The organism is Pseudomonas frederiksbergensis, assembly GCF_001874645.1.
GTDB lineage: Bacteria > Pseudomonadota > Gammaproteobacteria > Pseudomonadales > Pseudomonadaceae > Aquipseudomonas > Aquipseudomonas frederiksbergensis_B.
Genome location: NZ_CP017886.1, coordinates 2,027,816 through 2,085,486, shown reverse-complemented (window position 1 = coordinate 2,085,486; position 57,671 = coordinate 2,027,816). Strand labels below are relative to the sequence as shown.

General features: G+C 58.2%; 45 protein-coding genes, 2 tRNA genes, 3 rRNA genes and 2 pseudogenes (2 of these 52 running past the window's edge). 32 read left to right on the top strand and 20 right to left on the bottom strand.

Going from position 1 to position 57,671, the window contains the following annotated elements:
- The 3 genes from BLL42_RS10260 to BLL42_RS10250 all read left to right on the top strand — a co-directional run.
- Window positions 1–684, top strand: partial view of an AraC family transcriptional regulator gene (locus tag BLL42_RS10260; protein WP_071551954.1) — the 3' portion only. It extends 108 nt beyond the left edge of the window; only the last 684 of its 792 coding nucleotides appear in the window; its start codon lies beyond the left edge, outside the window; its stop codon occupies window positions 682–684.
- A gap of 331 nt (window positions 685–1,015) precedes the next feature.
- Window positions 1,016–1,909, top strand: coding sequence for a PA4780 family RIO1-like protein kinase (locus BLL42_RS10255; protein ID WP_071551953.1), 894 nt, complete (start codon window positions 1,016–1,018; stop codon window positions 1,907–1,909).
- A gap of 214 nt (window positions 1,910–2,123) precedes the next feature.
- Window positions 2,124–3,353 carry an MFS transporter gene (locus BLL42_RS10250; protein WP_129586945.1) on the top strand — a complete coding sequence of 410 codons (1,230 nt, stop codon included), beginning with the start codon at window positions 2,124–2,126 and terminating at the stop codon, window positions 3,351–3,353.
- On the opposite strand, the gene cueR is transcribed toward BLL42_RS10250, so the two are convergent.
- The 3 genes from cueR to BLL42_RS10235 form a co-directional block, all read right to left on the bottom strand.
- Entirely contained in the window at window positions 3,307–3,720 is a 414-nt protein-coding gene (gene cueR / locus BLL42_RS10245) for a Cu(I)-responsive transcriptional regulator (protein ID WP_071551951.1), read from the bottom strand. The two genes, BLL42_RS10250 and cueR, sit on opposite strands and share 47 nt — an antisense overlap.
- Window positions 3,717–6,113 (bottom strand): heavy metal translocating P-type ATPase, encoded by a 2,397-nt coding sequence (locus tag BLL42_RS10240; RefSeq protein WP_071551950.1) that lies wholly within the window; start codon window positions 6,111–6,113, stop codon window positions 3,717–3,719. Before BLL42_RS10240 ends, cueR begins: the two co-directional genes overlap by 4 nt.
- Window positions 6,114–6,268: 155 nt before the next feature.
- Window positions 6,269–6,646, bottom strand: a complete 378-nt coding sequence (locus BLL42_RS10235) for a hypothetical protein (protein ID WP_071551949.1) — start codon at window positions 6,644–6,646, stop codon at window positions 6,269–6,271.
- 146 nt (window positions 6,647–6,792) lie between these two features.
- On the opposite strand from BLL42_RS10235, the gene BLL42_RS10230 reads away from it, so the two are divergent.
- The gene (locus tag BLL42_RS10230; protein ID WP_071551948.1) at window positions 6,793–6,993 is read left to right on the top strand and encodes a heavy-metal-associated domain-containing protein; all 201 of its coding nucleotides are present in this window, start codon (window positions 6,793–6,795) and stop codon (window positions 6,991–6,993) included.
- Window positions 6,994–7,087: 94 nt separating this feature from the next.
- Window positions 7,088–8,281, top strand: coding sequence for a multidrug effflux MFS transporter (locus BLL42_RS10225; protein ID WP_071551947.1), 1,194 nt, complete (start codon window positions 7,088–7,090; stop codon window positions 8,279–8,281).
- 1 nt (window position 8,282) lies between these two features.
- Here BLL42_RS10225 and BLL42_RS30195 read toward each other — a convergent pair whose 3' ends face one another.
- The gene (locus BLL42_RS30195) at window positions 8,283–8,453 is read right to left on the bottom strand and encodes a hypothetical protein (RefSeq protein WP_167368536.1); all 171 of its coding nucleotides are present in this window, start codon (window positions 8,451–8,453) and stop codon (window positions 8,283–8,285) included.
- Between the two features lie 94 nt (window positions 8,454–8,547).
- Here BLL42_RS30195 and vimR point away from each other — a divergent pair.
- From vimR to BLL42_RS10210, 3 genes and pseudogenes are all read left to right on the top strand, one after another.
- Window positions 8,548–8,853 (top strand): annotated as a pseudogene (gene vimR, locus BLL42_RS10220) (transcription regulator VimR); the annotation flags it as partial.
- A 317-nt stretch (window positions 8,854–9,170) separates the two neighbouring features.
- Complete coding sequence (locus BLL42_RS10215) at window positions 9,171–9,905, top strand: ArsR/SmtB family transcription factor (protein WP_071551946.1); 735 nt, start codon at window positions 9,171–9,173, stop codon at window positions 9,903–9,905.
- A 134-nt stretch (window positions 9,906–10,039) separates the two neighbouring features.
- Entirely contained in the window at window positions 10,040–11,419 is a 1,380-nt protein-coding gene (locus BLL42_RS10210) for an MFS transporter (protein ID WP_071555730.1), read from the top strand.
- Between the two features lie 79 nt (window positions 11,420–11,498).
- Here BLL42_RS10210 and BLL42_RS10205 read toward each other — a convergent pair whose 3' ends face one another.
- From BLL42_RS10205 to BLL42_RS10190, 4 genes are all read right to left on the bottom strand, one after another.
- Entirely contained in the window at window positions 11,499–12,452 is a 954-nt protein-coding gene (locus BLL42_RS10205; RefSeq protein ID WP_071551945.1) for an adenosine deaminase, read from the bottom strand.
- 166 nt (window positions 12,453–12,618) lie between these two features.
- Window positions 12,619–13,977, bottom strand: a complete 1,359-nt coding sequence (locus BLL42_RS10200; RefSeq protein ID WP_071551944.1) for an 8-oxoguanine deaminase — start codon at window positions 13,975–13,977, stop codon at window positions 12,619–12,621.
- 149 nt (window positions 13,978–14,126) lie between these two features.
- Entirely contained in the window at window positions 14,127–14,813 is a 687-nt protein-coding gene (locus tag BLL42_RS10195; RefSeq protein ID WP_071551943.1) for an SDR family oxidoreductase, read from the bottom strand.
- Window positions 14,814–14,838: 25 nt separating this feature from the next.
- Window positions 14,839–15,189, bottom strand: coding sequence for a MerR family transcriptional regulator (locus BLL42_RS10190; protein WP_071551942.1), 351 nt, complete (start codon window positions 15,187–15,189; stop codon window positions 14,839–14,841).
- An 82-nt stretch (window positions 15,190–15,271) separates the two neighbouring features.
- Between BLL42_RS10190 and BLL42_RS10185 the strand changes: the two genes are divergently transcribed.
- A complete protein-coding gene (locus tag BLL42_RS10185) occupies window positions 15,272–15,724 on the top strand; it encodes a hypothetical protein (protein ID WP_071551941.1) in 453 nt (150 codons plus the stop codon).
- A 484-nt stretch (window positions 15,725–16,208) separates the two neighbouring features.
- Here BLL42_RS10185 and BLL42_RS10180 read toward each other — a convergent pair whose 3' ends face one another.
- The 3 genes from BLL42_RS10180 to BLL42_RS10170 all read right to left on the bottom strand — a co-directional run bounded on the left by BLL42_RS10180 (window position 16,209) and on the right by BLL42_RS10170 (window position 18,481).
- Window positions 16,209–16,790 carry an IMPACT family protein gene (locus tag BLL42_RS10180; RefSeq protein WP_071551940.1) on the bottom strand — a complete coding sequence of 194 codons (582 nt, stop codon included), beginning with the start codon at window positions 16,788–16,790 and terminating at the stop codon, window positions 16,209–16,211.
- A gap of 11 nt (window positions 16,791–16,801) precedes the next feature.
- Complete coding sequence (locus BLL42_RS10175; protein ID WP_071551939.1) at window positions 16,802–17,452, bottom strand: TetR/AcrR family transcriptional regulator; 651 nt, start codon at window positions 17,450–17,452, stop codon at window positions 16,802–16,804.
- 108 nt (window positions 17,453–17,560) lie between these two features.
- The gene (locus BLL42_RS10170; RefSeq protein WP_071551938.1) at window positions 17,561–18,481 is read right to left on the bottom strand and encodes a LysR family transcriptional regulator; all 921 of its coding nucleotides are present in this window, start codon (window positions 18,479–18,481) and stop codon (window positions 17,561–17,563) included.
- Window positions 18,482–18,619: 138 nt separating this feature from the next.
- Here BLL42_RS10170 and aptA point away from each other — a divergent pair, with 138 nt between their 5' ends.
- From aptA to yfiB, 13 genes are all read left to right on the top strand, one after another.
- On the top strand, window positions 18,620–19,969 hold the full coding sequence (gene aptA / locus BLL42_RS10165; RefSeq protein ID WP_071551937.1) for an omega-aminotransferase AptA: 1,350 nt from the start codon (window positions 18,620–18,622) through the stop codon (window positions 19,967–19,969).
- A gap of 75 nt (window positions 19,970–20,044) precedes the next feature.
- Window positions 20,045–21,538 (top strand): CoA-acylating methylmalonate-semialdehyde dehydrogenase, encoded by a 1,494-nt coding sequence (locus tag BLL42_RS10160; protein WP_071551936.1) that lies wholly within the window; start codon window positions 20,045–20,047, stop codon window positions 21,536–21,538.
- Window positions 21,539–22,176: 638 nt separating this feature from the next.
- Window positions 22,177–23,715: ribosomal RNA gene (locus BLL42_RS10155) — 16S ribosomal RNA — on the top strand.
- Between the two features lie 84 nt (window positions 23,716–23,799).
- Window positions 23,800–23,876 (top strand) — tRNA-Ile (locus BLL42_RS10150).
- Between the two features lie 5 nt (window positions 23,877–23,881).
- Window positions 23,882–23,957: transfer RNA gene (locus tag BLL42_RS10145), tRNA-Ala, on the top strand.
- A 230-nt stretch (window positions 23,958–24,187) separates the two neighbouring features.
- Window positions 24,188–27,079: ribosomal RNA gene (locus tag BLL42_RS10140) — 23S ribosomal RNA — on the top strand.
- Window positions 27,080–27,231: 152 nt separating this feature from the next.
- Window positions 27,232–27,347, top strand: a 5S ribosomal RNA gene (gene rrf, locus BLL42_RS10135).
- Together the 16S, 23S and 5S rRNA genes with 2 tRNA genes alongside form the textbook arrangement of a ribosomal RNA operon.
- Window positions 27,348–27,503: 156 nt before the next feature.
- Window positions 27,504–30,956, top strand: coding sequence for an exodeoxyribonuclease V subunit gamma (recC, locus tag BLL42_RS10130; RefSeq protein ID WP_071551935.1), 3,453 nt, complete (start codon window positions 27,504–27,506; stop codon window positions 30,954–30,956).
- The gene (recB, locus tag BLL42_RS10125) at window positions 30,953–34,642 is read left to right on the top strand and encodes an exodeoxyribonuclease V subunit beta (RefSeq protein WP_071551934.1); all 3,690 of its coding nucleotides are present in this window, start codon (window positions 30,953–30,955) and stop codon (window positions 34,640–34,642) included. Before recC ends, recB begins: the two co-directional genes overlap by 4 nt.
- On the top strand, window positions 34,639–36,726 hold the full coding sequence (recD, locus tag BLL42_RS10120; RefSeq protein ID WP_071551933.1) for an exodeoxyribonuclease V subunit alpha: 2,088 nt from the start codon (window positions 34,639–34,641) through the stop codon (window positions 36,724–36,726). Before recB ends, recD begins: the two co-directional genes overlap by 4 nt.
- A 162-nt stretch (window positions 36,727–36,888) precedes the next feature.
- Window positions 36,889–37,464, top strand: a complete 576-nt coding sequence (gene yfiR, locus BLL42_RS10115; RefSeq protein ID WP_071551932.1) for a regulatory sequestration protein YfiR — start codon at window positions 36,889–36,891, stop codon at window positions 37,462–37,464.
- Window positions 37,461–38,729: a diguanylate cyclase DgcN/YfiN gene (dgcN, locus tag BLL42_RS10110; RefSeq protein WP_071551931.1), complete on the top strand. Its 1,269-nt coding sequence runs from the start codon at window positions 37,461–37,463 to the stop codon at window positions 38,727–38,729. Before yfiR ends, dgcN begins: the two co-directional genes overlap by 4 nt.
- 5 nt (window positions 38,730–38,734) lie before the next feature.
- Window positions 38,735–39,238 (top strand): outer membrane lipoprotein YfiB, encoded by a 504-nt coding sequence (gene yfiB, locus BLL42_RS10105; protein WP_071551930.1) that lies wholly within the window; start codon window positions 38,735–38,737, stop codon window positions 39,236–39,238.
- Here the strand turns inward: yfiB and BLL42_RS10100 are convergent.
- Window positions 39,235–40,182, bottom strand: coding sequence for a LysR family transcriptional regulator (locus BLL42_RS10100; RefSeq protein ID WP_071551929.1), 948 nt, complete (start codon window positions 40,180–40,182; stop codon window positions 39,235–39,237). The genes yfiB and BLL42_RS10100 overlap by 4 nt on opposite strands.
- Before the next feature lie 165 nt (window positions 40,183–40,347).
- Here BLL42_RS10100 and BLL42_RS10095 point away from each other — a divergent pair, with 165 nt between their 5' ends.
- Window positions 40,348–41,871: a CoA-acylating methylmalonate-semialdehyde dehydrogenase gene (locus BLL42_RS10095; RefSeq protein ID WP_071551928.1), complete on the top strand. Its 1,524-nt coding sequence runs from the start codon at window positions 40,348–40,350 to the stop codon at window positions 41,869–41,871.
- A 10-nt stretch (window positions 41,872–41,881) separates the two neighbouring features.
- Window positions 41,882–42,769, top strand: coding sequence for a 3-hydroxyisobutyrate dehydrogenase (gene mmsB, locus BLL42_RS10090; protein WP_071551927.1), 888 nt, complete (start codon window positions 41,882–41,884; stop codon window positions 42,767–42,769).
- 138 nt (window positions 42,770–42,907) lie between these two features.
- Here mmsB and BLL42_RS10085 read toward each other — a convergent pair whose 3' ends face one another.
- A complete protein-coding gene (locus tag BLL42_RS10085; protein ID WP_071551926.1) occupies window positions 42,908–43,252 on the bottom strand; it encodes a cupin domain-containing protein in 345 nt (114 codons plus the stop codon).
- 104 nt (window positions 43,253–43,356) lie between these two features.
- Window positions 43,357–43,713 (bottom strand): MerR family DNA-binding protein, encoded by a 357-nt coding sequence (locus tag BLL42_RS10080; RefSeq protein ID WP_071551925.1) that lies wholly within the window; start codon window positions 43,711–43,713, stop codon window positions 43,357–43,359.
- A 162-nt stretch (window positions 43,714–43,875) separates the two neighbouring features.
- Between BLL42_RS10080 and kynB the strand changes: the two genes are divergently transcribed.
- Together kynB and kynA are read left to right on the top strand one after the other, a co-directional pair.
- Complete coding sequence (gene kynB / locus BLL42_RS10075; protein ID WP_071551924.1) at window positions 43,876–44,541, top strand: arylformamidase; 666 nt, start codon at window positions 43,876–43,878, stop codon at window positions 44,539–44,541.
- Window positions 44,538–45,407, top strand: a complete 870-nt coding sequence (gene kynA / locus BLL42_RS10070) for a tryptophan 2,3-dioxygenase (protein ID WP_071551923.1) — start codon at window positions 44,538–44,540, stop codon at window positions 45,405–45,407. The genes kynB and kynA overlap by 4 nt, the downstream gene beginning before the upstream one ends.
- A 228-nt stretch (window positions 45,408–45,635) precedes the next feature.
- Here kynA and BLL42_RS10065 read toward each other — a convergent pair whose 3' ends face one another.
- The 4 genes from BLL42_RS10065 to antA all read right to left on the bottom strand — a co-directional run bounded on the left by BLL42_RS10065 (window position 45,636) and on the right by antA (window position 50,037).
- A complete protein-coding gene (locus BLL42_RS10065) occupies window positions 45,636–47,036 on the bottom strand; it encodes an amino acid permease (protein WP_071551922.1) in 1,401 nt (466 codons plus the stop codon).
- A 77-nt stretch (window positions 47,037–47,113) separates the two neighbouring features.
- Window positions 47,114–48,136, bottom strand: a complete 1,023-nt coding sequence (gene antC, locus BLL42_RS10060) for an anthranilate 1,2-dioxygenase electron transfer component AntC (RefSeq protein WP_071551921.1) — start codon at window positions 48,134–48,136, stop codon at window positions 47,114–47,116.
- A gap of 18 nt (window positions 48,137–48,154) precedes the next feature.
- Window positions 48,155–48,646 (bottom strand): anthranilate 1,2-dioxygenase small subunit, encoded by a 492-nt coding sequence (antB, locus tag BLL42_RS10055; protein WP_071551920.1) that lies wholly within the window; start codon window positions 48,644–48,646, stop codon window positions 48,155–48,157.
- A 2-nt stretch (window positions 48,647–48,648) separates the two neighbouring features.
- On the bottom strand, window positions 48,649–50,037 hold the full coding sequence (antA, locus tag BLL42_RS10050; protein WP_071551919.1) for an anthranilate 1,2-dioxygenase large subunit: 1,389 nt from the start codon (window positions 50,035–50,037) through the stop codon (window positions 48,649–48,651).
- A 474-nt stretch (window positions 50,038–50,511) separates the two neighbouring features.
- On the opposite strand from antA, the gene BLL42_RS10045 reads away from it, so the two are divergent.
- A complete protein-coding gene (locus BLL42_RS10045; RefSeq protein WP_071551918.1) occupies window positions 50,512–51,525 on the top strand; it encodes an AraC family transcriptional regulator in 1,014 nt (337 codons plus the stop codon).
- A gap of 22 nt (window positions 51,526–51,547) precedes the next feature.
- Here the strand turns inward: BLL42_RS10045 and BLL42_RS10040 are convergent, their stop codons facing one another.
- Entirely contained in the window at window positions 51,548–52,021 is a 474-nt protein-coding gene (locus BLL42_RS10040) for an Lrp/AsnC family transcriptional regulator (protein ID WP_054594119.1), read from the bottom strand.
- Window positions 52,022–52,207: 186 nt separating this feature from the next.
- Here BLL42_RS10040 and kynU point away from each other — a divergent pair, with 186 nt between their 5' ends.
- Window positions 52,208–53,458: a kynureninase gene (gene kynU, locus BLL42_RS10035; protein ID WP_071551917.1), complete on the top strand. Its 1,251-nt coding sequence runs from the start codon at window positions 52,208–52,210 to the stop codon at window positions 53,456–53,458.
- A gap of 135 nt (window positions 53,459–53,593) precedes the next feature.
- A complete protein-coding gene (locus BLL42_RS10030; RefSeq protein WP_071551916.1) occupies window positions 53,594–55,006 on the top strand; it encodes an amino acid permease in 1,413 nt (470 codons plus the stop codon).
- A 21-nt stretch (window positions 55,007–55,027) separates the two neighbouring features.
- Here the strand turns inward: BLL42_RS10030 and BLL42_RS30450 are convergent.
- A pseudogene (locus BLL42_RS30450) lies at window positions 55,028–55,114 on the bottom strand (putative quinol monooxygenase); the annotation flags it as partial.
- A 259-nt stretch (window positions 55,115–55,373) separates the two neighbouring features.
- On the opposite strand from BLL42_RS30450, the gene mdaB reads away from it, so the two are divergent.
- From mdaB to BLL42_RS10015, 3 genes are all read left to right on the top strand, one after another.
- Window positions 55,374–55,964, top strand: coding sequence for an NADPH:quinone oxidoreductase MdaB (gene mdaB, locus BLL42_RS10025; protein WP_071551915.1), 591 nt, complete (start codon window positions 55,374–55,376; stop codon window positions 55,962–55,964).
- 105 nt (window positions 55,965–56,069) lie between these two features.
- Window positions 56,070–56,981 carry a LysR family transcriptional regulator gene (locus BLL42_RS10020; protein WP_071551914.1) on the top strand — a complete coding sequence of 304 codons (912 nt, stop codon included), beginning with the start codon at window positions 56,070–56,072 and terminating at the stop codon, window positions 56,979–56,981.
- Window positions 56,982–57,191: 210 nt separating this feature from the next.
- Window positions 57,192–57,671 carry the 5' end (the start) of a GntT/GntP/DsdX family permease gene (locus tag BLL42_RS10015; RefSeq protein WP_071551913.1) on the top strand. Its footprint extends 870 nt past the window's final position, so only the first 480 of its 1,350 coding nucleotides appear in the window; it begins with the start codon at window positions 57,192–57,194; its stop codon lies off the right edge, out of view.

Sequence of the window (57,671 nt, the reverse complement as noted above, 5' to 3'; positions counted from 1 at the left end):
CCACCTCATCGCCACGATTGGGTGCAGTTTTCCTACGCCATCAGTGGCGTGCTCGGCGTGCACACCGCCGAGGGTAGTTTCTTTGCGCCGCCGCAGTGGGGGATCTGGATTCCGGCTGATCTGGAACACCAGGTGGTGACTTCGATGCGCGCGGAAATGCGCAGCCTGTATGTGCGGCGCGAAGCGTGTGTCTGGGCGGACGAGCGTTGTCGGGTGCTCGAAGTCACGCCGCTGGCGCGTGAGTTGATCAAGGGTTTTTGCCTGCTGCCGGTTGACTATCCAGAGGGTGACAGCCGCGAAGCACGCCTGGTCGAGGTGCTGCTGGATCAGTTGGCGAGCCTGCCGGAAGTCGGCTTCTCTCTGCCGCTGCCACGTCACTCGCGTTTGCTTGGGCTGTGCAACGAGCTGATCGAAAGCCCGGAGCAGAACGTGACGCTGCATGAATGGGCCGAGCGATTGGGGACTTCGGAGAAAACCCTGATGCGCTTGTTCCAGCGTGAAACCGGATTGAGCTTCCGCAGTTGGCGCCAGCGCATGCGGCTGCTCTCATCATTAAGCCTGCTGGAGGACGGCAACAGCGTGACCACGGCTGCGCTGTCCAGCGGTTATGACTCGACCTCGGCGTTTATTGCGGCGTTCAAAAGCCTGTTCAGGTTTACCCCCGGTGAGTTGTTCAAACAGTAAAGATCGTGGCCTCCTGTAGGAGCTGCCGAAGGCTGCGATCTTTATCTTTTGATCTTCAGGTGCGGAAATTGAGGGCTATTGAAAAAAATCCTACAAAGAGTGGCTTGGCTGATCTCAAACTCTGTCGCAAATGCCTGCTGATCCGGTTGCCGACGTGTGGCTGACTCTCAGCTATGATCTTCGTCGGCCGACAAGGTTTGCCTGATTAATCTGGCACATTGGGTGCATCTGAAACGTTCATAGGTCGGCAACCCCTCCCCGACGGGAGAGGATTGCCGTATAACGAGTGATATTCGCGTGTTTGGTAATAAAGGACCCACAATAAAAGCTGATGAAGACTCCAAAACGCATTGAACCGCTGATCGAGGACGGTCTGGTTGACGAGGTGCTGCGCCCACTCATGAGTGGTAAAGAAGCAGCTGTTTATGTGGTGCGCTGCGGCAACGAGTTACGTTGCGCCAAGGTTTACAAGGAGGCGAATAAACGAAGTTTTCGTCAGGCGGCCGAGTATCAGGAAGGACGCAAGGTACGTAACAGCCGTCAGGCTCGCGCCATGGCCAAGGGGTCCAAGTTCGGTCGTAAAGAAACCGAAGACGCCTGGCAGAACGCCGAGGTTGCGGCATTGTTCCGTTTGGCCAGTGCCGGGGTGCGAGTGCCCAAGCCGTTCGACTTCCTGGAAGGCGTGCTGCTGATGGAACTGGTGGCGGACGAGTACGGCGATGCCGCGCCGCGTCTCAATGACGTGGTGCTGGAAGCGGATCAGGCACGTGAATACCACGCCTTCCTGATTTCGCAGATTGTGCTGATGCTGTGTACCGGTCTGGTGCACGGTGACCTGTCCGAGTTCAACGTATTGCTGACCCCGGACGGCCCGGTGATCATCGACCTGCCCCAGGCAGTCGACGCTGCCGGCAACAACCACGCGTTCAGCATGCTGGAGCGCGATGTGGGCAACATGGCCTCGTATTTCGGGCGCTTTGCGCCGGAGTTGAAGCAGACCAGGTATGCCAAGGAAATGTGGGCCCTGTATGAAGCCGGCACCCTGCACCCGGCCAGTGTCCTGACCGGTGAGTTCGACGAACCGGAAGAGCTGGCGGACGTAGGCGGCATCATGCGTGAGATCGAGGCTGCGCGCCTTGATGAGGAGCGTCGGCAAGCGGTTCGCGCCGCAGACGATGCGCCGCCGGGCAAAACCGAAGAACCGCCTCCACCGTGGATGCAGTGATCGGTTGACGAGAAACCCGGCTTCGGCCGGGTTTTTTGTGAACAGCAAAATCTGTAGGAGCTGCCGAAGGCTGCGATCTGTTGATCTTGATTTTCGGCATTCCATGCACCGCTAAAAGATCGCAGCCTTCGCCTGCTTCTACGGGGATCGACGTGCATCCATAAGTCCCGGGTATTTGCGGTCTGTCGCACGAGTTGTTCAAGGATGAATGAATATGGACCTTACCTTCCACCAATCCACCCGCAACGCCCAACTGATCATCGCTGCGCGCTTGGTCTCGGACTTTGGTGCGTTTCTCAATATGGTGGCGCTGGCTACTTACGTTTATTTGCTCGGCAACAGCGCCATGAGCGTCGGGATCTTTCTCGCCAGCCGGGTGGCCGGTGGGATTTTTGCCAGTTTGATCGGCACAGCGTTTTATCGCCGTTGGGGCGGGCGCTTACCGCTGATAGCCTTCGATCTGCTGCGTGCCGGGCTGTTAGGCCTGTTGCTTGTGCTGCCGGTGTCGCAGCAGGGGCTAATGTTGCCGGTGATTGCGTTCGGCCTGGGATTCGGCAACTCGATGTTCGCCATCGGTCTGAACAGCCAGTTGCCTCACATGATCCAGGGTGAGCAATTGCTCAGGACCAACGCATGGATGACCTCGGCGTCATCGGGTGCGATGGTTGCAGGCAGCCTGGTCTCAGGGTTGCTGGTGGCGGGGTTTGGTTTTGAAACGGTGTTTGCGCTGAACGCCGTCACCTATTTGCTGGCGGCGATGTTTATTGTGCCGTTGCGTTTTTATCGCCCCGCGCCGAACGTGGGATCCGCACCTGTCAGTGGCGAATGGACCGCGCTGCGCCAAGGCCTGCGCAGCTCGCCGGTGATTGCCGCGATGCTGGTGTTGGCGATGGCCGATACCCTCGGCAGTGCGGCGCACAACGTGGGTTTCCCGATTATTTCCAAACTGCTGACACCCGAATCGGCCAGCACCACCCTGGGCCTGATGTTGGCGGTCTGGGCGTGCGGAAAATTCATCGGCGCGCGGATTGCCAGCCGTTTGCCGGGGTCGGAAAACTCAAACCTGGAGCGGCGCTTCTTCTTTGGCGTGTTGCTGATGTCCAGCGGCTTTATCCTGATGTTCCAGCAACAGAGCCTCTACGGTTTGCTGCTGTTTGCGTTGCCGGCGGGGCTGGGGGATGGGTTTTCAGAGGTCGGGCTGATGTCGCGCTTGCAGCGTGAACCGGACAGCCTGCGCCTGCCGATTTTCAGCTTCCTGACCTTGCTGCAAATGACCGGGTTCGGCGTCGGCATGTTGATCGCCGCGCCGTTTTATAACGTGTGGGGGCCCGGCGCGGTGGTGCTGCTGTTTCATGGAATTCCCCTCAGCACCCTGCTGGTGCTGAGGGTGTTGGTGATCAGGGGCGAGCGGGCTCGGCGCAGCAGCCCGACGCCAGCTCCTTGAGAATCGGGCAGTCCGGGCGATGATCGCCCTGACAATGCTCCACCAGATCCTGCAAGGTGTCGCGCAACTGGCCGAGCTCGCGGATTTTCTGGTTCAGCTCGTCGATGTGCTGGCGGGCCAGCGCCTTGACATCGGCGCTGGCCCGTTGGCGATCTTGCCAGAGGGTCAGCAGTTTGCCGACCTCTTCCAGGGAAAACCCAAGATCGCGTGAACGCTTGATGAACGCCAGGCTGTGCAGGTCCTGGTCGCCATAGAGGCGGTAGCCGCTGTCGGTGCGATGCGCGGCCTTGAGCAGGCCGATCGATTCGTAATAGCGAATCATCTTGGCGCTCAGGCCGCTGTGTCTGGCTGCTTGGCCGATGTTCATTCAACGTTCTCCAGGTCTTTCGGCTTCCAGGTCTTGAGCAGTAAAGCATTGCTCACCACGCTGACGCTGGACAAGGCCATCGCCGCGCCGGCGATGACCGGGTTGAGCAAACCGAAGGCCGCCAGCGGAATCCCGATCAGGTTGTAGACGAAGGCCCAGAACAGATTCTGGCGGATCTTCGCGTAGGTCTTGCGGCTGATCTCCAGCGCCGCCGGCACCAAGCGCGGATCGCCGCGCATCAAGGTGATCCCGGCCGCGTGCATCGCAACGTCGGTGCCGCCGCCCATGGCGATGCCGATATCCGCCGCCGCCAGCGCCGGAGCGTCGTTGATGCCGTCGCCGACCATCGCCACTACGCCGGTCTTTTTCAGTTCAGTGACGGTCGAGGCTTTTTCGGCCGGTAGCACTTCGGCGTGAACGTTGCTGATGCCCAGTGCTTCTGCAACCACTCGGGCGCTGCCACGGTTGTCACCCGTTAGCAGGTGACTGCCGATGTGTTGTTTGTTGAGTGCTTTGATCGCTTGCAGCGCACCGGGCTTGAGGGTGTCGCCAAAGGCAAACAGACCGAGCACCTTGGGCTCGGGGTTTTGTTCGATCAGCCATGACAAGGTTCGACCTTCGGCTTCCCAGGTGTTGGCGGAATCGGCCAAGGGGCCGGCGCTCAAGCCGCTTTCTTCCAGCAGACGGCGATTACCCAGCGCCAATTGGCGACCCTCCAGCGTGCCGGCAATGCCGCGCCCGGTCAGCGATTGGCTGGCGCTGACATCGGCCACCGGTAAGTCGCGCTCGGCGCAGGCGTCCAGCACGGCGTTGGCCAACGGGTGTTCGCTGCCGCGTTGCAGGGCGCCGGCCTGTTGCAGCAGGGTCGCTTCGTTGCCGTCGATGGCACTCAAGTGAGCGATGCGTGGTGTACCGGAAGTCAGTGTGCCGGTCTTGTCGAAAACCACCACGCTGACTTCATGGGCGCGTTCCAGCGCTTCGGCGTCCTTGATCAGAATCCCGTGACGCGCGGCCACACCGGTGCCGGCCATGATCGCGGTTGGTGTGGCCAGACCGAGGGCGCAAGGGCAGGCGATCACCAGCACCGCGACGGCGTTGATCACCGCCGTTTCCAGCGGCGCGCCGTAAAGCCACCAGCCGATCAACGTCGCCAAGGCCAACAGCAACACCACTGGTACGAACACCCGGCTGACTTTATCCACCAGCTTTTGAATCGGTGCCTTGCCGGCCTGGGCGTCTTCGACCAGACGGATGATCCGCGCCAACACGGTTTCCGCGCCCAAGGCCTGGGTCCGAACCAGCAATCGGCCTTCGCCGTTGATTGCACCGCCAGTGACCTTGTCGCCGGGTTGTTTTGGCACCGGCAGGCTTTCGCCGCTGATCAGCGCTTCGTCGGCATGGCTCTGGCCTTCGACTACTTCACCGTCCACCGGGAAGCGTTCGCCGGGTTTGACCAGTACCAGATCGCCCAAGCGCAGTGCGTTGATGGCGACGTCCTGTTCGCGGCCGTCGATCACCTGAATCGCCCGCTCCGGACGCAAGGCTTCAAGAGTGCGAATGGCGCTGGCGGTCTGGCGTTTGGCGCGGCTCTCAAGGTATTTGCCGAGCAATACCAGCGCGATCACCACGGCCGAGGCTTCGAAATAAAGATGAGGCATGCTGCCGGCGCTGGCGGTGGCCCACAGGTAAATGCTCAAGCCATAACCGGCGCTGGTGCCCAAGGCCACCAGCAGGTCCATGTTGCCCGCGCCAGCCCGCACGGCCTTCCAGGCGGCGACATAAAAGCGCGCACCGAAAATGAATTGTACCGGGGTCGCCAAGGCAAACTGTGCCCAGGCTGGAAGCATCCAGTGCAGGCCGAACGGCTGCACCAGCATCGGCAGCACCAGCGGCAAGGCCAGCACGATTGCCAGCAGCAAGCTCCAGCGCTCACGGCGCAGACGTTGTTCTTGATCATTATGGGTGGACTGCTCGGCTTGCCAGACGCTGGCGGTGTAACCGGCCTTGCTGACCGAACCGATCAATAGCTGTGGGTCGATCTGACCGAGCAGTTCGAGGTGGGCGCGTTCGTTGGCCAGGTTGACGCTGACGCTTTTCACCCCGGGGACTTTTTTCAAGGCCCGTTCGACCCGACCGGCACACGAGGCACAGGTCATGCCGCCGATGCTCAATTCGAGGTTGTGTGCCGGCACGTTGTATCCGGCTTGCTGCACCGCTTCCATCAGCGCCGGCAAGCTGTTGCGTGGGGCCTGGACGCGAGCTTGCTCGGTGGCCAGGTTGACGCTGACGGCGCTTGCACCCACAACGTTACTCAACGCACGCTCGACACGTCCGGCACAGCTTGCGCAGGTCATACCGGATATCGGCAGATCGAAGGTGGTGGAATCGGACATCGGTCTTACTCCCTGTAGAAATGATCTACAGGATCAACCTTGCCATGCTGGCAAGGTCAAGTCTCTTCTAAAAGATCGCAGCCTTTGGCAGCTCCTACACCAACGGCCGCTTCCCGTGTAGGAGCTGGCGCAGCCTGCGATCTTTTCGGGGTGGATCAATACCCCAATGGTGCCTTCTTGAGGTACATCCCTTGCTGATTCATGGCGATGCGGAATTTCAACAAGTCACCCGCCCGCAGCGTGATGTTCTGCGAACCCGGTGCCAGCATCCCGGCACTGCAACCTGGCGCCTGGCCGGGCAGCAGTTTGAGCCGCAAGGAGTAGTTTCCCGGCGGCAAGTTGAACGACGTGCTCTGCTCCTGGAACAACCGCGCCGATAGCTGATCCTGGATGTACACGCCAATCTCGCACGAGGTCGCGACTTCCAGGCGCTCGCGAGAAATGATCAACACACCGTAGTCTTCGGCGCTGGCCGAGGGCACGGCGGCGAAAAGACTGAGCATGCTGAATAGGCTGAAAGCTGACCAGCGCATGGCTGCATCTCCTGCTTTTGAGTCATTGATGACGAAGCTTGGCCGAGCGCGGCGACGATTGCCAGCCCGGCAGATCACTTCAGAACTTGACCTTGCTACTGTGGCAAGGTCAAGACTGGCTTCAACCTCATTAAAGGAGCTGCCTTATGCAAGTATTCAACGTTCAAGGAATGTCGTGCGGTCACTGTGTTCGGGCCATTACTCAAGCGCTGCAAGCCAAGGATCCGGCGGCCAGTGTTCGGGTCGACCTTGCGGCGAAGGAAGTCGGCGTCGAGAGCGGTGAGCTGTCGGCGGATCAAGTCATTAACCTGATCAGCGAAGAAGGTTATGAAGTGACGCTGGCCTGAACCTTTTTATTAGTTAGCGACCTATCGGAATGTTCAAGGCGTCCAGGCGCGGCTAGACTGTCGGGCTGCCGACTGACGTATAACTGGACGCCTGATGAACCTCCGTACCATTCTGATTCTTGGCGCCCTGAGCGCTTTCGGGCCGCTGGCCATCGATTTCTATCTGCCAGCCTTCCCGGCCATGGCGGCGGCTTTCGGCACCGACGAAAAACACGTCCAGTTGACCCTGGCGGCCTATTTCCTGGGCCTGTCGATTGGTCAGTTGGCTTATGGCCCGGTGGCCGATCGCTTCGGCAGGCGCATTCCATTGCTGGTGGGCGTTGGTCTGTTCACTCTGGCATCGCTGGTATGCGCGTTTGCGCCGAGCCTTGAGTGGCTTATCGCGGCACGTTTCGTCCAGGCCCTGGGCGGCTGCGCCGGGATGGTAATTTCCCGCGCAGTGGTCAGCGACAAGTGCGACGCGGTGGGTTCGGCGAAAGTTTTTTCCCAACTGATGCTGGTAATGGGCCTGGCACCGATTCTTGCGCCAATGCTCGGCGGTCTGCTGGTCAACCTGCATGGCTGGCAGTCGATCTTTATCGCCTTGACGGTGTTCAGTGCAGTGTCGGCTCTGGCGGTTGCAGTGGGCCTGCCGGAAAGCTTGCCGGCCAACCAGCCGCGTCAGCCATTGTCGGGTGCTCTGCGCCAGTACGGTCGACTGCTCTCTGACAGGATTTTCCTCGGTCATGCCTTGACCGGTGGCATCGCCATTGCCGGGATGTTTGCCTACATCGCCGGTTCGCCCTTCGTGTTCATCAAGCTTTACGGTGTCCCGGCCGAGCACTTCGGCTGGTTGTTCGGCACCAATGCGGCGGGCTTCATTCTGGTAGCGCAGGTCAATGCACGGTTGCTCTCCAAACGCGGTCCGGCCTTTTTGCTGGCGCGCACGGTATGGATTTATCTCGCGGCGGGCCTGAGCTTGCTAGCGGTGAGTTCACTGCATACCGAGCATTTGTGGCCGTTGCTGATCCCTCTGTTCATCTGCATTGCGAGCCTGGGTTGCATCATTCCCAATGCGTCGGCGTGCGCCATGAGTGGACAGGGCGCGCGCGCAGGCAGTGCCTCGGCGATGCTTGGTTGCTTGCAGTTCAGTGTTGCCGCAGGAGCGGCAGCGTTGGTGGGCGTGTTGCACGACGGCACCGCAATGCCCATGGCGATGGTCATCAGCCTGTGCGGAATTTTGGTGGTGAGCGTCGCGATGCTCACCCGTCGTCTGCAAATTGCCCGGGCAGCGCAAACCGTGGCTTGAGTCAGCCGGCTGCTCGTTGTTGGCGATCGGGAAGGGGATGAGGGGCGTGCAAGCGAGCCTCGAGGGTCGAGGTAAAAGCACGGGCTTCGGCTTCACTACGAAAGTTCACCGCGTGGTTGTCCAGGCGGACCTGCCACTGGGATTTTGCCAATTCTTTTATCAGGATATTCATTGCTGACTTCCTCACCTAAAGGATTGCACTGCGGGAGGCTCGATTGTAGACCTGAATTCGATCAAGTTCGTGACGTGTATCAACTCCTCAGACTGACGGCAAACGGGAGGTGGGCCTGACCGTTGCGGTGATCGTTTCAGTGATGATGCGGACGTGGTGCATCTGTGGGCGGTGGCTGGTGCCGGAATTGCCTACAAGTCCTGGCTGGATGTGGCCGGCGATGTCTTGGCCGGCCGCTTGAAAGTGCTGATGCCTGCGCTGCGAGCGCGCACCGCTGAATTTGCTGTGCGCCCATCGCGCTCAATTGAGTAAGCCGGTGAATCTGTTGAGTGAAATGCTCAAGTCACGATGTGCCCATTTGGCGGCTCAATTGCCAGCCATGATCGGTGCGGGCGAGTAGTCGCACGCAAATAGGGAAAATTCTGGCAGGAACTATCACCTCCAAAAGCTCCCTGCGGACAGGAACCGAAGATCATCGCGCATATACTAACGCCTGCCTGGTGTCGCACCGTTGTTAGCGAAGTTGCGACGTTTAGCTCAACGCGGTTGGACGCTGTGCTGATCGTTGTTGAGCCCGGTCGGGATTTTCGAAGAGATTCGTCGCATCCGTTGGTTGTACCGCCCGGCTTTTGGCGGTTTTCACGCCTTGGCCGGCAGCACATTACTGGTCAAGATGTCCCAGAGCAGTAGACAAATGATTCAACAGGGAGTGAATACATGGAACATGCACCTTGCATCAGCCAGATAGCCACGTTGCTGGCAGACCCGAAGCGTAGCGCGATGATGTGGGCCTTGATGGACGGTACTGCACGGCAATCCGATGAGTTGGCATTGCTGGCAGGCTTGTCGCCGTCATCGGCCAATGCGCACCTGGGGCGTTTGTCCAGCGGTGGACTGTTGAAAGTCGAGGAGCGTGGGCGCAAGCGGTTTTTCCGGCTTGCAGCTCCCGAAATCGGTGCGGCGGTTGAAGCGTTGGCCAGCGCAACTCTGGCCAGTTTGCCAGGCAAGGTTCCAGAGTTGCTCAAGCGCACCAGCCCATCGACGAAAGTGCGTACGGCGCCTTCGTCTTTGCTTCGGGCCAGGCTCTGTGACGACCATCTGGGGGGAAGCCTGGCGGCCGATCTGTATCAGCGGATGCTCGATGCCGGCTGGATCGAACAGCTGGACAAACGTGTCATCGTGACCCACAAAGGCGCCAATCAGCTAGCCACCCACGGCGTGTTCATTCAGGCCTTGGCTCACAGCACCTCCCGCGTAGTCTGCGCCTGCCCTGACTGGAGCGAGCGCCGACCGCACCTGGGCGGCACACTGGGGGCGGCAGTGTTGCAGTTGTTCATGCAGTCCGGATGGTTGAATCTGCCCAGCGACACGCGCGTTCTGCAGATCACGGCGGCCGGTCAGCGTGAAATTGATCTATTCGCCAAAGAGGTCGAGTTGGAAATGGCGCTCTAGCAGCACTTGAAATCGGCGTCTGTGGCCAGAGGTTCAGGCGTCGCTCAGAGCTGTGGCCAGGTCGTATCCAGCAATGGTTACCCCAGGCGATCCCGCACACTCGATTCGGGGATTATCGAATGGGGGCATACGGCATGGAAACGCAAGGCTATAGCGCGGCAGAACGTCTGGAACGACTACCCATCAGCGGTTATCACCGGATCATATTCATCATCATTGCCTTGGCGTTTTTCTTCGACTCCATGGATCTGGCAATGATGACGTTCCTTTTGGGGTCGATCAAAGCCGAGTTCGCTCTGAGTACGACACAGGCCGGGTTGCTGGCCAGTTCGAGCTTCTTCGGCATGGTGATCGGCGCGTCTTTGTCCGGGATGCTCGCCGACCGCTTCGGGCGCAAACCGGTGTTTCAGTGGAGCATCGTGTTGTGGGGCATTGCCAGTTACCTCTGTTCTACGGCGCAAACCGTCGAGATGCTGACGCTGTTTCGAGTTCTGCTGGGGATTGGCATGGGCATGGAGTTTCCGATTGCCCAATCAATGTTGTCCGAACTGATTCCGGCCAAACGGCGCGGGCGTTATATCGCGTTGATGGATGGTTTCTGGCCGTTGGGATTTGTCACGGCGGGCGTGCTGTCTTACTTCCTGTTACCGATAATTGGCTGGCGCGACATCTTTCTGGTGCTCGCGGTGCCGGCAGTGTTTGTCCTGGCGATCCGCTTCTTCATTCCTGAGTCACCACGCTGGCTGGAACAGGCTGGGCATCACGCGACAGCGGACAAGGTATTGCAGCGCATTGAAGACAAGGTGCGGGGCTCACTGGGGAGCGCCGATCTGCCGGAGCCGATTCGTTTGCCCAGAATCGAGAGTCGCCCGGGGCACTTCCTTTCGGCCTTGAATGAAATCTGGTCACCCTTGTACCGCCAACGCACGATGATGATCTGGAGCGTCTGGTTTTTTGCCTTGCTTGGCTTCTATGGCCTGACTTCCTGGCTCAGCGCTTTGCTGCAGCAGTCGGGGTTTGCCGTGACTCAGTCGGTGTATTACACCGTGCTGATTTCCCTTGGCGGGATTCCCGGTTTTCTCATGGCTGCCTGGCTGGTGGAGCGCTGGGGGCGCAAGCCGGTGTGCATCATCACCTTGCTCGGTGGTGGAGTGATGGCGTTTTTGTACGGGCAGAGCGCAGTGTTTGGCGGCAACGTCAGCCTGTTGATTAGTTCGGGCCTGCTGATGCAGTTCTTCCTGTTCGGCATGTGGGCTGTGCTCTACACCTATACGCCAGAGCTCTATCCCACTTCGGCGCGAGCGACCGGCTCCGGGTTTGCCTCGGCGATTGGCCGGGTCGGCTCGTTGCTCGGGCCATTGGTCACCGGGTTGGTGTTCCCGATAACAGGGCAGGGCGGGGTGTTCGCCTTGGGCGCGATGTGTTTCGCGGTTGCCGCGGGCGTGGTCTGGTTGTTCGGAATGGAGACGCGGGGCAAGACGCTGGAGGAGTTGAGCGAAGTGACGGTGGGTTAGCCCCAGAAAAGATCGCAGCCTGCGGCAGCTCCTACGCGTAAATCTGTAGGAGCTGCCGCAGGCTGCGATCTTTTGTTTTTTACGGTTTGACCAACCTGGCATCCAGGCTGTTCTGGGCCAGGCGCTTGGCCTGATCCTGGGTCATGCCCAAATGGGTATACAGCGCGTGGAAGTTCTCGGTGACATAACCGCCGAAGTACGCCGGGTCATCCGAGTTCACCGTGACCTTCACGCCACGCTCAAGCATGTCGAGGATGTTGTGCTGGGACATGTGATCGAACACGCACAGTTTGGTGTTGGACAGCGGGCAAACGGTCAACGGGATCTGCTCGTCAATGATCCGCTGCATCAGGCGTTCGTCTTCAATGGCGCGCACGCCATGGTCGATACGCTGGATTTTCAGCAGGTCGAGGGCTTCCCAGATGTACTCCGGCGGGCCTTCTTCACCGGCGTGAGCAACGGTCAGGAAACCTTCGTGACGGGCGCGATCGAACACGCGCTGGAACTTGCTTGGCGGGTGACCCATCTCTGAACTGTCCAGGCCGACGGCGACAAACGCATCACGGAACGGCAGCGCCTGGTCGAGGGTTTTCTCGGCTTCTTCTTCGCTCAAGTGACGCAGGAAGCTGAGGATCAAGCCGCTGGTGATGCCCAGTTGCTGCTCGCCATCTTTCAATGCGCTGGCGATGCCGTTAAGCACCACTTCGAACGGCACGCCACGGTCGGTATGGGTTTGCGGATCGAAGAACGGTTCGGTGTGAATCACGTTCTGCGCCTTGCAACGCAGCAGGTAGGCCCAGGTCAGGTCGTAGAAATCCTGAGAAGTGCGCAACACATCCGCGCCTTGGTAATACAGGTCCAGGAACTCTTGCAGGTTGTTGAAGGCATACGCCTTGCGCAGGGTTTCAACGTCGTTCCACGGCAGGGCGATCTTGTTGCGTTCGGCCAGGGCGAACAGCAACTCAGGCTCCAGCGAGCCTTCCAGGTGCAGGTGCAATTCTGCCTTGGGCAGGGCGTTCAGCCAGTCGTACATATTCTTTTCTCATCAGGTGCAGATGGTGAGCATTCTACAGATGCCTGTAGAAACAATGAGCAAAACCTGACCAGCCGGTTCATCAAACCACCTCCTGTTCCCGACGATAAACATAGGTGTCGGCAAACGTGGGCAAGGGCTAGCCCTTGCCCACGAAGGCGTCCGGTCAGATGCCGCTGATCAACTGCCGTGCCGCCTGACTGTGATCGGCAATCAAGCCTTTCAGGTCCAGCCCTTCGACTTGCCCGTCGATCACTCGCCATTTTCCGCCGATCATCACCCGGTCCGCACGATCCGCGCCACACAACAGTAATGCCGAGATCGGGTCATGGCTGCCGGAGAAGCGCAGTTCATCGAGTTTGAACAATGCCAGATCTGCTTGCTTGCCCACCGCCAGTTCGCCGATGTCGCTGCGACCGAGCAGCTTCGCCGAACCCTGAGTAGCCCAGCCCAGCACCAGCTCCGGGGTGATTTTCTCCGCGCCATAACGCAGTCGTTGCAGGTACAGCGCCTGACGGGTTTCGAGGATCATGTTCGAGGCGTCGTTGGACGCCGAACCGTCAACGCCCAGGCCCAGCGGTGCTCCGGCAGCCGTCAGCTCCAGGGTTGGGCAAATACCAGATGCCAGGCGCATGTTCGAACTCGGGCAATGGCAGATACCGGTACCCGCCGCGCCGAGGCGGGCGATTTCGTCGGGGTTGAAGTGGATGCCGTGGGCCAGCCAGGTGCGCGGACCGAGCCAGCCGACGCTGTCCAGATAATCCACGGTGCGCAGACCGAAGCGTTGCAGACAGAAGTCTTCTTCGTCGAGAGTTTCAGCGAGGTGGGTGTGCAGGCGCACGTCGAGTGTGTTCGCCAGTTCGGCGCTCGCCGACATGATTTGCGGCGTGACCGAGAACGGCGAGCAGGGCGCCAGGGCGATCTGGATGTGTGCGCCCTCGCCACGTTCGTGGTACTCGGCGATCAGGCGCTGGCTGTCGGCGAGAATCACTTCGCCTTGCTGCACGGTTTGCTGTGGCGGCAGGCCTCCATCCTTTTCGCCGAGGCTCATCGAGCCACGGGTCAACATGGCGCGCATGCCGAGCTCACGGACGCTCTCGACCTGTACGTCGATAGCATTTTCCAGTCCCTCGGGAAACAGGTAATGGTGGTCGGCGGCAGTGGTGCAACCCGACAGCAGCAATTCAGCCAAGGCCACCTTGGTCGCCAGCGCGAGTTTTTCAGGGGTCAGTCGAGCCCAAACCGGGTAGAGGGTTTTCAGCCAGGGGAACAGCGGCTGATTGACCACCGGCGCCCAGGCGCGGGTCAGGGTTTGATAGAAGTGATGGTGGGTGTTGATCAGTCCCGGCAGGATCACATGCTCACGGGCATCGAAGACTTGTCCACAGGGCGTCGCGGGTTGTTGGCCGATACCAAGCACTTCGACGATCAAACCGTCTTGCAGCACCAGGCCGCCACGGGCATCGAGGCCGTTGGCAGTGAAGATCGCGAGGGGATTTTTTAACCAGATACGGGTCGCAGGCATTTGCCGGCTCCTCTGAAAGTTGGGTTCAGGTTCGCCAGCTCAGTGTTGCCCTGTCTGCTGATCCAGGGTCGCCGCGGGGGACGAAGTGCCGAGTTTACTCAGGTTGCACGGTGGTAGCAAAAGATCGTTCGGACGATCTTTTCAGGCACTCACCAAGGAATTGTCTCACCCCGGTAGTTCACGAAATGATGCCCACCCTTGCCGGCATAGGCGTTCACCTGATCGACCAGCCCACGGGTGCTGGTATCGACATCGATGTCCGCGCCTTCACCGCCCATGTCGGTTTTCACCCAGCCCGGATGCAGCGACAGCACGGTCATTTTCTGTTCGCCCAACTGCGTGACGAAACTATTGGTCATTGAGTTCAGCGCCGCTTTGCTGGCCTTGTACAGTGCCAGTTCTGGCGCGTCAGGCATGGTCACGCTGCCGAGCACTGAACTCATGAATGCCAATACGCCGCTGCCTTTGCGGATTTGCCCAACGAAGCGCTGGGCCAGATTGATTGGCGCCACGGCGTTGGTGAAGAACAACTGACCAACTTCGGCCAGTGTCGCGCCACCCGGTGTCTGCACCTCAGGACCTTTGACGCCAGCGTTGACGAACAACAGGTCGAACACCTGGCCCTTGAGTTGTTGGCTGAGGGCGATCACCGCTTGCTGATCATCCATGTCGAGCTTTTCAATCTGTACCTTGCCCAGTGCTTGCAACGCCTCGGCATTCTTCGGGTTACGGACCGTGGCGGTGACGTGCCAGCCGTCAGCCAGCAGGGTTTTCACCAGCCCGAGGCCCAAGCCTCGTGAGGCGCCGATGATCAGTGCGGTCTTTACCGTAGACATGAGTGGCTTCCTTGAAAAAAGAGAGTCATGGGTTCAATGGACAACGTTGCCCGAGCCGTTGTTGCAGTTCCTGGCGTAACTCACCCAGTTCGGCAATTCGGGTTTCGATCAGGCTCAGTTTGTCTTGCAGCAGTTGGGTGATAGCACATTCCGGGTCCTTGGCCTGCCAGAGTGCGGCCACGCTGCTGCCGATCTCGCCAAGGGTAAACCCCAGGCGTTGTGCCGTCTTGATGTAGAGCACCAGTTGCACCATTTCCTCGGGATAGTCGCGATAGCCGTTGGCGCTGCGTTGAGCGGCGATCAATCCGCGCTGCTCGTAGAAACGCAAGGTATCGCGGCTGACAGCACTGGCCAGGGCTAATTCACCGATGCGCATTTTTACTACTCATTGTGGCTTGACCCTGGAGCATACTCCAGGCTTTAGCCTGTTTGCTCCTCGAATTATTGGAGCAGTATTCATGTGGACCCCTTCGCAGTACCGAAATCTGGTGCGCAGCAGTGCCTGGTATGACCTGATCGTCACCGCTGCATTTGTCACTCCCTGGACGTTTACCGCGTTGCACGGCTTGCTATTGAGCCTCAGCCAAACCTTGAACCTGCCGGGCGAAGTGCCGCCGTTCGAACCCATGCATCTGTTGATGGCGAATTTGATGGGCTCGATCGTTTGTGTCTGGTCGGTTCTGCGCATACGCGATCCACAGCAGGTGTATGGCCGTTATGACGCAGCAGGAAGATTCCTGTTTGCCAGCTGGCAGGCGTATGCGCTGGCCCATGGCGTGACTTCTCTGCTGACGGTTTTCCTGTTCTTTGAGTTGGCGTGGGGCGTTGCTCAAGTATTGCCTGTGCGGCAGTTATCGTCGGATCTGCGCCCGGAGCTTGCTCGCGATGAGGTCGTGACGATTCACCTCTAGTGTCCGGCCCGCCTCAGGCACTACTTCAGGGCAAGGTGCAGGGTCGGGTGCAGATTTGGCTCCCGGTTAAATGGTTAAAAAATGACCATGTGGCTGCGGCCTATGCCGGCTATGCGACTGCGCCAGCCATGAACGGGTTATCCACAGGTTGCTCCACAGTATTTGTGCGCAAGCCAAAAGCCCGGGCATAAGCACTAAGAGGCTTTGTTCTAATGGTGCTAAACCGCTCTAACTGATTGTTTTGCAGTGGAATTGGACGCGTGGATGGCCAATTGAACAAAAAGTGAGCAGCGGCCGCAAAGCCACGTTGCAGAAGGGGTACAGCGCTGTGTACTCAGGTTATCCACAGTCGGGTGCACAGCGGTTGTGGGCAAGTATCGGGAATGTTGGCATGACATCAATGCCCCAAAAGATCGCAGCAATACGGGCGAACATCGATCCCTTGTAGGAGCTGCCGCAGGCTGCGATCTTTTGATCTTGCCTTCTACCGATGCAACAAAATCCGCCCGCGACTCAAATCCGCCAGTTGACGCTGCAAGGTATCGATCTGCGTCTCACCGACGGCCAGTTTCAGTTCCACACCATTGGAGGTGAAGGTTTCTTCCACCACCAACCCGCCCAGTTCCGCCACGCGCAGATTAACCAGCGCCAATTCGCTGAAGCTGCAGGCACAACGGATCGGCACTCGGCTGATCAGGGGAATCCGTTCGGCGCCTTGCAGGCATTTATTGGCGCTGCCGCCATAGGCCCGTGCGAGACCGCCGGTGCCCAGTTGAATGCCGCCGTACCAGCGAATCACCACGACTGCGACCTGATCGCAGTCCTGCGCTTCGATCGCCGCGAGTATCGGTCGGCCAGCGGTGCCGCCCGGTTCGCCGTCGTCATTGCTGCGGTACTGATCGGCGAGTTTCCAGGCCCAGCAATTGTGTGAAGCGTTGAGGTCGCTGTGCTGCTCGATAAACGTCTGCGCCTCGGCAGCGCTGGTGATCGGTGCCGCGAGGGCGATGAAGCGGCTTTTGCGAATCTCTTCGCGGTATTCGCAAAGGCCTGCAAGGGTAAAAGGCATGGCTGAATGTCTTAAATGGCTGGAGTGAGGCCGCAGCCTTTAAGAATGATACGGATCAGGTTATCGCTGGCGTCCACCATGTCCTGTTTTGTCAGTTTGGTACGGCCGGTGACGCGGCAGATTTGTGTGGCGAAATCGGCGTAATGCTGGGTGCTGCCCCACAACAGGAAGATCAGGTTCACCGGGTCGACAGGGTCCATCTTGCCGGCGTCGATCCAGGCTTGAAACACGTTCGCGCGGCCCTGGAACCAGGTGCGGTAATCCTGATTGAAGTATTCGGTCAGGCATTCACCACCGCTGATGACTTCCATGGCGAACACCCGTGAGGCTTGTGGCTGGCGGCGGGAGAACTCCATCTTGGCGCGAATGTAGCGGGTCAGCGCTTCGGCGGGGTCATCTTCGGCCGTCAGGGTGTTGAAGGTGCTGTCCCACAACTGAATGATGTTGCTCAACACCCCGATGTAAAGCCCGAGCTTGTTAGTGAAGTAGTAATGCAGGTTGGCCTTGGGCAGCCCGGCGTTTTGCGCGATGGTGTTCATGCTGGTGCCTTTGAAACCGTGACGAGCGAATTCGATTTCGGCGGCTTTGAGGATCGCTTCTTCGTTCTTCTGACGAATGCGGCTGGCAGGCTTACCTGCGTGGGCTGGGACTTCAAAGGTCATGGGCGGTTCCGAGCGGGTCAGTGGGTGCACCGTGCGTTGATAGCGCAACCACAGGAATCCGACAAGTCTTGTCACCATAAAAGCCTTAAAACGGGGCTTTCAGAGGGTTCAGCGGGTCGCCGCGAGGCTCTCCAGAAAGCTTTCCAGTACCAAATGCGGGCGACGCCCCTTGCGTGTGACCGATGCCAGGCTCAGGTCATAGAAACGTGCGTCGGGTTTGAGCGCGCGCAAGCGACCTTGCTGCACCCACAGGCTGGCGTAGTGGTCTGGCAGGTAACCGATGTAGCGCCCGGTCAGAATCAGAAACGCCATGCCCTCGCGGTCCGATGCGCTGGCGGTGCAATTGAGTGCCTGGTAGTGCGCCTGGATCTCGGCCGGTAAACGGAAGGTCGGGGCGATCGCGTCCTGGCTATTGAGGCGTTCATCGTCCAGCTGTTTATCGTCGACATAAAACAGCGGATGGCCGACTGCGCAATAAAGCAGCGAGCGCTCGCTGTACAGCGGTTGATACTCCAGGCCGGACAAGGCGCTGGCCTGTGGCACCACGCCGACATGCAAGCGACCATCGAGCACACCTTGTTCGACTTCATTGGGCGCGATCATGCGGATCTGAATCTGAACGTCCGGCCCACGCTCTTTCAATTGCGCCAGTGCGTGGGTGATGCGCATGTGGGGCAGGGTGACGAGGTTGTCGGTCAGGCCGATGGTCAACTCTCCGCGCAAGTGTCGGTGCAGCCCGTTGACCTCGGTGCGAAAACTTTCCAGCGCACTTAATAGCTGCAACGCCGATTGATAGACCTCGCGGCCTTCTTCGGTCAGTGAGAACCCGGCTCGACCACGCTGACACAAGCGCAGACCCAGTCGTTGTTCAAGATCGCTCATTTGCTGACTGATGGCCGAGCGTCCAATCCCGAGCACACTTTCCGCCGCGGAGAAGCCGCCGCATTCGACCACGCTGCGAAAGATCCGCAGCAGCCGGATATCAAAGTCGCTGACTTGCGCCAGTGGGTCGGGTCGACGGCTGCTCATGTTTCTTACTCAAAAGTTTAGTGGGGGTCTGACTGAAGGTTAGAAAAGTTGTATTTCACAGACTTTATCGCCGTGGCAACTTAGCTGCAAGAACGCTTTGAATCCCTGCGCCGCTTATTGCCCTGCGAGGTTTTGCTCATGAACGTGCCTGAAAACGCCCCGGTCTCCCTGGCCAGCCAGCTCAAACTCGATGCCCACTGGATGCCGTACACCGCCAACCGTAACTTCCAGCGTGACCCGCGCTTGATCGTTGCCGCTGAAGGCAGCTACCTGATCGACGACAAGGGTCGTAAAGTCTATGACTCGCTGTCCGGTCTGTGGACCTGCGGCGCCGGGCATACCCGCAAGGAAATCCAGGAAGCGGTGGCCAAGCAGTTGGGCACCCTCGATTACTCGCCGGGCTTCCAGTACGGTCACCCACTGTCGTTCCAGCTCGCCGAGAAAATCACCGAGCTGACCCCGGGTAATCTGAATCACGTGTTCTTCACTGACTCGGGCTCCGAATGCGCCGATACGGCAGTGAAGATGGTCCGCGCTTACTGGCGTCTGAAAGGCCAGTCGACCAAAACCAAAATGATCGGCCGTGCCCGTGGTTACCACGGTGTGAACATCGCCGGCACCAGCCTGGGCGGCGTTAACGGCAACCGTAAGCTGTTTGGCCAGGCGATGATGGACGTCGACCATCTGCCGCACACCCTGTTGACCAGCAACGCCTATTCCCGTGGCATGCCGAAAGAGGGCGGTATCGCCCTGGCTGATGAGCTGCTCAAACTGATCGAACTGCACGACGCCTCGAACATTGCTGCGGTGTTCGTCGAGCCAATGGCCGGTTCTGCCGGTGTACTGGTTCCGCCGCAGGGTTACCTCAAGCGTCTGCGCGAAATCTGCGATCAGCACAACATCCTGCTGGTGTTCGATGAAGTCATCACCGGCTTCGGTCGTACCGGTTCAATGTTCGGCGCTGACAGCTTCGGCGTGACCCCGGACCTGATGTGCATCGCCAAGCAAGTCACCAACGGCGCGATCCCGATGGGCGCGGTGATCGCCAGTTCGGAGATCTATCAGACTTTCATGAATCAGGCGACGCCGGAATACGCGGTGGAGTTCCCGCACGGTTACACCTATTCCGCGCACCCGGTGGCCTGCGCTGCTGGCCTGGCGGCCCTCGACCTGTTGCAAAAGGAAAACCTGGTGCAGAGCGTGGCCGACGTTGCGCCGCATTTCGAGAATGCCCTCCACGGTCTGAAAGGTTCGAAGAACGTCATCGACATTCGTAACTACGGCCTGGCCGGTGCGATCCAGATCGCTGCGCGCGACGGCGACGCCATCGTGCGTCCATTCGAGGCGGGTATGGCGCTGTGGAGGGCGGGTTTCTATGTGCGCTTCGGCGGCGACACTCTGCAGTTCGGCCCAACCTTCAACAGCAAGCCGCAGGATCTTGATCGTCTGTTCGATGCGGTCGGCGAAGTACTGAACAAGATCGATTGATTAGCCCTTCTATATAAGAACCAACAACGGACGCGCAGCGATGCGCGCCTGTGGACAACTTTTCAGGAGCCCCGCATGAGCCTCATCCCGCATTTGATCAATGGCGAACTGGTGACCGATAAAGGTCGCAGCGCTGACGTGTTCAACCCGTCTACCGGCCAGCCGATCCATAAAGTGCCACTGGCCAGCCGTGAAACCATTCAACAGGCGATCGACGCCGCCAAGGCTGCGTTCCCGGCCTGGCGCAATACGCCACCGGCCAGGCGCGCCCAAGTGATGTTCCGCTTCAAGCAATTGCTGGAGCAGAACGAAGCGCGTATTGCTCAATTGATCAGTGAAGAACATGGCAAGACGCTGGAAGACGCTGCGGGCGAATTGAAGCGCGGTATCGAAAACGTCGAGTTCGCCTGTGCGGCACCGGAAATTCTCAAAGGCGAGTACAGCCGTAACGTCGGCCCGAACATCGATGCCTGGTCGGATTTCCAGCCATTGGGCGTGGTGGCCGGCATCACGCCGTTCAACTTCCCGGCGATGGTGCCGCTGTGGATGTATCCGCTGGCGATCGTCTGCGGTAACTGCTTCATCCTCAAACCATCCGAGCGTGATCCAAGTTCAACGTTGCTGATCGCTCAGCTCCTGCTCGAAGCTGGCCTGCCGAAAGGCGTGTTGAGCGTGGTTCACGGTGACAAGGCTGCGGTCGATGCGTTGATCGAAGCACCTGAAGTCAAAGCACTGAGCTTCGTTGGCTCGACACCGATTGCCGAATACATCTACGCCGAAGGTACCAAGCGCGGCAAACGTGTCCAGGCGCTGGGCGGAGCGAAGAACCACGCGGTGCTGATGCCGGATGCCGATCTGGATAACGCAGTCAGTGCTCTGATGGGCGCGGCTTATGGTTCCTGCGGCGAGCGTTGCATGGCGATCTCGGTAGCCGTGTGCGTCGGCGATCAGGTAGCGGATGCGCTGGTGGCCAAACTGGTCCCGCAAATCAAGGCGCTGAAAATCGGTGCCGGCACTTCGTGCGGTCTGGACATGGGGCCACTGGTTTCCGGTCAAGCTCGTGACAAAGTCAGTGGCTATATAGAAGATGGCGTTTCTTCCGGTGCTTCCCTGGTCGTCGATGGGCGTGGCCTGAGCGTTGCCGGTCATGAGGAAGGCTTCTTCCTGGGGGGCTGCCTGTTCGATAACGTCACGTCCGAGATGCGCATCTATAAAGAAGAGATTTTCGGGCCGGTGCTCTGCGTCGTCCGGGTCAATAGCCTGGAAGAGGCCATGCAACTGATCAACGATCACGAATATGGCAACGGTACCTGCATCTTTACCCGTGACGGGGAAGCGGCGCGGTTGTTCTGCGACGAGATCGAAGTCGGCATGGTTGGGGTCAACGTTCCGCTGCCGGTTCCAGTGGCGTATCACAGCTTTGGTGGCTGGAAGCGCTCGCTGTTTGGTGATCTGCATGCGTATGGCCCGGATGGTGTGCGTTTCTACACCCGTCGCAAGGCGATTACCCAGCGCTGGCCACAGCGAGCGAGCCATGAGGCCTCGCAGTTCGCATTCCCTAGCTTGTAAGTAGAAGGGCAGAAGGCCGGTCCGCTTCTTTATAAGAGGTGGACCGGTCTTCGTGTTTTTGGGGCTTTTTGACTGATATGACAGATTTATGAAATTAGGTGTTGACGGCAGATTCTGGAAGTCTATAATTCGCCCCACTTCCGGCGCAGTCGAAACGTAAAACTCCTTGGAAAACAAAGAGTTACGCAGTTTTCGACAGCGGTTACGCTTCAGTTCATCGAAGCCTGAAGGAGTTGAAAGAGTGGTGGTGTTTGGCTCTTTTGACGGTTCGATCTTCTCGGTCGAAAGCGGAGAAAAAGAGGTGTTGACAGCAGCGAGTAACGCTGTAGAATTCGCCTCCCGCTAACGAGAGATCGGAAGCGCAAGTGGTTGAAGTTGCAAGGGAAACCTGGAAAGCTTCTGAAAATAACCGCTTGACAGCAACAGAGGCTGCTGTAGAATGCGCGCCTCGGTTGAGACGAAAGATCTTAACCAACCGCTCTTTAACAACTGAATCAAGCAATTCGTGTGGGTGCTTGTGCAGTCAGACTGATAGTCAACAAGATTATCAGCATCACAAGTTACTCCGCGAGAAATCAAAGATGTAACCAACGATTGCTGAGCCAAGTTTAGGGTTTTCTCAAAACCCAAAGATGTTTGAACTGAAGAGTTTGATCATGGCTCAGATTGAACGCTGGCGGCAGGCCTAACACATGCAAGTCGAGCGGCAGCACGGGTACTTGTACCTGGTGGCGAGCGGCGGACGGGTGAGTAATGCCTAGGAATCTGCCTGGTAGTGGGGGATAACGCTCGGAAACGGACGCTAATACCGCATACGTCCTACGGGAGAAAGCAGGGGACCTTCGGGCCTTGCGCTATCAGATGAGCCTAGGTCGGATTAGCTAGTTGGTGAGGTAATGGCTCACCAAGGCGACGATCCGTAACTGGTCTGAGAGGATGATCAGTCACACTGGAACTGAGACACGGTCCAGACTCCTACGGGAGGCAGCAGTGGGGAATATTGGACAATGGGCGAAAGCCTGATCCAGCCATGCCGCGTGTGTGAAGAAGGTCTTCGGATTGTAAAGCACTTTAAGTTGGGAGGAAGGGCAGTTACCTAATACGTAATTGTTTTGACGTTACCGACAGAATAAGCACCGGCTAACTCTGTGCCAGCAGCCGCGGTAATACAGAGGGTGCAAGCGTTAATCGGAATTACTGGGCGTAAAGCGCGCGTAGGTGGTTCGTTAAGTTGGATGTGAAATCCCCGGGCTCAACCTGGGAACTGCATTCAAAACTGTCGAGCTAGAGTATGGTAGAGGGTGGTGGAATTTCCTGTGTAGCGGTGAAATGCGTAGATATAGGAAGGAACACCAGTGGCGAAGGCGACCACCTGGACTGATACTGACACTGAGGTGCGAAAGCGTGGGGAGCAAACAGGATTAGATACCCTGGTAGTCCACGCCGTAAACGATGTCAACTAGCCGTTGGGAGCCTTGAGCTCTTAGTGGCGCAGCTAACGCATTAAGTTGACCGCCTGGGGAGTACGGCCGCAAGGTTAAAACTCAAATGAATTGACGGGGGCCCGCACAAGCGGTGGAGCATGTGGTTTAATTCGAAGCAACGCGAAGAACCTTACCAGGCCTTGACATCCAATGAACTTTCCAGAGATGGATTGGTGCCTTCGGGAACATTGAGACAGGTGCTGCATGGCTGTCGTCAGCTCGTGTCGTGAGATGTTGGGTTAAGTCCCGTAACGAGCGCAACCCTTGTCCTTAGTTACCAGCACGTAATGGTGGGCACTCTAAGGAGACTGCCGGTGACAAACCGGAGGAAGGTGGGGATGACGTCAAGTCATCATGGCCCTTACGGCCTGGGCTACACACGTGCTACAATGGTCGGTACAGAGGGTTGCCAAGCCGCGAGGTGGAGCTAATCCCACAAAACCGATCGTAGTCCGGATCGCAGTCTGCAACTCGACTGCGTGAAGTCGGAATCGCTAGTAATCGCGAATCAGAATGTCGCGGTGAATACGTTCCCGGGCCTTGTACACACCGCCCGTCACACCATGGGAGTGGGTTGCACCAGAAGTAGCTAGTCTAACCTTCGGGAGGACGGTTACCACGGTGTGATTCATGACTGGGGTGAAGTCGTAACAAGGTAGCCGTAGGGGAACCTGCGGCTGGATCACCTCCTTAATCGACGACATCAGCTGCTGCATAAGCTCCCACACGAATTGCTTGATTCATTGAAGAAGACGATAAGGTCAGCATCCCTTGATTGGGTCTGTAGCTCAGTTGGTTAGAGCGCACCCCTGATAAGGGTGAGGTCGGCAGTTCGAATCTGCCCAGACCCACCAATTACGGGGCCATAGCTCAGCTGGGAGAGCGCCTGCCTTGCACGCAGGAGGTCAACGGTTCGATCCCGTTTGGCTCCACCATTTACTGTTTGTAGCTGGCTTATTGTAGAGTACAGAAATGAATATTCGAATGAATATTGATTTCTGATCTTTATCAGAATCGTTCTTTAAAAATTTGGGTATGTGATAGAAAGATAGACTGAACGTTACTTTCACTGGTAACGGATCAGGCTAAGGTAAAATTTGTGAGTAATTGCGAATTTTCGGCGAATGTCGTCTTCACAGTATAACCAGATTGCTTGGGGTTATATGGTCAAGTGAAGAAGCGCATACGGTGGATGCCTTGGCAGTCAGAGGCGATGAAAGACGTGGTAGCCTGCGAAAAGCTTCGGGGAGTCGGCAAACAGACTGTGATCCGGAGATGTCTGAATGGGGGAACCCACCTAACATAAGTTAGGTATCTTAAGCTGAATACATAGGCTTAAGAAGCGAACCAGGGGAACTGAAACATCTAAGTACCCTGAGGAAAAGAAATCAACCGAGATTCCCTTAGTAGTGGCGAGCGAACGGGGACTAGCCCTTAAGTGGCTTTGAGATTAGCGGAACGCTCTGGAAAGTGCGGCCATAGTGGGTGATAGCCCTGTACGCGAAAATCTCTTGGTCATGAAATCGAGTAGGACGGAGCACGAGAAACTTTGTCTGAATATGGGGGGACCATCCTCCAAGGCTAAATACTACTGACTGACCGATAGTGAACTAGTACCGTGAGGGAAAGGCGAAAAGAACCCCGGAGAGGGGAGTGAAATAGATCCTGAAACCGTATGCGTACAAGCAGTGGGAGCCCACGTTGTTGGGTGACTGCGTACCTTTTGTATAATGGGTCAGCGACTTATTTTCAGTGGCGAGCTTAACCGAATAGGGGAGGCGTAGCGAAAGCGAGTCTTAATAGGGCGTCTAGTCGCTGGGAATAGACCCGAAACCGGGCGATCTATCCATGGGCAGGTTGAAGGTTGGGTAACACTAACTGGAGGACCGAACCGACTACCGTTGAAAAGTTAGCGGATGACCTGTGGATCGGAGTGAAAGGCTAATCAAGCTCGGAGATAGCTGGTTCTCCTCGAAAGCTATTTAGGTAGCGCCTCATGTATCACTGTAGGGGGTAGAGCACTGTTTCGGCTAGGGGGTCATCCCGACTTACCAAACCGATGCAAACTCCGAATACCTACAAGTGCCGAGCATGGGAGACACACGGCGGGTGCTAACGTCCGTCGTGAAAAGGGAAACAACCCAGACCGTCAGCTAAGGTCCCAAAGTTATGGTTAAGTGGGAAACGATGTGGGAAGGCTTAGACAGCTAGGAGGTTGGCTTAGAAGCAGCCACCCTTTAAAGAAAGCGTAATAGCTCACTAGTCGAGTCGGCCTGCGCGGAAGATGTAACGGGGCTCAAACCATACACCGAAGCTACGGGTATCACTTAGGTGATGCGGTAGAGGAGCGTTCTGTAAGCCTGTGAAGGTGAGTTGAGAAGCTTGCTGGAGGTATCAGAAGTGCGAATGCTGACATGAGTAACGACAATGGGTGTGAAAAACACCCACGCCGAAAGACCAAGGTTTCCTGCGCAACGTTAATCGACGCAGGGTTAGTCGGTCCCTAAGGCGAGGCTGAAAAGCGTAGTCGATGGAAAACAGGTTAATATTCCTGTACTTCTGGTTATTGCGATGGAGGGACGGAGAAGGCTAGGCCAGCTTGGCGTTGGTTGTCCAAGTTTAAGGTGGTAGGCTGGACTCTTAGGTAAATCCGGGGGTCTAAGGCCGAGAGCTGATGACGAGTGTTCTTTTAGAACACGAAGTGGTTGATGCCATGCTTCCAAGAAAAGCTTCTAAGCTTCAGGTAACCAGGAACCGTACCCCAAACCGACACAGGTGGTTGGGTAGAGAATACCAAGGCGCTTGAGAGAACTCGGGTGAAGGAACTAGGCAAAATGGCACCGTAACTTCGGGAGAAGGTGCGCCGGTGAGGGTGAAGGACTTGCTCCGTAAGCCCATGCCGGTCGAAGATACCAGGCCGCTGCGACTGTTTATTAAAAACACAGCACTCTGCAAACACGAAAGTGGACGTATAGGGTGTGACGCCTGCCCGGTGCCGGAAGGTTAATTGATGGGGTTAGCTAACGCGAAGCTCTTGATCGAAGCCCCGGTAAACGGCGGCCGTAACTATAACGGTCCTAAGGTAGCGAAATTCCTTGTCGGGTAAGTTCCGACCTGCACGAATGGCGTAACGATGGCGGCGCTGTCTCCACCCGAGACTCAGTGAAATTGAAATCGCTGTGAAGATGCAGTGTATCCGCGGCTAGACGGAAAGACCCCGTGAACCTTTACTATAGCTTTGCACTGGACTTTGAATTTGCTTGTGTAGGATAGGTGGGAGGCTTTGAAGCGTGGACGCCAGTTCGCGTGGAGCCAACCTTGAAATACCACCCTGGCAACTTTGAGGTTCTAACTCAGGTCCGTTATCCGGATCGAGGACAGTGTATGGTGGGTAGTTTGACTGGGGCGGTCTCCTCCTAAAGAGTAACGGAGGAGTACGAAGGTGCGCTCAGACCGGTCGGAAATCGGTCGTAGAGTATAAAGGCAAAAGCGCGCTTGACTGCGAGACAGACACGTCGAGCAGGTACGAAAGTAGGTCTTAGTGATCCGGTGGTTCTGTATGGAAGGGCCATCGCTCAACGGATAAAAGGTACTCCGGGGATAACAGGCTGATACCGCCCAAGAGTTCATATCGACGGCGGTGTTTGGCACCTCGATGTCGGCTCATCACATCCTGGGGCTGAAGCCGGTCCCAAGGGTATGGCTGTTCGCCATTTAAAGTGGTACGCGAGCTGGGTTTAGAACGTCGTGAGACAGTTCGGTCCCTATCTGCCGTGGACGTTTGAGATTTGAGAGGGGCTGCTCCTAGTACGAGAGGACCGGAGTGGACGAACCTCTGGTGTTCCGGTTGTCACGCCAGTGGCATTGCCGGGTAGCTATGTTCGGAATAGATAACCGCTGAAAGCATCTAAGCGGGAAACTAGCCTCAAGATGAGATCTCACTGGAACCTTGAGTTCCCTGAAGGGCCGTCGAAGACTACGACGTTGATAGGTTGGGTGTGTAAGCGCTGTGAGGCGTTGAGCTAACCAATACTAATTGCCCGTGAGGCTTGACCATATAACACCCAAGCAATTTAGTGACTCGAAAGGGCGCCAGATTGCGGTGTGTGAAGACGAAGTAAACCGAAAGTTTGCGATTCACAAAGCACCGAGCTATCACATACCCATTTGCTGGAGCGTTGCGCGAGTGACGACCTGGCTACCGAATTTCTTGACGACCATAGAGCATTGGAACCACCTGATCCCATCCCGAACTCAGCAGTGAAACGATGCATCGCCGATGGTAGTGTGGGGTTTCCCCATGTGAGAGTAGGTCATCGTCAAGATTAAATTCCGAAACCCCTATCTGCGTATGCAGGTAGGGGTTTTGTTTTGCCTGCGAGAAAGTTCGTACGGCAACATCGGACGGCTCCCGGCTGTCACAGTCACCCGACAATGCTAAGGTTCGGCCCTAGCTTTTGCATTTCTCCAAGGAAGCCCTTATGGCGGATGCCTCGTTCCTCAGTGCTGGTTTTATGGTTGTTCACGGCAACCGCCTGGACGAACTGCGTAGCCTGGTGGTCAGTTGGATGCGGCGTTATCCGCTTGCGCCCCTGGAAAATGAAATTGCTCTGGTGCAGAGCAACGGTATTGCCCAATGGCTGAAACTGGCATTGGCCGAAGACCCTGAAGATGACGACATGGGCGGCTGTGGAATAGCCGCGGCCATTGATGTGCAGTTACCCGGCAGCTTTATGTGGCAACTCTATCGATCAGTGCTCGGGCGTGATGAAATTCCAGCGAAGTCGTTGTTGGACAAGGCTCCGCTGACTTGGCGATTGATGCGTCTGTTGCCAGAGTTGATCGGTAAACCGCACTTCGAACCTCTGCAACGCTTCCTGACTCACGATACCGACCTGCGTAAACGTTATCAGCTCGCTGAGCGGCTCGCGGATCTGTTTGACCAGTATCAAGTGTACCGGGCGGACTGGCTGGAAGATTGGGCAGCAGGCCGTCATCAACTGCGTAACGGTAGAGGTGAAAGCAAACCGCTCACGTCGGCTAACTGCTGGCAGGCTGAGTTGTGGCGTGCACTGTTGCTGGACGTCGGTGAGCAAGGTATGGCACAGAGCCGTGCAGGCGTTCACCAACGCTTCATCGAGACAATCAATGGTCTGGACACTGCACCTAAGGGATTACCTTCACGGGTGATCGTTTTCGGAATTTCTTCGCTACCCGCTCAAGCCCTGGAAGCACTCGCAGGATTGGCTCGCTTCAGCCAGGTTCTGCTCTGTGTGCACAACCCATGTCGTCACCACTGGGCAGACATCGTCGCCGATAAAGACCTTTTAAGGCATCAATACAAGCGACAGGCGCGTAAGACCGGGATGCCGGTCGTACTTGACCCACAAACCCTGCATCAACATGCTCACCCGCTGCTGGCCGCCTGGGGCAAGCAAGGGCGCGACTACATCAACCTGCTCGACAGTTATGACGATCCCAACAGCTATCGATCAGCTTTTCGCGATGGACGTATCGATCTTTTCAGCGAAAGTCAGCCGTCGAACATGCTCAATCAATTGCAGGACGACATCCTCGAGTTGCGTCCGTTAAATGAAACTCGCCTACTCTGGCCTGCGGTCGATTTGAAGCAGGACGAGTCGATCCGTTTTCACATTGCCCATAGTGCACAGCGTGAAGTGGAGATACTCCACGATCAACTGCTTGCGCGCTTCAGCGCAGACCCGCAGTTGCGCCCACGCGATGTAATCGTGATGGTTCCAGACATCGACAGTTACGCTCCACACATCCGCGCCGTGTTCGGTCAACTTGGGCGGGAGGATCGGCGCTTTATCCCATTTACGCTGACCGACCAGGGCCAGCGTGGTCGTGACCCGCTGCTGATCGCGGTCGAGCATTTGCTAAAACTGCCTGACAGCCGTTTCCCGGTTAGCGAGATCCTCGACTTGTTGGACGTTCCGGCATTGCGCGCTCGATTCGGAGTAGAGGAGCGCGACCTGCCGACATTGCATCGCTGGATTGAAGGGGCTGGTGTTCGCTGGGGTATGAACGCTGAACAGCGTGCCGGTCTTGGTTTACCGGATGAGCTTGAGCAAAACAGTTGGCGTTTTGGCTTGCGTCGCATGCTCTTGGGTTACGCGGTTGGCAGTGGTCATTCCTGCGATGGCATCGAACCTTATGATGAGATTGGCGGACTGGACGCGGCACTGATCGGCCCGTTGGTAGCGTTACTCGATGCTTTGCAGATCGCTCACAAAGAACTCACACAACCGGCATCGCCCGAACAATGGGGTGTGCGTCTGCAAGCGTTGATGCAGCTGTTTTTCCTGGCAAGTAATGAGCACGACGACTATCTGCTGGCCCAGCTCGAGTTACTCCGTGAAACCTGGCTGGAGACCTGCGAATCGGTTGGTTTGCACGACGAATTGCCGCTGACGGTGGTCCGTGAAGCCTGGTTGGCCGGTCTCGATCAGGGGCGCTTGTCCCAACGTTTCCTGGCAGGCGCAGTGAACTTCTGCACGTTGATGCCGATGCGTGCGATCCCTTTCAAACTCGTTTGCCTGCTGGGCATGAACGACGGTGATTATCCGCGTGCGCAACCGCCACTGGACTTCGATCTGATGGGCAGCGATTACCGCCCCGGTGATCGGTCTCGGCGAGAAGATGATCGTTATCTGTTGCTCGAGGCCCTGCTCTCGGCGCGGGATCAGCTCTACATCAGCTGGGTCGGACGCAGCATTCGCGACAATAGCGAGCGCCCCGCATCGGTGTTGATCGGTCAGTTGCGCGACCATCTGGCTAATGGCTGGCAGCTCGCCGATGACGGTGAAGCGCTCCTTGAGGCGATGACTCAGGAGCATCCATTACAACCCTTCAGTGCCCGTTACTTCCATGAAGGTGATCAATTGTTCAGCTATGCCCGGGAATGGCAGCTGTTGCATGAGAAGCGCGACCGCGCTCCAGCCTTGGAAGTGCTTGATGCCTATGTTCAGGAAGAGCCGCTGAGTTTTGCTCAGCTACAGGATTTCCTGCGCAACCCCGTGCGCCATTTTTTCAGTCAGCGTCTCAAGGTGTTTTTCGAAGCGGTTGAAGCGCCCTTGGCTGATGAAGAACCCTTCGTGCTCGACGCATTGCAACGCTACAACCTGAGCGACAGCTTGCTTGAAGCTGCACTGGCTAGCCCGGATCAACCTGATCATGCTCTGCATGCGCAGGCTAAAAGGTTGCAGGACAGCGGCTTGCTGCCGATGGCCGGTTTCGGCGAATGTTTGCAACGCGAGTTGATCGAGCCATTGCCGGATCTGCTGCAACGTTATCAACAGTTGCTGGTGTTGTGGCCAACACCGCAAAACAGTGCGTTGCCGGTGACGCTCCAATTGCAGGGAGTGAGCCTGGAAGGCTGGCTCAGCGGTCTGCATCAACGCAGTGATGGCGGGTTGCTGGCTGTCACTACGATCCCCAATAGCATTGGTTCGATCAAGACCCGCAAATGGCATCGTCTGACCCGACCTTGGGTTAACCACCTGGTGGCCTGCGCGAGCGGCTTGTCGATGACCACGGGGTTGGTGGCCAGTGACGATACCTTGCTGCTCGCACCTATCGAACAAGACGCGGCGCTGAAAATTCTCGGCAATCTTTTGCAGGCCTGGCAATCAGGTATGCGTCAGCCATTGCCCGTAGCGGTAAAAACTGCGTTCGCCTGGCTGGGGCAGACTGACCCGGTCAAAGCCGAGGCTGCCGCTCGCAAGGCCTATGAAGGCGACGGTCAGACCACCGATGGCGAGCGTCGCGAAAGTCCTGCACTGGCTCGCCAGTTTGCTGATTACAACGCCTTGGTTGCCGATGAAACCTTTGTCGATTGGTGTGACGCGCTCTATCGTCCGCTGCTCGAAGCCCCTTGGCGCTCATTGACCAGTGAGGAGTCGCAGTCATGACGGCAAAAGTCTCTCTGGCATTAGCCTTCCCGCTTCGCGGCAGCCAATTGATCGAAGCCAGTGCCGGCACTGGCAAGACGTTCACCATTTCCGCGCTTTATCTGCGCCTGGTGCTTGGGCACGGTGACGAGTCTGCCGGATTTGGCCGCGAGCTCTTGCCACCGCAAATCCTTGTGGTGACCTTCACCGACGCCGCCACCAAGGAACTGCGTGAACGTATCCGTACTCGTCTTGCCGAGGCAGCACGGTTTTTCCGTGACGAAACTCCAGCGCCCGACAGCCTGATTACCGAGTTGCGTGGGCAGTTCAGTCCCGAGCAGTGGTCCGGCTGTGCGAACCGTTTGGACATCGCCGCACAGTGGATGGATGAGGCAGCAGTTTCGACGATTCACAGTTGGTGCCAACGGATGCTGCGCGAGCACGCGTTCGACAGTGGCAGCCTGTTTACCCAAACCCTTGAGGTTGATCACAGCGATTTGCTCGGAGAAGTCCTGCGCGATTACTGGCGGCTGTTTTGCTACCCGATGCAAGGTGATGCGCTGAACTGGGTTCGTAGCCATTGGGGTGGCCCGGCGGCCTTGCTTCCGCGGGTACGTGGGTTGTTCGCCAGTGAGCGTGACAGCGATAAAGGGAAAGAACCTGCCGAGCTGATCACGGAGTGCCTGCAAGCGCGACGTGATGCGTTGCTGGAGCTCAAGGCGCCTTGGCGACAATGGGCGCAGGAGTTGCGTGAGATCTGTTTGCAAGGCGTTGCCAGCAAGTCTGTCGACGGGCGCAAGATGCAAGCGCGTTACTTCGAGCCCTGGTTCGAGAAAATCAGTGCCTGGGCCGAGGATGACAGCCTTGAACAACTGGATATCGGCACCGGCTTCAATCGTCTGACACCCGATGGCATGGCTGAGGCCTGGAAAGGTCAGGCACCGGATCATCCCGGCCTGAATGCCATGCCCGGCCTGAAAACCAGCCTCGATGCATTACCGACTCCGGACGCTGCTGTCCTGAAACATGCCGCACACTGGGTGGGTGCACGCTTTGAAGAAGAGAAGCGTCGTCGTGCTGAAATGGGTTTCGACGACATGCTGTTGAGGCTCGATGCCGCGTTGCAGGCTGAAGGGGGGGAGCGTCTGGCGACGTTGATCCGCGAGCAGTTTCCCGTCGCATTGATCGACGAATTCCAGGACACCGACCCGGTACAGTACCGGATTTTCGAGAGTATCTATCGCATCGAAGACAACACCCCCGAATGCGGGCTGTTTCTGATCGGTGACCCTAAACAAGCGATCTATGCCTTCCGTGGCGCCGATATCTACACCTACCTGCGCGCTCGCCAGGCGACGAGTGGTCGCTTGCATACCCTGGGCACCAACTTCCGCTCCAGTCATGGGATGGTCGATGCGGTGAACCACGTGTTCCAGCGTGCTGAAGCCCGTGAGCAGGGGCGTGGTGCGTTTCTGTTCCGTGAGAAAAGTGGCGAAAACCCGGTTCCATTTCTGGCGGTCGAGTCTCAAGGCCGCAAAGAGTCTTTGCAGATCAACGGTCAGGCCGTACCGGCGCTGAATATCTGGCAACTGTCCAGCGAGCAGCCATTGTCCGGTGTTGTGTACCGACAGCAACTGGCTGCGGCTTGCGCCAGTGAAATCACTGCGTTGCTCAATGGCGGCCAGCAGGGGTGTGCGGGTTTTGTCCGAGGGACAGAGGATCTACAAGGACTGCTCCCGGCGGATATCGCGATTCTGGTTCGCGATGGTAAAGAGGCCCAGGCCGTACGCAATGAGTTGTCCGCGCGGGGTGTGCGCAGTGTTTATCTATCGGACAAGGACTCGGTGTTTGCAGCGCAAGAGGCTCATGATCTGCTGAGCTGGCTGAAAGCCTGCGCCGAACCGGATGTTGAGCGACCGCTGCGTGCAGCGCTGGCCAGCATCACGCTGAACCTTTCACTGACAGAGCTGGAGCGCTTGAACCAGGATGAGCTGGCCTGGGAGAAGCGCGTCATGCAGTTTCGCGAGTACCGGGTGATCTGGCGCAGCCAGGGAATCCTGCCAATGTTGCGCCGCTTGCTACACGATTTCGAACTGCCTCAGGCCTTGATTGCCAGGAGCGATGGCGAGCGGGTACTGACCAACTTGCTGCATCTCTCTGAGCTGTTGCAACAAGCCGCCGCTGAGCTCGATGGCGAGCAAGCCCTGATTCGTCATTTGTCCGAGCATCTGGCGTTGTCCGGGCAGGCCGGCGAAGAGCAGATTCTGCGTCTGGAAAGCGATGAGCAACTGGTCAAGGTAGTCACTATTCACAAGTCCAAAGGCCTCGAGTATCCGTTGGTTTTTCTGCCGTTCATCTGCTCGGCAAAACCGGTGGATGGCAGTCGCTTGCCGTTGCACTACCACGACGTGACCGGCAAGGCCCAGGTGACCCTGAGCCCAACCCCCGAGTTGATTGCTCAGGCTGACGACGAGCGTCTGGCCGAAGACTTGCGTCTGCTCTATGTGGCCTTGACCCGTGCCCAACACGCTTGCTGGCTGGGCGTCACCGACCTCAAGCGCGGCAATAACAACAGTTCGGTACTGCACCTGTCGGCATTGGGCTATCTGCTCGGCGGCGGCGATAAGCTGGCCGAGTCGGCGGCCCTGAAGCGTTGGCTGGAAGACTTGCAGCAAAACTGTACCGCGTTGAGCTATGGCGAGATGCCTGAAGCCACAGACGAACGTTTTCACCCGCCGCGCAATGAGGCAATGTTGCTCGCACCGCTGATACCGAAGCGCAAGGCAGCCGAGAACTGGTGGATTGCTTCTTACAGTGCATTGCGCATTGGCGACAACCTGAGCGTCGGCAGTGACGAAGCGCCGGAAAGCCCCCAAGCGCAAAAGCTCTTCGACGACGAGCGGCTTGATCCGAATGCGCCACGCGAAGCGCTCGCCAGCGGTGGAGATATCCATCGCTTCCCGCGTGGGCCCAGCCCCGGGACTTTTCTCCATGGATTATTGGAGTGGGCGGGCGACGAAGGTTTCAGCGCAGACCCGAAATCCATCGAAAACGCCATTGCGCGCCGCTGCAACCGCCGCGGTTGGGAGGGCTGGATCAACACCCTGAGCGACTGGCTGCAGCACGTGTTGCAAACGCCGTTACGCATCGGTGCCGAGCAACCACCCGTGGTGTTCGAGCAACTGACCGAGTACCGGGTCGAGATGGAATTCTGGTTTGCCAGCCATAAAGTCGATGTGTTGAAACTCGATGAACTGGTGCGCCAATTCACCCATAACGGCGCTTCTCGTGTGGTTGCCGAACCCGTAATGCTTAATGGCATGTTCAAAGGCTTTATCGACCTGACATTCGAGCACGCCGGCCGTTACTACGTCGCGGATTACAAGTCCAACTGGCTCGGTGCTGACGATTCGACCTATACCGAGCAGGCAATGGAACAGTCGATGCTCGACCATCGCTACGACCTGCAATACGTGTTGTATCTACTGGCGCTGCATCGCCAGCTCAAGGTACGACTCGCTGATTACGACTACGACCGGCACATGGGCGGCGCCTTGTACCTGTTCCTGCGGGGCACTCGGGCACCCAGCCAAGGCGTGTATTTCACTCGTCCGCCACGGGAATTGATCGAACGTCTGGACCGGCTGTTCCAGGGAAAACCAGAATCCAAGCCTGAACCGGCCTGGGAGCAGGGTGTATTGCTATGAGCCGTTCCTTTGCCGATTTTTTACCCACAGCGTTGACGGCCGAGAGCCTTGCGCAACTGACGCCGCTGAGCCGCGCCGACGACCTGTTGTTGTTGCTCGAGCGCTGGGTTGAGCGTGGCTGGCTTCGGGCGCTGGACAAAGCCTTCGTCGCCTTTCTTCACGAACGGGCACCCGATGGCGATCCACTGGTGTTGCTGGCGGCGGCCTTGACCAGCCATCAACTGGGGCACGGGCATGTGTGCCTTGATCTGTTCGAAACGCTCAAGGAACCGGACTTCGCGCTTTCCCTGCCGCCGGAAGGCGATCTGCAGACCGGTACCCTGTTGTTGCCATCGCAATTGCTTGAAGCATTGGAGGGGGCACACTGGTGCAAGGTCCTGGCGTCCAGCAGCCTTGTGGCGCTGGCCGCCGATGGGCGTGACGAGACACTGTCGCGCCCATTGGTGTTGTCCGGCAAGCGACTGTATTTACGCCGTTACTGGACGTACGAACGGCGCATCGACAGTGCGCTGCGCCAACGTCTGGTCACCGATGAGCCAACGCCTGATGACCTGTCCGAACGCCTGAACGGCTTGTTTGGCCAGGCCAGTTCCAGCGCGCAGATCGATTGGCAGAAACTCGCCTGTGCCCTGGCCACCCGTGGTGCATTCAGCATCGTCACGGGCGGGCCCGGAACCGGCAAAACCACCACGGTTGTGCGTTTGCTGGCCCTGCTCCAGGCGCCTGCCGTGGAGGCGGGCAAACCACTGCGGATTCGACTTGCTGCACCCACGGGCAAGGCCGCCGCGCGGCTGACAGAGTCCATCAGTCAGCAAGTTCGCACACTGCAAGTCGCCGATAGTGTCAGGGACAAAATCCCCTCTGACGTGACCACGGTACACCGCCTGCTCGGCAGCCGGCCGGGCACCCGACATTTCCGCCATCATGCTGCTAATCGTCTGCCGCTGGATGTGCTGGTAGTCGACGAAGCCTCGATGATCGACCTGGAAATGATGGCCAACCTGCTCGATGCGTTGCCGGCGCATGCCCGGTTGGTCTTGCTCGGTGACAAGGATCAGCTGGCCTCGGTGGAAGCCGGCGCCGTACTCGGTGATCTGTGCCGCGATGCCGAGGCCGGTTGGTACAGTCCGCAGACCCGCGACTGGCTGGAGGCCGTCAGTGGCGAAGAGCTCGGTTCCAGCGGTCTGCAGGAAGACACCGACGCCAGTCACCCGCTGGCCCAGCAGGTCGTGATGCTGCGTCATTCGCGGCGATTTGGCGAAGGCAGCGGCATTGGTCAATTGGCGCGTTGGGTCAACCAGCAGCAGGCCGATGAGGCTCGCAAGTTGCTGGCCGCCCGCAGTCATGCCGATCTGTTTTCGCTGACCCTAAAGGGTGAACAGGACAGGGCACTGGAGCGGCTATTGCTCGAAGGCCAGGGCGAAGGTCCGCAGGGTTATCGGCATTACCTGAGCCTGTTGCGCAACCAGCGTCCGTCCTTCGACTCACCTCCCGACGATCCCTGCTGGATCGAGTGGGCGCGCAATGTCTTGAAAGCCTTTGACGCGTTCCAGTTGCTGTGCGCCGTGCGCAAGGGACCGTGGGGTGTCGAGGGGCTGAATCAGCGGATTACCGGTGCGTTGCTCAAGGCGCGGCTGATCGACAGTGATCAGCAATGGTACGAAGGGCGTCCTGTGTTGATGACGCGCAACGATTATGGTCTCGGCCTGATGAATGGCGACATCGGTATCGCCCTGAAACTGCCTGAGCGCGATGACCAGGAGGGTGGGCGCCAGGTGCTGCGCGTAGCTTTTGCGCGTAACGATGGTCAGGGCGGTGTGAGGTTTGTACTACCCAGCCGGCTTAATGACGTGGAAACCGTCTACGCCATGACCGTGCATAAATCCCAGGGCTCCGAATTCGCCCACACGGCGTTGATCCTTCCAGATTCGCTGAACCCGGTGTTGACCAAAGAGCTGATCTACACCGGAATCACCCGCGCCAAGGACTGGTTCAGCCTGATCGAACCACGAACCGGGATTTTTGAAGAAGCCGTACGACGCAAGGTCAAGCGCTTGAGTGGGTTGATGCTGGAGCTGGGTTAGCGCACGATACAACGTGACTGAATGGTCAGTTTTTTCCTTCGATTCCAGATGTCGGATTTGCCGGAGTAAATGGCCGGGCCGCGTACTGCGTGGCCTCGCGGGTGTTTCGGTGCTGTGCTATCGTTGCGGCATCATTTCGCTACGATCACCGAGTATCCCTGCATGAAGCTGGCTGTCTGGACGACAGAACGCATTGTTAGCTGGAAGCAGTTGCTGCTGGCCGGCCTTTTCTGTTTGTTGAGCATCCCTGTTTTCGCCCAACCGGATGCGTCAGTGAGCATGGCTGATCAGCGCGCCAATTCGGTCACTCAAGTGGTGTTGGGAATTCTCAGCTACGCTCGCTGGCCGGTGGAGCCAGTGCAATTGCGTTTATGCGTGGTCGGTCCCACCGAGTACACCGACGATTTGCTCAAAGGCACCACTCAAGCCACGGGTCGCCCGGTGGTCGTTCGGCGACTGTTGGCCAATTACCCGGCGATCGCCAGTGAGTGCGATGCGATCTACGTCGGCAAACTGACCAATGAGGAGCGCAGTATGCTCTTCGCCTCTTTGACAGGCCATCCGGTACTGAGCATCAGCGAGGGGGGCGATCAATGCACGGTAGGCAGCCTGTTCTGCCTGCGGGTCAGTGACAATCAAGTCTCGTTTGAGGTCAACCTCGACTCGGTGGCCCGCAGCGGTGTGCGTATTCACCCCAGCGTCTTGCAACTCTCTCGCCGTAAAGCGGCGGCCCCATGAGCTTGTCCAGATCCGGTAACCGCCCAACCTTGCGTTCGGTCATTGGTCGTGGACACCTGATTGTCGCGCTGGTTGGGGTGGCCATGGCCAGTCTGTCCCTGACCCTGCTTGGGGTACTGGCCTTGCGGGTGTATGCCGATCACAACCTGCAACTGATTGCCCGTTCGATCAGTTACACCGTGGAAGCCGCTGTGGTGTTCAACGACAACGTGGCGGCGACCGAAGCGCTCGCGCTGATCGCGTCCACGGAAGAAGTGGCCGATGCTCAGGTGTTCGATGAAAAGCGCCAACTGCTCGCTCGTTGGCAGCGACCGGAAACCGGTCTGGTTTCCGAGCTGGAAATTCAGATCGCCCGAACGCTTCTGGAAAAACCCATCAACATGCCGATTCTCCATCAAGGTCAGGAAGTCGGCAGCATCCTGCTGACCGGGCATGGCGGCAGTCTGATGCGCTTTTTGCTCAGCGGTCTGGCCGGAATTGTCTTGTGCACGGCGGTCAGCGCCTGGGTCGCGCTGTATCTGGCACGACGCCAACTACGAGGGATTACCGGCCCACTGCGCAGCCTGGCCGAGGTTGCTCACGCAGCACGTCGGGAGCGGGCCTTCGATCGTCGCGTGCCGCCAGCGCGAATTGCCGAACTCGACAGTCTGGGCAACGACTTCAATGCCTTGCTTGATGAGTTGGAGTCCTGGCAAACCCACCTGCAAAACGAAAACGAAACGCTGGCCCATCAAGCCAGCCATGACAGCCTCACCGGTTTGCCGAACCGGGCGTTTTTCGAAGGTCGGCTGATCCGTGCATTGCGCAACGCCAGTAAACACGATGAACGGGTTGCCGTGCTCTTTATCGATAGCGATCGGTTCAAGGGTATCAATGACAACTTCGGTCACGCTGCTGGCGATGCAGTGCTGGTTGCCGTGGCGACCCGAGTCCGGGCGCAATTGCGTGAAGAGGATCTGGTCGCTCGCTTGGGTGGCGATGAGTTTGCTGTGCTGTTGACGCCCTTGCACACAACCGAAGACGCCGAACGAATTGCTGAAAAGATCATCGCCAGCATGGAGCTGCCGGTTCAGTTGCCGGGCGATACCCAGGTCATGAGCTCACTCAGTGTCGGCATCGCCATTTACCCTGACCATGGCTCCACACCAGGTACCCTGCTCGATGCCGCCGATGCGGCAATGTATCAGGCCAAACGTCTCTCTCGAGGCGGGCAATTTACGGCAGGGTCGGAGCACTTTGTCGCCAATGTTCAAACCAGAAGGTAACAGTCTTGTTTTCACTGACTCAGCGGTCCCTGCGATTTTTCACCTTTACCTTGTTCATGGCCGTGCTGGCATTGAGCGGCTGCCAAACCGCACCGCAAAAAGGCCTCACCCCGGCGCAGATCGCGGTGCTTAAACAGCAGGGTTTCGAATTGACCGAGGAGGGCTGGGCCTTCGGTTTGTCGGGCAAGGTGCTGTTTGGCAGCGACGTTGATCACCTGAACGCGCAAAGTACCGAAATCGTCGAGCGAATCGGCAAGGCGTTGCGCGGTGTCGGCATTGAGCGCGTGCGGGTTGATGGCCACACCGACGGCTCGGGTAAAGAAGCCTATAACGAGCAGCTTTCCCTTCGCCGCGCCAAGAGTGTCGGCGCGGTGCTGACCAGCATTGGCCTGCGCGAAGAGAACATACAGCTGCGCGGTCTTGGCAGCAGCGAGCCGGTGGCATCCAACACCACCACCGTTGGACGCACCGAAAATCGCCGGGTATCGATCGTGGTGATCGCCGATTAGTCGGCGAAGTGCATCGTTCGGGTTTCCCCCATCAATAGCGCCTGATTCTGCTCGGTCACGGCGCGGATATAATCCCACAACAGGGTAATCCGCTTGAGCTTGCGCAGGTCCTCGCGGCAGTACATCCAGAATTGCCGGGTGATGTTGATTTCCTTCGGCAGCACCGGCAGCAGTCGTGGGTCCTGGGCCGCCAGGAAACACGGCAGAATCGCCAGCGAACGCCCTTGCTGCGCGGCCACGAACTGCGCAATCACGCTGGTGCTGCGCAGGTTGGCGCTGGCGCCGGGCAGCACATTGGCCAAATACAACAGCTCCGAACTGAATGCCAGGTCGTCGACATAACTGATGAATTGATGCTTGCCCAAATCTGCCGGGCGGCGGATGGGCGGGTGTTGGTCGAGGTAGTCCTGAGTCGCGTACAGCTGCAAACGGTAGTCACAGAGTTTGCAGCAGACGTAAGGGCCGTGTTCCGGGCGCTCCAGGGCGATGACAATGTCCGCCTCGCGCTTGGACAGGCTGATGAAGTGCGGCAGCGGCAGGATATCCACCGAAATTGCCGGATAGGCATCGACAAAGTGGCTGAGCTGCGGAGTGATGAAAAAGCTGCCGAAACCCTCGGTGCAGCCCATCCGTACATGGCCGGATAACGCCACGCCCGAGCCGGACACCTGCTCGCACGCCATGTGCAGCGTGCTTTCTATGGATTCGGCATAACCCAGCAAACGCTGGCCTTCGGCGGTCAATACAAAGCCGTTGGTCCGCGACTTCTCGAACAACAACGTCCCCAGCGCACCCTCCAGCGAACTGATCCGCCGTGACACGGTAGTGTAATCCACGGCCAGGCGTTTGGCGGCAGTGCTGGCCTTGCGGGTGCGGGCGACCTCGAGGAAAAACTTCAGGTCGTCCCAGTTCAAAGAGCCTAACGATGTGATGTTTTTTTGCATGTTTGACCGGCTTTTATGTGCGTTCTTATTAGAAGTTTGCACATCTATACTCCAAAAACAGTCCGACAACCAATTTGCGACACACGCCTCATCGCAAGGCGACTTTTTCGCCTTCGCTCCCAAGATAACAACACCGCTTCAGTCACCAGAAGCCAGGAGACGAACATGAACGCATCGCTCACGCCAGAAACCACTGTGCAAAAGGTCAAGCTGTTGATCGACGGTCAATGGGTCGAGTCCCAGACCACCGAGTGGCACGACATCGTCAACCCGGCGACCCAGCAAGTTCTGGCTAAAGTACCGTTCGCGACAGCTGAGGAAGTCGACGCGGCGATCAGCGCCGCTCATCGCGCCTTCCAGACCTGGAAGCTGACACCGATCGGCGCGCGGATGCGCATCATGCTCAAGCTTCAGGCATTGATTCGCGAGCACTCCAAGCGCATCGCCGTGGTCCTCAGCGCTGAGCAGGGCAAAACCATTGCCGACGCTGAAGGCGATATCTTCCGTGGCCTGGAAGTGGTCGAGCACGCGTGCTCCATCGGCAGCCTGCAAATGGGCGAATTCGCTGAAAACGTGGCGGGCGGTGTTGACACCTACACCCTGCGCCAACCGATCGGCGTCTGCGCCGGCATCACGCCGTTCAACTTCCCGGCAATGATTCCACTGTGGATGTTCCCAATGGCCATCGCCTGCGGCAACACCTTTGTGCTCAAACCGTCTGAACAGGACCCGATGTCGACCCTGCTGCTGGTGGAACTGGCCATCGAGGCGGGCGTTCCGGCTGGCGTGCTCAACGTGGTTCACGGTGGCAAGGATGTGGTGGACGCGCTCTGCACCCACAAAGACATCAAGGCTGTTTCGTTTGTCGGTTCGACCGCGGTCGGCACTCACGTCTACGACCTGGCCGGCAAACACGGCAAACGCGTGCAATCGATGATGGGCGCCAAGAACCACGCGGTGGTGCTGCCTGATGCCAATCGCGAGCAAGCCCTCAATGCGCTGGTCGGTGCCGGTTTCGGCGCCGCCGGTCAACGCTGCATGGCCACTTCGGTGGTGGTGTTGGTGGGTGCGGCCAAGCAATGGCTGCCAGACCTCAAGGCATTGGCGCAACAACTCAAAGTGAATGCCGGCAGCGAGCCAGGCACCGACGTCGGTCCGGTGATTTCGAAACGGGCCAAGGCGCGGATTCTTGAGCTGATCGAAAGCGGCATCAAGGAAGGCGCCAAACTGGAGCTGGATGGCCGTGACATCACCGTCCCAGGGTACGAAAAAGGCAACTTTGTCGGCCCGACCCTGTTCTCCGGCGTGACCACCGACATGCAGATCTACACCCAGGAAATCTTCGGTCCGGTGCTGGTGGTGCTGGAAGTCGACACCCTCGATCAGGCCATTGCCCTGGTCAACGCCAACCCGTTCGGTAACGGCACCGGCCTGTTCACCCAGAGCGGCGCGGCGGCGCGTAAATTCCAGAACGAAATCGACGTCGGCCAGGTTGGCATCAACATCCCGATTCCGGTGCCGGTTCCGTTTTTCAGCTTCACCGGTTCCCGTGGTTCCAAGCTCGGCGACCTCGGTCCGTATGGCAAGCAAGTGGTGCAGTTCTACACTCAGACCAAGACCGTCACCAGTCGCTGGTTCGACGATGACAGCGTCAATGACGGTGTGAACACCACCATCAATTTGCGTTAAGGAGCCGGACATGAAAATCGCTTTTATCGGTCTCGGCAACATGGGTGCGCCGATGGCGCGCAACCTGATCAAGGCTGGCCATTCGTTGAACCTGGTCGACCTGAACAAAGCCGTACTCGCCGAGTTGGCGCAACTGGGCGGCACCATCAGCGCTTCTGCGCGTGAGGCCACCCAAGGCGCGGAACTGGTGATCACCATGTTGCCGGCCGCTGTCCATGTGCGCAGTGTCTGGCTGGGTGAAGACGGCGTGCTGGCCGGGATCGCCAAGGGCGTTCCTGCTGTGGATTGCAGCACCATCGACCCGCAAACCGCCCGCGATGTCGCCGCCGCTGCGGCCAGGCAAGGTGTGACCATGGCTGATGCGCCGGTCTCCGGCGGCACCGGTGGCGCTACGGCCGGGACGCTGACCTTCATGGTCGGCGCCACGCCGGAGCTGTTCGCCACCCTGCAACCGGTACTGGCGCAGATGGGCCGCAACATCGTGCATTGCGGTGAAGTCGGCACCGGGCAAATCGCCAAGATCTGCAACAACCTGTTGTTGGCGATTTCCATGGTCGGCGTGAGCGAAGCCATGGCCCTTGGCGATGCCTTGGGCATCGACACTCAAGTGCTGGCGGGGATCATCAACAGTTCGACCGGTCGTTGCTGGAGTTCGGAGATGTACAACCCGTGGCCTGGCATCGTTGAAACGGCGCCAGCATCGCGTGGTTATACCGGTGGTTTCGGTGCTGAACTGATGCTCAAGGACTTGGGGTTGGCCACTGAAGCCGCGCGTCAGGCGCATCAACCGGTAATGCTCGGCGCGGTGGCTCAGCAGCTGTATCAGGCGATGAGTCAGCGTGGTGAAGGCGATAAGGATTTCTCGGCGATCATTAACAGCTATCGCAAACCCCACTAGGGGTTTTTCCGGGAACCCGCGTCGGGCGGGTTCCCGGTTTTTTATTCGGTGAAAAGAAAAGATCGCAGCCTGCGGCAGCTCCTACGGATGTAATCATTGCTCTGTAGGAGCTGCCGCAGGCTGCGATCTTTTGCTGTATCAGGCAAACACGAAATACTTGCGCACGGTCTCGACCACTTCCCACGTGCCTGTCATCCCCGGCTCGATGACGAAAATATCGCCTGCGCGCAGATGGATCGGTTCCATGCCGTCGGGCGTGATCACGCAGTAGCCTTCCTGGAAATGGCAGTACTCCCACTTCACATATTCGACTCGCCATTTACCCGGTGTGCAGATCCAGGTGCCCATGATTTTGCTGCCGTCTTCGCTGGTGTAGGCGTTGAGGTTGACGGTGTGCGGGTCACCTTCGAGTTTTTCCCATTTGCAGGCATCCAGCACCGGCAGCGGGTGGGTATCGCGAAGAACGGTAATGGGTTTGGACATGCTGACTCCGAGCGTTAGGCAGGACTGAAGTCGCACCCTATAGCGCCCGGCACGGTGTCAGTTGTCTGTGCTCGACACTGAGCTATCCAGAAACGCGCTATCGATCAAACCCGCTCAAGCGGACAGTCGGATTGAGCCTGCTTGAGGCTGGCTTCGAATTCAGTCAGTTGCACGTATTGGCGGTTCAATGCTGCGATTCTGTCTGTCAGCTCCTGCTTTTTATCGGCAATTGCCTGATGCGCCAGATTCCACGGCAGTGCCTGTCCGCGGTAGCCCTCAAGCATTGCCTGCAATTCCTTGAGCTTGAACCCCAGTTGCTGAGCGCATTTGATGAAGGTCAGCAGTTCGACGCTCTGTTGGTCATAGAGGCGGTAGTTGCCTTGGCGTTGCGCGGGCGGCAAGAGGCCGATGTTGAGCAGCAAAACGACAAGGATAAAGTCGGACCCTTGGGGCAGAGTCAAGCTTCGTTCAGTTGCCTGTTTCGCGCATTGAAATTTTCCCCCGCTAAACGTCAAGTTCTTGGAATTAAGTGCGAAACATTTGAGCGCTCCTGACGGTTTTCGCAAGAATGTTCACAGGCATCGCTCGTATCATTCACGGGTGAGTAGGCTGAGAGCTATGCAATGAAAAAAACAATGTCGTGGTGGGATATCAGCCCGCCCTTGAGCACCGAGACTCCCACGTGGCCGGGTGATACGCCGTTTCAGGAAGAACGCGTCTGGACCTTCGGCCCCGAGTGCCCGGTGAATGTCGGCCGCATCACCTTGTCTGCGCACACGGGCGCGCACGTCGATGCGCCGTTGCATTACAGCGCTGACGGTGTGGCTATTGGTGATGTGTCGCTGGATGTCTACATCGGTCCGTGTCGCGTACTGCATTGTCTGGACAGCGGTCGGCTGGTTCAGCCTGAGCAACTGGAAGGGCGCCTTGCAGATCTGCCCGAGCGCGTCCTGTTGCGCACTTATCAACAGGCGCCGTTAACAGCCTGGGACCCGGACTTCACGGCTGTGGCCAAGGAAACCGTCGACCTGCTGTCGAGCCTTGGCGTGCGGCTGATCGGTATCGATACGCCGTCGCTGGACCCTCAACACTCCAAGACTATGGATTCGCACAATGCAGTGGCGCGACATGGCATGGCGATCCTCGAAGGCATCGTGCTCGATGACGTGCCGGAAGGCGACTATGAACTGATTGCGCTGCCGCTGCGGTTTGCCAACCTGGACGCGAGTCCGGTCAGGGCAATTTTGCGGCCACTGAACAAACCGCCACTTGAGGAGCCTGCTCAATGAGCCAATGTCCCTATTCATCTTCAAATCAGTCATCTTCAAACCAGCCGGAAGAATGGCATAACGCCGAACTGAATTTTTCCGAGTCCATGAGCTACGGCGATTACCTGGACCTGGGGAAGATTCTCAGCGCTCAGCACCCCTTGTCCCCGGACCATAACGAGATGCTGTTCATCATCCAGCATCAGACGTCCGAGCTGTGGATGAAGCTGATGTTGCACGAGCTCAAGGCCGCTCGCGAACACGTCAGGCTGGGAGAGTTGCCGCCTGCGTTCAAGATGCTGGCGCGGGTGTCGCGGATCTTCGATCAACTGGTGCATGCCTGGACGGTGCTGGCGACCATGACGCCTACCGAGTACCACGCGATCCGGCCGTTTCTGGGCCAGTCATCGGGCTTCCAGTCGTTTCAGTATCGTGAGATTGAATTCATCCTCGGTAACAAGAGTGCAACCCTGTTGCGTCCGCATGCCCACCGGCCTGAGCTATTGGCGGAACTTGAAAAGGCCATTGCTACGCCGTCGCTGTATGACGAGGCGATTCGATTGATGGTCAGCGCCGGATTGGCGATAGACCCACAGCGCTTCGAGCGCGATCCGGCGAGTCCAACCGCCTATGACGCCTCGGTCGAAGCGGCCTGGCGTGTGGTGTACACCGACCCTTCGCGGTATTGGGATCTTTACCAATTGGCGGAGAAACTGATCGACCTTGAAGACTCATTCCGTCAATGGCGCTTCCGCCATGTCACCACGGTTGAGCGGATTATCGGCTTCCAACCGGGCACCGGCGGCACTGAAGGTGTCGGCTATCTGCGCAAGATGCTCGATACCGTGCTGTTCCCGGAGTTGTGGCGCGTGCGTTCGACCCTCTGACCCAGGCGCTAGAGGATTCCCGGCGCACGGACCCTGTAGCAGCTGCCGAAGGCTGCGTTCGGCTGCGCAGCAGTCGTAAAATCATCCGCTGAGGTGCATCAGGCACACCCAGTTGTTTGTATTTACGAGCGCTGCGCGCTCGAACGCAGGCTGCGCCAGCTGCTACAGAAAGCAAAAGCCCCGGCGTTCATCGAATGCCGGGGCTTTTTGTCGTCTGGCTGAAGGTTATTAAGCGACCGACAACGTGCGGGTCCGTGCGACCCGAATCCGGTAGAACACGAACAGGATCAGCACCCAGACCGGGATGGCATAGACCGATGCGCGTACCCCTGGAATCAGCAGCATCACGTAAATGATCATGGCCATGAACGCCAGGCACAGGTAATTGGTGTACGGCGACCAGAATGCCTTGAAGCCCGGGACGATGCCGCGTTGGCCCATGGCCTTGCGAAACTTCAGGTGAGTCAGGCTGATCATCGCCCAGTTGATCATCAACGAGGCAACCACCAGCGCGAACAGCAATTCAAGCGCTTCATTCGGGGCGACGTAGTTAACCACCACGCACAACATCGTGATCAGCGCCGATACGCCCAGCGCCAGTAACGGTACGCCCTGTTTGTTCAGCTTCATCAGCGCCTTGGGGGCATCACCCTGTTCTGCCAGGCCGTAGAGCATGCGGCTGTTGCAGTAGACGCCGCTGTTGTAGACCGAGAGCGCGGCGGTGAGCACCACGAAATTGAGGATTTGCGCTGCGGTGTTGCTGCCGATCAAGGCGAAAATCTGCACAAACGGACTGCCGCTGTAGGCATCGCCCGAGGCGCCCAATGTCTGGAGCAACTGGTCCCATGGGTACAGCGACAGCAGCACGGTGAGTGCGCCGACGTAGAAGATCAACACGCGGTAAACCACCTGATTGATCGCCTTGGGAATGACCTTCCTCGGCTCGCTGGCTTCGGCGGCGGTGATGCCGACCAGCTCCAGGCCACCGAAGGAGAACATGATGAACGCCATCGCCATCAGCAAACCGTGGGTGCCGTTGGGGAAGAAACCGCCGTGGCTCCACAGGTTGCTCACTGAGGCCTGCGGGCCACCGGTGCCGCTGACCAGCATGTAACAGCCCAGGGCAATCATGCCGATGATCGCCACGACTTTGATGATGGCGAACCAGAACTCCATTTCGCCGAAGACTTTGACGTTCAGCGTATTGATCAGGTTGACCAGTACGAAGAACACCGCCGCGCTGACCCAGGTCGGGACCTCGGGCCACCAGAACTGCACGTACTTGCCCACGGCGGTCAGCTCCGCCATGCCCACCAGCACATACAGCACCCAGTAGTTCCAGCCGGACAGGAAGCCGGCAAAACCACCCCAGTAGTTGTGTGCAAAATGGCTGAAGGAGCCGGCGACCGGCTCTTCGACAATCATCTCTCCCAACTGTCGCATGATCAGAAAGGCGATAAAACCGGCAATGGCATAGCCGAGGATCATCGACGGGCCTGCCGATTTGAGCACGCCGGCAGAGCCGAGAAACAGCCCTGTACCAATTGCGCCTCCCAGTGCGATCAGCTGGATATGCCGGTTTTTCAGCCCCCGCTTCAGTACACCCTGTTGCAGTTGTTCATCCGCCATCTGGATACCTTCTCGTTTTTATGGTCAGGCTTTGTTACAGGTCGACAGCTTATTCAATTACCGCGCGCTTGTGAGCCTCAGACGTTACTTTCGGTGAACTTTTCGTAATACAACTGCACGTTATCCAGGGTTTGGAGCTGCAGCCAGCTCTTGATCGACTCGACCATCGGCGGCGGCCCGCAGACGTACAGGTCGACCGCGGCGTCGCGCAGTTCGCCGGCATCGAAATGCTCGGCGATGTAGCCACGTTTTCCGTCCCAGTCTGCAGAGGGATCGCTCACCACTGGCGTGTAACGAAACCCCGGAATGCGTTGAGCATAGGCATGAATGCGTTCGCTTTCGCACAGATCGGCAGCGTCCCGTACGCCGTAGTACAGGTGCACAGGCTGTTCGCAACCGCGCGCGACGATTTCGTCGAGCATGCCCAGCAGCGCGGACAGTCCGGTGCCACCGGCCACCAGAATCAGCGGCCGGGTGATGTGGCGAAGATAGAACGCGCCCAACGGTGCTTCCATAGCGATTTCATCGCCGACCTGGCAGCGCTCACGAATGTAATTGCTCATCACCCCGTCGGGTAACAGGCGAATCAGAAATTGCAGCTGATTGCTGCTGGTCGGGCGGTTAGCGAAGGAGTAGGAGCGTTTGCTCGTGGTGCCCGGAATCAGCAGGCGGGCGTACTGCCCCGGCAGGAAATCCAGTGGCTGGGTGGTCGCCCCCAAATCCAGATGCAGGATCGCGGTACTGGCCGAGACCTGACGCACATGCGTGACCGTACCACTGAGCTGCGCGGGCCCTGCGGCATTGCACAGGCTGGAGGCGAAGTCGAAATAGAACGCTGCATCGGACTTCACTCGGGTCTGACAAGTGAGCATCTTGCGTTGTTGCAGGTCGAGGCTGGAGAGGGCTTCGTCATCCACATAATCCTGGCTGTAGTCGCCGGATTCGCAGCGACCCTGACAGGTTCCGCAGACACCCTCGCGGCAATCCAGCGGAATATTGATGCCGTTGCGCAGGGCGGCGTCGAGCAGTACTTCGTTGGCCTGCACGGGAAAAAACAGTGTTTTGCCATCAGCAAAACTGAACGCAACCTTGTGGTTCATGCCCCGGTCTCCATGGATTCAGAGGTGGTAGAAATCGAGCACCGAGTTGATGGTGTCGTTGAGCAGCAACACGTGTTTGCGGGTAATCACCCAACTGTCTGCATGAGGCTTGAGGCGATAGGTCGCGTTCCCGTAAAACTGCTCGGACGTGGCCAGGCGATAGAACAGGGTGTGCCAGTTCAGCCGCACCTCCAGCTCACCCGTTTCGAGTTCGCTGATCCGCACATTGTTGATCAGGTGCAGGGTGCGCGGCATCGGCGTGGCCGACGCGGATTTACCGGTGCGCAAGCGGAACACGCGGTCCTCCAGGCCTGAACGGCTGGCGTAGTAGATCAACGACATTTCGCGCTTGGGGTCACGGGTATAGACGTGTTCGGAGTCCCATTGCGGCAGGTGAAATTCACTCTGTTCGTCGAAGAGCTTGAGGTAGGCGTCCCAGTCCTTGGCGTCGCACAGTTCGGATTTACGGTAGAAAAACTGCTCGATCTGGTACTGCAATTGCGGATTCATGTTCACACCTCACGTAGTTTCAGGGATTTCGCGTCCAGGCCGTCGAGCAGAAATTTCTGCCAGTGACTGTGCTGGTTGACGTAAAGCCCTTCGTGGGTGAATTCGGTGCCGGTCATGGCCGGCGCGATACCGATCGACTCGCTATTAGGCGTAGCGCCGGTCGCCCACTGGTGGCTGCCGCGTGAGATATCGCTCCAGCGCTCCAGTCGCGCCTGGAAACCGCGCTGGGCTTCACGGAATTCCACCAAGTCATCCGGCGTGCCGAGTCCGGACACGTTGAAGAAGTCTTCGAACTGCCGAATCCGGTTTTCCCGATCCGCATCCGATTCGTTTTTCACGCCCAGGCACTGGCTGATGATTTCGGTCTTGTTCCAGGCCACAGGGCGGATGATCCGTAGCTGCGAGCTGATTTGATCGAGGAAAAACAGGCTCGGATAAACGTTCAGGTTGCGCAGCCGATGCATCATCCATTCGGCTTTTTCCTGACCGTGCTCCTCGATCAGGCGCGGCATGATCGTCGCGTAGCCGGAGCGCACCGTCGGGTTAGGCATGTCACTGAACAACACGCTGTGACCGTTATTGAAGGCGAACCAGCCGTCATCGGTAGTGGCGTCGCCGGCCCCCAGTTTGCTGTAGTCGAGCGTGCCGCTGGCGTGGGTGCCGTTCTCGCTGTTGACCTGCTGGCGGTGCTGCACCGTGGCCACGTAGTTATAGTGGACCGTGCTGACGTGATAGCCGTCCAGGCCGTTTTCGTTCTGCAGTTTCCAGTTGCCGTCGTAGGTGTAGGCCGACTTGCCGGGCAGCACTTCCAGTTCACCAGTGGGCGACTGGGCGACCATCATGTCGAAGAACACTTTGGCATCGCCGAGGAAGTCTTCGAGGCTGTTGTCAGCGTGGACATCCAGGCTGATGAAGACGAAGCCCTTGTAGCTCTGGATACGGGCCTTTTTCAGGCCGCGTGTGGCTTTGTCGAAGCCTTCCGGGTATTCGCCGGGGGCCTTGACCTTGACCAGGCGTCCGTCGCTTTTGTAGCACCAGGCGTGGAACGGGCAGGTAAACGTCGATTGGTTGCCTTTGCCGACCCGGGTCAACGTCGTGCCGCGATGCTGACAGGCGTTGATCAGCGCGTTGAGTTGGCCGTCGCCGTCACGGGTAATGATCATCGGCTGGCGGCCCGCGCGCATCGTGACGAAGTCGTGGTTATTGGCCAACTCACTTTCATGGCAGGCGTAGATCCAGTTCTTCTCGAAGATCAGCTCCATCTCCAGATCGAACAGTTGCGGCTCGGTAAACATATCCCGAGCGATCCGGAACACGCCTTCTGCCGGACGGAAGTCCAGGCAGCCTTCAATAAACGCTTTCCACTGCTCGACGTTTTTTTCGCCACTCATGGGTGTGCACCTTTTTTATTCAGGTCAATCGGTGCACTCATTAGAGAGAGTGGGGCGGGCAGGGGTCTATCCGGTTTGTCGACGAAGGCAGTCCACAAAGTCAGGGGGGGCAGTCAAGCCGAAAGATCGCAGCCTGCGGCAGCTCCTACGCTGGATACGTAAACCTGTAGAAGCTGCCGAAGGCTGCGATCTTTCCGGGTAACACCCCGTGTATCGAGGTGGGCAGGTAATACTCAAGACCCTGCACCATTCGATGAACGGTCGCCCTTGATTGCAGCGGTGAGGTACTGTCTTGAGCAGGCTTGAGTACAGTTTGAGAGCGTGCTCCGGTATCAAAGCCTCCGCGTTATCCACTTAGTCGATGATTGCTATCCACTGGGTTGGCGCAGGCGTTTTGTGGTCTGGAACTTGCTCGGCTCAAGTCAGAGACGCGCCATCAGAGCGTGCTGAAAAAATTGCCGTGGGTGCGCCGTGATGAGTAGCAAAGCCGATCCGCAGTTTCGCGATATTCGTATCGATCGCTATGACCTTGAGGGCGCGCGGACCTGGATGTCGGGTATCTGCGGGCCGCACCGTCTCGAAACCGCGACGCCCGAACGGATCCGTTTTCATCACACCGCCAATGTCTTCAAGTCGATGGCCACGACCCTGGGCACGATTGAATACGGCACTGATGTGACCGTCGATATCGAAGACGCCGAGCACTTCAGCAGCTACAGCCTCAGCCTGCCGTTGGTTGGTGAGCAAGAGCTGAGCAAGAACGGCACGCTACTTAAATCCAATCGCGATCAAGGCGTGATCATCTCCCCGAATGAAAACCAGATGCTGGCGATCTCCGGTGACTGTCGCAAAGTCCAGGTGGTGATCACCCGCGCCGCCATGAGTGAATCCCTTGAGGGAATGTTGCAGCGCCCACTGGATGCACCGCTGCGCTTCGACTCGGTAATGGATGCAGTGGACGGTGCGTCGGCCTCGTGGTGGCGCATGGCGCGGTATTTCATCGGCGAACTGGAGCGCAGCAGCGCGCTGTTTGAGCAGGTCACCTTCACGCGGGACATCGAAAGCTCGTTGATCAAAGGCCTGATCCTCGCCCAGCCGAACAATTACTCCGATGAGCTGCGCGACGTGCTGGGCGTGAAGTTGCCGCATTACCTGGTCAGGGCCAAACAGTACATTCACGACAACGCCCGCGAAGCGCTGCACCTGGAAGACATCGAAGCGGCGGCCGGGGTTTCTCGGTTCAAGCTGTTCGAGGCATTCAGAAAGTACTTCGCCCTGTCGCCGATGGCCTATCTGAAAAAATACCGGTTGAATGCGGTGCGCCAGGACATTCTTGAACATGGCCTGGCGCGCAATATCTCGGAGATTGCCATGGGCTGGGGTTTCACTCACATGGGGCGTTTTTCCGCCGAGTACCGCAAGTTGTTCGACGAAGCCCCGAGCACAACCTTGCAGCGTAATGAGGCACGGCGCCTGCGCGGGCTTTGATACAGAGGCTGTCAGTAACGGCTTATTTACGGGCGACCAGATCGAGCAGGTCGTCTCGTTCCTTGATTTTCTGCAGGACGATTTCCGAGCGAATATCGGTGACCCCCGCGGTGCGATTGAGCTTGTTGACGATGAAATCCGAGAAGTGTTTCAGGTTGCGCGCCTGAACCCGCAGCACATAGTTGCTGGCTCCGGTAATCACGTACGCGGTGGCAACTTCCGGCCACTCTTGCACCTTCTTGATAAAGGTCTCGTGCCAGTCTTCGACGTCCTGTCGCAACGACACATGGACGATAGCTTCCAGCTCGATGCCCAGCCGTTCGGCGTTCAACACCGCGCGATAGCCGGTGATGATTCCCTCACTTTCCAGCAGCCGCAAACGGCGCAGGCAAGCCGACGGCGAGAGCGCGACTTTCTCCGCCAATTCCTGATTGCTGATACGCCCATCCTGCTGCAAGTAGTGCAGGATCCGCAGGTCTGTCGAGTCGAGCGTCATGGCTTGAATAAATCCGCGATTTTTGGAGTTGGATTCGAATTATCTACGAGATAACTACTCTATGGCCGTCCACTTTGCACGAAAATTCTCCAAAGCTTCGTTCATTATTTGCTCATTGTGCCGGCACAGAAGTGCCCAAGGCAGCGCATCCTGCGGCGGCATGTCATCTAAAAAACAGGACCGACAATGACCACAAGAAACGATTGCCTGGCGCTCGATGCGCAAGACTCCCTGGCTCATCTGCGTCAGCAGTTTGCGCTCCCCGAAGGCGTGATTTACCTCGACGGCAACTCCCTGGGCGCACGTCCGATTGCGGCGCTTGAGCGTGCTCAAGCAGTGATCGCCGAGGAGTGGGGCAATGGTTTGATCCGTAGCTGGAACAGCGCGGGCTGGCGCGATCTGCCGGAGCGTCTGGGCAATCGGCTGGCTGGGCTGATTGGGGCCGGTGAAGGCGAAGTGGTGGTCACCGACACCACCTCGATCAACCTGTTCAAGGTCCTCGGCGCGGCCTTGCGCGTGCAAGCTACGCGGGCGCCGACGCGGCGAGTGATTGTCAGTGAGTCCAGCAACTTCCCGACGGATCTGTACATCGCCGAAGGGTTGATGGACTTGCTGCAGCAGGGTTACCGCTTGCGTCTGGTCGACAGCCCGCAAGAACTGGCGCAGGCGATTGACCAGGACACTGCGGTGGTCATGCTCACCCACGTCAACTACAAGACCGGCTACATGCACGACATGCAGGCCCTGACCGCACTGATCCACGAGCGTGGCGCGCTGGCGATCTGGGACCTGGCGCACTCTGCCGGTGCGGTTCCGGTCGACCTGCGTCAGGCGGGCGCGGACTACGCCATCGGCTGCACCTACAAGTACCTCAATGGCGGCCCCGGCTCGCAAGCGTTTGTCTGGGTTTCGCCACCGCTGTGCGATATGGTCACGCAGCCGCTGTCCGGCTGGTTCGGTCATTCCCGACAGTTCGACATGGCCTCCGGTTACGAGCCGAGCCGCGGCATTGCGCGCTACTTGTGCGGCACTCAGCCGATCACCTCGTTGGCCATGGTCGAGTGCGGCCTGGAGATTTTCGCCCAGACCGACATGGCCAGCCTGCGCCGCAAATCCCTGGCACTGACCGATCTGTTTATCCAGTTGGTCGAGCAGCGCTGCGCCGCTCACGACCTGAAACTGATCACCCCGCGCGAACACGCCAAGCGTGGCAGCCATGTCAGCTTCGAACACCCGCAAGGTTATGCGGTGATCCAGGCCTTGATCGCCCGGGGCGTGATCGGTGACTACCGCGAGCCACGGATCATGCGCTTCGGTTTCACGCCGCTGTATACGAGCTTCACCGAAGTCTTTGATGCGGTGCAGATCCTGGGCGAGATTCTCGATCAGAAAACCTGGGCGCAAGCGCAGTTCCAGGTTCGCCACAGCGTCACTTGATACAAAAGATCGCAGCCTGCGGCAGCTCCTACACACATTGCGTAGGAGCTGCCGCAGGCTGCGATCTTTTACGGTCCCCCGGTTTTACGAACGATGTGCTCTCTTCAAAAAAAACAATATTCAGAGGACAGACAAATGACCGAAGCCACCGGTTTTGAAACCATCTCCAAGCGTGAACATGGCCTCAGGCGCCAGCTTACGTCGGGGCAGATGAGCATGATCGCGATTGGCGGTGCGATAGGCACTGGCCTGTTCATGGGCAGCGCCTACGCCATCGGCTATGCCGGGCCGAGCGTGCTGCTCAGCTATGCGATTGGCGCGATCATCACGCTGCTGTTGATGGGCTGTCTGGCGGAAATGACCGTCGCCCACTCGACCTCGGGTTCGTTCGGCGCGTATGCGCAATTCTATGTCAGCCCGTTGGCCGGGTTCCTGGTGCGCTACGCCTATTGGGCGGCGATTGTGCTGGCGGTTGGCACAGAGGTGACGGCGGTCGCGATGTACATGAAGTACTGGTTCGCCAGCGTGCCCGAATGGATCTGGATCGTCTCGTTCTCCAGTGTGCTGATCGTGCTCAACGCCATCAGCGTGAAGACCTTCGGCACCTTTGAGTACTGGTTCTCGACCATCAAGATCGGCGCGATTGTCGGCTTCATCATCCTTGCGGTGTACGTGGTGTTCGGTTCCGGTAACCCGGATTACGGCGTGCATAACTACACCCGCCATGGCGGGTTTTTCCCCAATGGCCTGCAAGGGATGTGGGTGGCGGTCATCGTGTCGATCTTCAGCTACCTGAGCGTGGAAATGATCGCGGTAGCGGCCGGTGAAGCAGAAGATCCGGAGCGGGCGGTGAAGAAAGCCTTTCGCGCGACCATCGTGCGGTTGGTGGTGTTTTACCTGCTGACCCTGGCCTTGATGTTGGCGATTGTGCCGTGGGTTCAGGCAGGTCATGCGCAGAGTCCGTTCGTCACGGTCATGCAAACCATCGGCATTCCCGGCGCCACCGGGGTGATGAATTTCGTGATTCTGATTGCCGCCTTGTCGGCAATGAACAGTCAGCTCTACATCACCACGCGGATGATGTTCAGCCTGTCCCGTGGCGGTTACGCACCCAAGGCGATGGGCGCGTTGAGCAAAAGCGGGATCCCGCTCAATGCCTTGTTGCTGTCGAGTTCGGGCATTGCGCTGGCGACGCTGCTGAACGTGATGTACCCGGAAAGCTCCTTCACCTTGATGATGGCGATCTCCATGTTCGGCGCGATCTTCACCTGGTTCATGATCTTTCTCACGCACTACTGTTTCCGTCGTTATCACCAGCGTCACGGCGAGCGGAAACTGTCGTTCCGCATGCGTCTTTTCCCTTACACCACGCTACTGGGGCTGGTGCTGATGGGCGCAGTGATGATCACCACCTACTTCACCGAAGCCTTCAAAATGACCCTGGTATTTGGTGTGCCGTTCCTGCTGATCCTGTCGTTGGTCTACGCTCTGTTCTTCAGAAAAACCAAGGTATTGGTCGGCACTCTCGACAACGTCCCGGTTCCGTAGGAGCCGGCGGCCATCTGTTGATCAGCGGCTAGCTGAAGACGGGCTGAGCATGTCGATGCGGCGGATAGCGAAGTCGCGCTCCAGGTAATCCATGCGGTTCTCGAAAAACTGCTGCTTCCGGGCGGGTTTTGGCGTGCAGGATGAAACCGTGTTGTTCGCTCATGCAGAGTTCCTCAAGTCAGGGTTGAGAAAATGCTATGGCAACAATCTGCTGATGATTCGTGCGTTTTGATCAAATGTATTTTGCCGACTTCGGGCTTATTCATGGGAAAGGTCATCGATAACCTGCCGCCATCAACGTTAAAACTTCTCGATTTCGCGACTTATCCACAGCGTCGCGCATCGGACCCTGATGATGAGGCTTCCCATGAAAAAAGTTCTGTTGCTCAACGGTGGCAAGAAATTCGCCCACTCCGACGGTCGCTATAACGCCACCCTGCACGAAGCCGCCTTGAGCGTGCTGGATCGCGGCGGTGTCGACGTGAAGGTGACCCACATCGACGAGGGCTACGACATTGCTGAAGAAGTCGCCAAGTATGTTTGGGCCGACGTGATCATTTACCAGATGCCGGGCTGGTGGATGGGCGCGCCATGGACCGTGAAAAAGTACATTGACGAAGTCTTCACCGAAGGCCACGGCAGCCTCTACGCCAGTGACGGCCGGACCCGTTCCGATGCTTCGCAGAAATACGGCAGCGGCGGTCTGTTGCAGGGCAAACAGTACATGCTGTCGTTGACCTGGAACGCGCCGCAGCAAGCCTTCGATGACCCGACCGACTTCTTCGAGGCCAAGGGTGTGGACGCGGTGTACTTCCCGTTCCACAAGGCCAACACCTTCCTCGGCATGAGCGGTCTGCCGACCTTCCTGTGTGTCGACGTGATGAAGCGGCCGAACATTGAAGCTGACGTCGAGCGCTACGAGCAGCACCTCAAGCAGGTGTTCGATCTGAAGGTATAGGCATGAGCTAGTATCGGGGGGAAGATCGCAGGCTTCGCCAGCTCCTACAATGCAAAAACCGTAGGAGCCTGCGATCTTTAAAAAAACCTGAATACAAGGACACACGTGAAAGCCAGATCCGATGAGTTGCAGGTTTTCGTCTGCGTGATCGAATGCGGTTCGATTTCTGCGGCGGCCGAACAGGTTGGGCAAACGCCCTCGGCGGTCAGTCGCACGCTGTCGCGTCTGGAGGCCAAGCTCGACACCACGTTGATCAACCGCACCACGCGGCGCATGGACCTGACCGAAGAGGGCAAGTACTTCTTCGAACAGGCCAAGCGGATTCTCGACCAGATGGACGAACTCGAAGAGCGTCTGTCCTCGCGCCACAAAATACCTTCCGGGCGGCTGCGGATTAACGCGGCGTCGCCGTTCATGCTGCATGCCATCGTGCCGTACATCGATGAGTTCCGCCGTTTGTACCCGGACATCCAGCTGGAGCTCAACAGCAACGACCTGATCATCGACCTGCTGGAGCAAAGCACCGACATCGCGATCCGCATCGGGCCGTTGGTGGACTCGACCCTGCGCGCACGCTCTTTGGGGTGCAGCCCGTTGCACATCCTCGCCAGCCCCGCGTACCTGGAAAAACACGGCACGCCGACCTCCGTTGCCGAACTGGCCGATCACTCACTGCTCGGCTTCACCCAGACCGAAAGCCTCAACCACTGGCCGCTGCGCCATGTGCACGGCGACCGCTGGCAGATTCAGCCGAGCATCAGCGCCTCCAGCGGTGAAACCCTGCGCCACCTGGCATTGGAGGGGCAGGGCATTGTCTGTCTGTCGCACTTCATGACCATCGATGACATCAAGACCGGGCGGCTGAAGCTGCTATTGGCGCAGGCCAACAGTGGTTATCGCCAGCCGATCAACGCGGTGTACTACCGCAACTCACAACTGGCCCTGCGCATTCAGTGCTTCCTGGACTTCATCCAGGGCAAGTTGGCCGGTTACGCGAACGAGGTGTTTGAAGGCTGATCCTGGCCATCGAGAGCAGCGGTCGGTGCTCACGTTCTGTCTCATGAAAATACTCACTGCTCATTTTCATTAATCACGACACGGCATATCCATCAGCGACATTTCTTGTCTCTATACGAAAATAACTTTCATGAGGTTTGAAAGCTTCTCCTCGAAATGATTTATGGGTTTCACAACACATCGACGTGACCCTTTTTCGAGGAGTACCGCATGGCACCGTCCTTCGGCTATTGGCTGCTGGTTTATGCCGCTATCGCCATCATTGCGCTGATCGTTCTGATCGCCCGTTACCGACTCAATCCGTTCATTGTCATCACGATGGTTTCCATTGGTCTGGCGCTGCTCGCCGGGATGCCACCGTCGGGTGTGGTGGGCGCGTATGAAGCGGGAGTCGGCAAGACCCTGGGGCACATCGCGCTGGTGGTGGCGCTGGGTACGATGCTTGGCAAGATGATGGCCGAGTCCGGTGGTGCCGAGCAGATGGCGCGCACGCTGATCGAGCGCTTCGGCGAGAAAAACGCGCACTGGGCGATGGTCTGCATTGCCTTCCTGGTGGGCCTGCCGCTGTTCTTTGAAGTCGGTTTTGTGTTGCTGGTGCCGATTGCCTTTACGGTGGCGCGGCGGGTTGGCGTGTCGATTCTGATGGTCGGTTTGCCGATGGTTGCCGGGCTCTCGGTGGTCCATGCGCTG

Coding starts and splice junctions, on each gene's coding strand:
- BLL42_RS10255 (WP_071551953.1), top strand. CDS start 1,016: ATGAAGACTCCAAAACGCATTGAACCGCTGATCGAGGACGGTCTGGTT.
- BLL42_RS10250 (WP_129586945.1), top strand. CDS start 2,124: ATGGACCTTACCTTCCACCAATCCACCCGCAACGCCCAACTGATCATC.
- cueR (WP_071551951.1), bottom strand. CDS start 3,720: ATGAACATCGGCCAAGCAGCCAGACACAGCGGCCTGAGCGCCAAGATG.
- BLL42_RS10240 (WP_071551950.1), bottom strand. CDS start 6,113: ATGTCCGATTCCACCACCTTCGATCTGCCGATATCCGGTATGACCTGC.
- BLL42_RS10235 (WP_071551949.1), bottom strand. CDS start 6,646: ATGCGCTGGTCAGCTTTCAGCCTATTCAGCATGCTCAGTCTTTTCGCC.
- BLL42_RS10230 (WP_071551948.1), top strand. CDS start 6,793: ATGCAAGTATTCAACGTTCAAGGAATGTCGTGCGGTCACTGTGTTCGG.
- BLL42_RS10225 (WP_071551947.1), top strand. CDS start 7,088: ATGAACCTCCGTACCATTCTGATTCTTGGCGCCCTGAGCGCTTTCGGG.
- BLL42_RS30195 (WP_167368536.1), bottom strand. CDS start 8,453: ATGAATATCCTGATAAAAGAATTGGCAAAATCCCAGTGGCAGGTCCGC.
- BLL42_RS10215 (WP_071551946.1), top strand. CDS start 9,171: ATGGAACATGCACCTTGCATCAGCCAGATAGCCACGTTGCTGGCAGAC.
- BLL42_RS10210 (WP_071555730.1), top strand. CDS start 10,040: ATGGAAACGCAAGGCTATAGCGCGGCAGAACGTCTGGAACGACTACCC.
- BLL42_RS10205 (WP_071551945.1), bottom strand. CDS start 12,452: ATGTACGACTGGCTGAACGCCCTGCCCAAGGCAGAATTGCACCTGCAC.
- BLL42_RS10200 (WP_071551944.1), bottom strand. CDS start 13,977: ATGCCTGCGACCCGTATCTGGTTAAAAAATCCCCTCGCGATCTTCACT.
- BLL42_RS10195 (WP_071551943.1), bottom strand. CDS start 14,813: ATGTCTACGGTAAAGACCGCACTGATCATCGGCGCCTCACGAGGCTTG.
- BLL42_RS10190 (WP_071551942.1), bottom strand. CDS start 15,189: ATGCGCATCGGTGAATTAGCCCTGGCCAGTGCTGTCAGCCGCGATACC.
- BLL42_RS10185 (WP_071551941.1), top strand. CDS start 15,272: ATGTGGACCCCTTCGCAGTACCGAAATCTGGTGCGCAGCAGTGCCTGG.
- BLL42_RS10180 (WP_071551940.1), bottom strand. CDS start 16,790: ATGCCTTTTACCCTTGCAGGCCTTTGCGAATACCGCGAAGAGATTCGC.
- BLL42_RS10175 (WP_071551939.1), bottom strand. CDS start 17,452: ATGACCTTTGAAGTCCCAGCCCACGCAGGTAAGCCTGCCAGCCGCATT.
- BLL42_RS10170 (WP_071551938.1), bottom strand. CDS start 18,481: ATGAGCAGCCGTCGACCCGACCCACTGGCGCAAGTCAGCGACTTTGAT.
- aptA (WP_071551937.1), top strand. CDS start 18,620: ATGAACGTGCCTGAAAACGCCCCGGTCTCCCTGGCCAGCCAGCTCAAA.
- BLL42_RS10160 (WP_071551936.1), top strand. CDS start 20,045: ATGAGCCTCATCCCGCATTTGATCAATGGCGAACTGGTGACCGATAAA.
- recC (WP_071551935.1), top strand. CDS start 27,504: ATGGCGGATGCCTCGTTCCTCAGTGCTGGTTTTATGGTTGTTCACGGC.
- recB (WP_071551934.1), top strand. CDS start 30,953: ATGACGGCAAAAGTCTCTCTGGCATTAGCCTTCCCGCTTCGCGGCAGC.
- recD (WP_071551933.1), top strand. CDS start 34,639: ATGAGCCGTTCCTTTGCCGATTTTTTACCCACAGCGTTGACGGCCGAG.
- yfiR (WP_071551932.1), top strand. CDS start 36,889: ATGAAGCTGGCTGTCTGGACGACAGAACGCATTGTTAGCTGGAAGCAG.
- dgcN (WP_071551931.1), top strand. CDS start 37,461: ATGAGCTTGTCCAGATCCGGTAACCGCCCAACCTTGCGTTCGGTCATT.
- BLL42_RS10100 (WP_071551929.1), bottom strand. CDS start 40,182: ATGCAAAAAAACATCACATCGTTAGGCTCTTTGAACTGGGACGACCTG.
- BLL42_RS10095 (WP_071551928.1), top strand. CDS start 40,348: ATGAACGCATCGCTCACGCCAGAAACCACTGTGCAAAAGGTCAAGCTG.
- mmsB (WP_071551927.1), top strand. CDS start 41,882: ATGAAAATCGCTTTTATCGGTCTCGGCAACATGGGTGCGCCGATGGCG.
- BLL42_RS10085 (WP_071551926.1), bottom strand. CDS start 43,252: ATGTCCAAACCCATTACCGTTCTTCGCGATACCCACCCGCTGCCGGTG.
- kynB (WP_071551924.1), top strand. CDS start 43,876: ATGAAAAAAACAATGTCGTGGTGGGATATCAGCCCGCCCTTGAGCACC.
- kynA (WP_071551923.1), top strand. CDS start 44,538: ATGAGCCAATGTCCCTATTCATCTTCAAATCAGTCATCTTCAAACCAG.
- BLL42_RS10065 (WP_071551922.1), bottom strand. CDS start 47,036: ATGGCGGATGAACAACTGCAACAGGGTGTACTGAAGCGGGGGCTGAAA.
- antC (WP_071551921.1), bottom strand. CDS start 48,136: ATGAACCACAAGGTTGCGTTCAGTTTTGCTGATGGCAAAACACTGTTT.
- antB (WP_071551920.1), bottom strand. CDS start 48,646: ATGAATCCGCAATTGCAGTACCAGATCGAGCAGTTTTTCTACCGTAAA.
- antA (WP_071551919.1), bottom strand. CDS start 50,037: ATGAGTGGCGAAAAAAACGTCGAGCAGTGGAAAGCGTTTATTGAAGGC.
- BLL42_RS10045 (WP_071551918.1), top strand. CDS start 50,512: ATGAGTAGCAAAGCCGATCCGCAGTTTCGCGATATTCGTATCGATCGC.
- BLL42_RS10040 (WP_054594119.1), bottom strand. CDS start 52,021: ATGACGCTCGACTCGACAGACCTGCGGATCCTGCACTACTTGCAGCAG.
- kynU (WP_071551917.1), top strand. CDS start 52,208: ATGACCACAAGAAACGATTGCCTGGCGCTCGATGCGCAAGACTCCCTG.
- BLL42_RS10030 (WP_071551916.1), top strand. CDS start 53,594: ATGACCGAAGCCACCGGTTTTGAAACCATCTCCAAGCGTGAACATGGC.
- mdaB (WP_071551915.1), top strand. CDS start 55,374: ATGAAAAAAGTTCTGTTGCTCAACGGTGGCAAGAAATTCGCCCACTCC.